The organism is Streptococcus sp. 3109 (genome assembly GCF_013276905.1).
Taxonomy (GTDB): Bacteria; Bacillota; Bacilli; order Lactobacillales; family Streptococcaceae; genus Streptococcus.
Window position 1 is genome coordinate 1 of the sequence record NZ_VMLY01000012.1, and the last position, 49,524, is coordinate 49,524.

At 40.2% G+C, this 49,524-nt stretch carries 50 protein-coding genes, 11 tRNA genes and 1 pseudogene; 60 read left to right on the forward strand and 2 right to left on the reverse strand.

What is annotated here, in order from left to right:
- The first annotated feature begins 25 nt into the window (after positions 1-25).
- The 18 genes from HT698_RS06750 to pcp all read left to right on the forward strand — a co-directional run bounded on the left by HT698_RS06750 (position 26) and on the right by pcp (position 9,063).
- Positions 26-96: transfer RNA gene (locus tag HT698_RS06750), tRNA-Gly, on the forward strand.
- A gap of 34 nt (positions 97-130) precedes the next feature.
- A tRNA-Ile gene (locus HT698_RS06755) sits at positions 131-204 on the forward strand.
- An 82-nt stretch (positions 205-286) separates the two neighbouring features.
- A tRNA-Ser gene (locus HT698_RS06760) sits at positions 287-376 on the forward strand.
- A gap of 10 nt (positions 377-386) precedes the next feature.
- Positions 387-460: transfer RNA gene (locus tag HT698_RS06765), tRNA-Met, on the forward strand.
- A gap of 3 nt (positions 461-463) precedes the next feature.
- A tRNA-Phe gene (locus HT698_RS06770) sits at positions 464-536 on the forward strand.
- Between the two features lie 12 nt (positions 537-548).
- Positions 549-629, forward strand: a tRNA-Tyr gene (locus HT698_RS06775).
- A 4-nt stretch (positions 630-633) separates the two neighbouring features.
- Positions 634-704, forward strand: a tRNA-Trp gene (locus tag HT698_RS06780).
- A gap of 14 nt (positions 705-718) precedes the next feature.
- Positions 719-791: transfer RNA gene (locus HT698_RS06785), tRNA-His, on the forward strand.
- 13 nt (positions 792-804) lie between these two features.
- Positions 805-876: transfer RNA gene (locus HT698_RS06790), tRNA-Gln, on the forward strand.
- A 9-nt stretch (positions 877-885) separates the two neighbouring features.
- Positions 886-969 (forward strand) — tRNA-Leu (locus HT698_RS06795).
- Between the two features lie 106 nt (positions 970-1,075).
- Entirely contained in the window at positions 1,076-2,353 is a 1,278-nt protein-coding gene (locus HT698_RS06800; RefSeq protein ID WP_173214441.1) for a glutamate-cysteine ligase family protein, read from the forward strand.
- A 75-nt stretch (positions 2,354-2,428) separates the two neighbouring features.
- Positions 2,429-3,913 (forward strand): threonine synthase, encoded by a 1,485-nt coding sequence (gene thrC / locus HT698_RS06805; protein WP_173218878.1) that lies wholly within the window; start codon positions 2,429-2,431, stop codon positions 3,911-3,913.
- A gap of 60 nt (positions 3,914-3,973) precedes the next feature.
- Positions 3,974-5,254: an MATE family efflux transporter gene (locus HT698_RS06810; protein WP_173218877.1), complete on the forward strand. Its 1,281-nt coding sequence runs from the start codon at positions 3,974-3,976 to the stop codon at positions 5,252-5,254.
- 3 nt (positions 5,255-5,257) lie between these two features.
- Positions 5,258-5,881, forward strand: a complete 624-nt coding sequence (locus HT698_RS06815) for an HAD family hydrolase (protein ID WP_173218876.1) — start codon at positions 5,258-5,260, stop codon at positions 5,879-5,881.
- A gap of 162 nt (positions 5,882-6,043) precedes the next feature.
- Complete coding sequence (locus tag HT698_RS06820) at positions 6,044-7,234, forward strand: LysM domain-containing protein (protein WP_173218875.1); 1,191 nt, start codon at positions 6,044-6,046, stop codon at positions 7,232-7,234.
- 198 nt (positions 7,235-7,432) lie between these two features.
- The gene (locus tag HT698_RS06825; protein WP_173218873.1) at positions 7,433-7,858 is read left to right on the forward strand and encodes a MarR family winged helix-turn-helix transcriptional regulator; all 426 of its coding nucleotides are present in this window, start codon (positions 7,433-7,435) and stop codon (positions 7,856-7,858) included.
- A 10-nt stretch (positions 7,859-7,868) separates the two neighbouring features.
- Entirely contained in the window at positions 7,869-8,231 is a 363-nt protein-coding gene (locus HT698_RS06830) for a DUF1304 family protein (RefSeq protein ID WP_173218871.1), read from the forward strand.
- Between the two features lie 187 nt (positions 8,232-8,418).
- Entirely contained in the window at positions 8,419-9,063 is a 645-nt protein-coding gene (gene pcp, locus HT698_RS06835; RefSeq protein ID WP_173218170.1) for a pyroglutamyl-peptidase I, read from the forward strand.
- 25 nt (positions 9,064-9,088) lie between these two features.
- Here the strand turns inward: pcp and HT698_RS06840 are convergent, their stop codons facing one another.
- Entirely contained in the window at positions 9,089-9,946 is an 858-nt protein-coding gene (locus HT698_RS06840; protein WP_173218172.1) for a DUF975 family protein, read from the reverse strand.
- 116 nt (positions 9,947-10,062) lie between these two features.
- Here HT698_RS06840 and tgt point away from each other — a divergent pair, with 116 nt between their 5' ends.
- From tgt to gap, 36 genes and pseudogenes are all read left to right on the forward strand, one after another.
- Positions 10,063-11,205, forward strand: coding sequence for a tRNA guanosine(34) transglycosylase Tgt (gene tgt, locus HT698_RS06845; RefSeq protein WP_001285237.1), 1,143 nt, complete (start codon positions 10,063-10,065; stop codon positions 11,203-11,205).
- Between the two features lie 100 nt (positions 11,206-11,305).
- A complete protein-coding gene (locus tag HT698_RS06850; protein WP_173218173.1) occupies positions 11,306-13,123 on the forward strand; it encodes an acyltransferase family protein in 1,818 nt (605 codons plus the stop codon).
- A gap of 151 nt (positions 13,124-13,274) precedes the next feature.
- A complete protein-coding gene (gene nagA, locus HT698_RS06855; protein WP_173218176.1) occupies positions 13,275-14,426 on the forward strand; it encodes an N-acetylglucosamine-6-phosphate deacetylase in 1,152 nt (383 codons plus the stop codon).
- Between the two features lie 162 nt (positions 14,427-14,588).
- Positions 14,589-15,647: a zinc-dependent alcohol dehydrogenase family protein gene (locus HT698_RS06860; protein ID WP_173218177.1), complete on the forward strand. Its 1,059-nt coding sequence runs from the start codon at positions 14,589-14,591 to the stop codon at positions 15,645-15,647.
- 149 nt (positions 15,648-15,796) lie between these two features.
- Positions 15,797-16,162 carry a DUF1033 family protein gene (locus HT698_RS06865; RefSeq protein ID WP_173218179.1) on the forward strand — a complete coding sequence of 122 codons (366 nt, stop codon included), beginning with the start codon at positions 15,797-15,799 and terminating at the stop codon, positions 16,160-16,162.
- A 76-nt stretch (positions 16,163-16,238) separates the two neighbouring features.
- Positions 16,239-17,180 (forward strand): competence type IV pilus ATPase ComGA, encoded by a 942-nt coding sequence (gene comGA, locus HT698_RS06870; RefSeq protein ID WP_173218181.1) that lies wholly within the window; start codon positions 16,239-16,241, stop codon positions 17,178-17,180.
- Positions 17,128-18,144: a competence type IV pilus assembly protein ComGB gene (comGB, locus tag HT698_RS06875; RefSeq protein WP_173218183.1), complete on the forward strand. Its 1,017-nt coding sequence runs from the start codon at positions 17,128-17,130 to the stop codon at positions 18,142-18,144. Before comGA ends, comGB begins: the two co-directional genes overlap by 53 nt.
- A 1-nt stretch (position 18,145) precedes the next feature.
- The gene (gene comGC, locus HT698_RS06880) at positions 18,146-18,472 is read left to right on the forward strand and encodes a competence type IV pilus major pilin ComGC (protein WP_173218185.1); all 327 of its coding nucleotides are present in this window, start codon (positions 18,146-18,148) and stop codon (positions 18,470-18,472) included.
- Positions 18,465-18,869, forward strand: coding sequence for a competence type IV pilus minor pilin ComGD (gene comGD, locus HT698_RS06885; RefSeq protein ID WP_240147371.1), 405 nt, complete (start codon positions 18,465-18,467; stop codon positions 18,867-18,869). Before comGC ends, comGD begins: the two co-directional genes overlap by 8 nt.
- Positions 18,832-19,134: a competence type IV pilus minor pilin ComGE gene (comGE, locus tag HT698_RS06890; protein WP_071478895.1), complete on the forward strand. Its 303-nt coding sequence runs from the start codon at positions 18,832-18,834 to the stop codon at positions 19,132-19,134. The genes comGD and comGE overlap by 38 nt, the downstream gene beginning before the upstream one ends.
- Positions 19,097-19,558, forward strand: a complete 462-nt coding sequence (gene comGF / locus HT698_RS06895) for a competence type IV pilus minor pilin ComGF (RefSeq protein ID WP_173218189.1) — start codon at positions 19,097-19,099, stop codon at positions 19,556-19,558. The genes comGE and comGF overlap by 38 nt, the downstream gene beginning before the upstream one ends.
- Positions 19,536-19,949: a competence type IV pilus minor pilin ComGG gene (comGG, locus tag HT698_RS06900; RefSeq protein WP_112445367.1), complete on the forward strand. Its 414-nt coding sequence runs from the start codon at positions 19,536-19,538 to the stop codon at positions 19,947-19,949. Before comGF ends, comGG begins: the two co-directional genes overlap by 23 nt.
- A 32-nt stretch (positions 19,950-19,981) precedes the next feature.
- The gene (locus tag HT698_RS06905) at positions 19,982-20,569 is read left to right on the forward strand and encodes a class I SAM-dependent methyltransferase (RefSeq protein WP_173218191.1); all 588 of its coding nucleotides are present in this window, start codon (positions 19,982-19,984) and stop codon (positions 20,567-20,569) included.
- 60 nt (positions 20,570-20,629) lie between these two features.
- Positions 20,630-21,583 carry a class I SAM-dependent methyltransferase gene (locus HT698_RS06910; protein ID WP_173218193.1) on the forward strand — a complete coding sequence of 318 codons (954 nt, stop codon included), beginning with the start codon at positions 20,630-20,632 and terminating at the stop codon, positions 21,581-21,583.
- Positions 21,584-21,633: 50 nt separating this feature from the next.
- Positions 21,634-22,824 carry an acetate kinase gene (locus HT698_RS06915; RefSeq protein WP_173218195.1) on the forward strand — a complete coding sequence of 397 codons (1,191 nt, stop codon included), beginning with the start codon at positions 21,634-21,636 and terminating at the stop codon, positions 22,822-22,824.
- Between the two features lie 149 nt (positions 22,825-22,973).
- Positions 22,974-23,345 (forward strand): ribonuclease P protein component, encoded by a 372-nt coding sequence (gene rnpA, locus HT698_RS06920; protein WP_000739245.1) that lies wholly within the window; start codon positions 22,974-22,976, stop codon positions 23,343-23,345.
- A complete protein-coding gene (locus HT698_RS06925; protein ID WP_345789470.1) occupies positions 23,320-24,144 on the forward strand; it encodes a membrane protein insertase YidC in 825 nt (274 codons plus the stop codon). Before rnpA ends, HT698_RS06925 begins: the two co-directional genes overlap by 26 nt.
- 17 nt (positions 24,145-24,161) lie before the next feature.
- Positions 24,162-25,148, forward strand: coding sequence for an RNA-binding cell elongation regulator Jag/EloR (gene jag / locus HT698_RS06930; RefSeq protein ID WP_023939879.1), 987 nt, complete (start codon positions 24,162-24,164; stop codon positions 25,146-25,148).
- 50 nt (positions 25,149-25,198) lie between these two features.
- Complete coding sequence (locus HT698_RS06935; protein ID WP_173218214.1) at positions 25,199-25,822, forward strand: ribonuclease P; 624 nt, start codon at positions 25,199-25,201, stop codon at positions 25,820-25,822.
- Positions 25,823-25,952: 130 nt separating this feature from the next.
- Entirely contained in the window at positions 25,953-27,410 is a 1,458-nt protein-coding gene (locus tag HT698_RS06940) for a PTS ascorbate transporter subunit IIC (RefSeq protein ID WP_173218198.1), read from the forward strand.
- 22 nt (positions 27,411-27,432) lie between these two features.
- Positions 27,433-27,714: a PTS sugar transporter subunit IIB gene (locus HT698_RS06945; protein ID WP_000241466.1), complete on the forward strand. Its 282-nt coding sequence runs from the start codon at positions 27,433-27,435 to the stop codon at positions 27,712-27,714.
- A gap of 76 nt (positions 27,715-27,790) precedes the next feature.
- The gene (locus tag HT698_RS06950; protein WP_001049925.1) at positions 27,791-28,276 is read left to right on the forward strand and encodes a PTS sugar transporter subunit IIA; all 486 of its coding nucleotides are present in this window, start codon (positions 27,791-27,793) and stop codon (positions 28,274-28,276) included.
- 16 nt (positions 28,277-28,292) lie between these two features.
- Complete coding sequence (locus HT698_RS06955) at positions 28,293-28,958, forward strand: 3-keto-L-gulonate-6-phosphate decarboxylase UlaD (protein WP_172924266.1); 666 nt, start codon at positions 28,293-28,295, stop codon at positions 28,956-28,958.
- A 3-nt stretch (positions 28,959-28,961) separates the two neighbouring features.
- Positions 28,962-29,825: an L-ribulose-5-phosphate 3-epimerase gene (locus tag HT698_RS06960; RefSeq protein ID WP_000113589.1), complete on the forward strand. Its 864-nt coding sequence runs from the start codon at positions 28,962-28,964 to the stop codon at positions 29,823-29,825.
- Between the two features lies 1 nt (position 29,826).
- Entirely contained in the window at positions 29,827-30,534 is a 708-nt protein-coding gene (locus tag HT698_RS06965) for an L-ribulose-5-phosphate 4-epimerase (RefSeq protein ID WP_173218200.1), read from the forward strand.
- A 166-nt stretch (positions 30,535-30,700) separates the two neighbouring features.
- Positions 30,701-32,378: pseudogene (locus HT698_RS06970) on the forward strand (transcription antiterminator).
- A gap of 111 nt (positions 32,379-32,489) precedes the next feature.
- Positions 32,490-33,581 carry an L-ascorbate 6-phosphate lactonase gene (ulaG, locus tag HT698_RS06975; protein ID WP_173218202.1) on the forward strand — a complete coding sequence of 364 codons (1,092 nt, stop codon included), beginning with the start codon at positions 32,490-32,492 and terminating at the stop codon, positions 33,579-33,581.
- 113 nt (positions 33,582-33,694) lie between these two features.
- Positions 33,695-35,671 (forward strand): transketolase, encoded by a 1,977-nt coding sequence (tkt, locus tag HT698_RS06980; protein ID WP_173218204.1) that lies wholly within the window; start codon positions 33,695-33,697, stop codon positions 35,669-35,671.
- 125 nt (positions 35,672-35,796) lie between these two features.
- The gene (yajC, locus tag HT698_RS06985) at positions 35,797-36,096 is read left to right on the forward strand and encodes a preprotein translocase subunit YajC (RefSeq protein WP_042900241.1); all 300 of its coding nucleotides are present in this window, start codon (positions 35,797-35,799) and stop codon (positions 36,094-36,096) included.
- Between the two features lie 46 nt (positions 36,097-36,142).
- Positions 36,143-36,586, forward strand: coding sequence for a low molecular weight protein-tyrosine-phosphatase (locus tag HT698_RS06990; RefSeq protein ID WP_173218206.1), 444 nt, complete (start codon positions 36,143-36,145; stop codon positions 36,584-36,586).
- On the forward strand, positions 36,573-36,983 hold the full coding sequence (locus tag HT698_RS06995; protein WP_173218208.1) for a hypothetical protein: 411 nt from the start codon (positions 36,573-36,575) through the stop codon (positions 36,981-36,983). The genes HT698_RS06990 and HT698_RS06995 overlap by 14 nt, the downstream gene beginning before the upstream one ends.
- A gap of 298 nt (positions 36,984-37,281) precedes the next feature.
- Positions 37,282-39,933 (forward strand): bifunctional acetaldehyde-CoA/alcohol dehydrogenase, encoded by a 2,652-nt coding sequence (gene adhE, locus HT698_RS07000; RefSeq protein WP_173218210.1) that lies wholly within the window; start codon positions 37,282-37,284, stop codon positions 39,931-39,933.
- A 122-nt stretch (positions 39,934-40,055) separates the two neighbouring features.
- A complete protein-coding gene (locus HT698_RS07005) occupies positions 40,056-40,976 on the forward strand; it encodes an XRE family transcriptional regulator (protein ID WP_173218212.1) in 921 nt (306 codons plus the stop codon).
- 316 nt (positions 40,977-41,292) lie between these two features.
- Positions 41,293-41,976 carry an ABC transporter ATP-binding protein gene (locus tag HT698_RS07010; protein WP_173220056.1) on the forward strand — a complete coding sequence of 228 codons (684 nt, stop codon included), beginning with the start codon at positions 41,293-41,295 and terminating at the stop codon, positions 41,974-41,976.
- Positions 41,945-43,246 carry an ABC transporter permease gene (locus tag HT698_RS07015; RefSeq protein ID WP_173220053.1) on the forward strand — a complete coding sequence of 434 codons (1,302 nt, stop codon included), beginning with the start codon at positions 41,945-41,947 and terminating at the stop codon, positions 43,244-43,246. The genes HT698_RS07010 and HT698_RS07015 overlap by 32 nt, the downstream gene beginning before the upstream one ends.
- A gap of 176 nt (positions 43,247-43,422) precedes the next feature.
- Positions 43,423-44,433, forward strand: a complete 1,011-nt coding sequence (gene gap / locus HT698_RS07020; RefSeq protein WP_000260662.1) for a type I glyceraldehyde-3-phosphate dehydrogenase — start codon at positions 43,423-43,425, stop codon at positions 44,431-44,433.
- Between the two features lie 68 nt (positions 44,434-44,501).
- Here gap and HT698_RS07025 read toward each other — a convergent pair whose 3' ends face one another.
- The gene (locus HT698_RS07025; RefSeq protein WP_240147149.1) at positions 44,502-45,377 is read right to left on the reverse strand and encodes an RluA family pseudouridine synthase; all 876 of its coding nucleotides are present in this window, start codon (positions 45,375-45,377) and stop codon (positions 44,502-44,504) included.
- Between the two features lie 86 nt (positions 45,378-45,463).
- Here HT698_RS07025 and pbp2a point away from each other — a divergent pair, with 86 nt between their 5' ends.
- The 6 genes from pbp2a (at position 45,464) to HT698_RS07055 (ending at position 49,401) form a co-directional block, all read left to right on the forward strand.
- Positions 45,464-47,659: a penicillin-binding protein PBP2A gene (gene pbp2a, locus HT698_RS07030; RefSeq protein ID WP_173220050.1), complete on the forward strand. Its 2,196-nt coding sequence runs from the start codon at positions 45,464-45,466 to the stop codon at positions 47,657-47,659.
- 52 nt (positions 47,660-47,711) lie between these two features.
- Positions 47,712-47,864 carry a 50S ribosomal protein L33 gene (rpmG, locus tag HT698_RS07035; RefSeq protein ID WP_001809375.1) on the forward strand — a complete coding sequence of 51 codons (153 nt, stop codon included), beginning with the start codon at positions 47,712-47,714 and terminating at the stop codon, positions 47,862-47,864.
- A gap of 9 nt (positions 47,865-47,873) precedes the next feature.
- Positions 47,874-48,050: a preprotein translocase subunit SecE gene (gene secE / locus HT698_RS07040; protein WP_001210991.1), complete on the forward strand. Its 177-nt coding sequence runs from the start codon at positions 47,874-47,876 to the stop codon at positions 48,048-48,050.
- Between the two features lie 50 nt (positions 48,051-48,100).
- A complete protein-coding gene (nusG, locus tag HT698_RS07045; RefSeq protein WP_000376739.1) occupies positions 48,101-48,637 on the forward strand; it encodes a transcription termination/antitermination protein NusG in 537 nt (178 codons plus the stop codon).
- Positions 48,638-48,757: 120 nt separating this feature from the next.
- A complete protein-coding gene (locus HT698_RS07050; protein WP_173220047.1) occupies positions 48,758-49,237 on the forward strand; it encodes a sigma-70 family RNA polymerase sigma factor in 480 nt (159 codons plus the stop codon).
- 92 nt (positions 49,238-49,329) lie between these two features.
- Positions 49,330-49,401, forward strand: a tRNA-Glu gene (locus HT698_RS07055).
- Positions 49,402-49,524: the final 123 nt, after the last annotated feature.

Below are 49,524 nucleotides of genomic sequence, written 5' to 3' on the forward strand. Positions count from 1 at the left end.
TTCGATCCCGTTAACTCCCATTTTAGCGGGTGTAGTTTAGTGGTAAAACTACAGCCTTCCAAGCTGTTGTCGCGAGTTCGATTCTCGTCACCCGCTTTGAACTTTGTTCTTTGTACCAAGTTTTTGACTTGGGCGCGTAGCTCAGGTGGTTAGAGCGCACGCCTGATAAGCGTGAGGTCGGTGGTTCGAGTCCACTCGTGCCCATAGTGTTTAGTCCATTACTAGAGAATTGTAATATTATCTGTTCGCTAAGAGGACACGGGTTTATTCCCGTATAAACTATTTTGGAGGATTACCCAAGTCCGGCTGAAGGGAACGGTCTTGAAAACCGTCAGACGTGTAAAAGCGTGCGTGGGTTCGAATCCCACATCCTCCTTTTGTATTAGCGCGGGATGGAGCAGCTCGGTAGCTCGTCGGGCTCATAACCCGAAGGTCGTAGGTTCAAATCCTGCTCCCGCAATAAGGCTCGGTAGCTCAGTTGGTAGAGCAATGGATTGAAGCTCCATGTGTCGGCGGTTCGATTCCGTCTCGCGCCATTTATATATTTTGGAAGGGTAGCGAAGAGGCTAAACGCGGCGGACTGTAAATCCGCTCCTTCGGGTTCGGGGGTTCGAATCCCTCCCCTTCCATTTTACGGGCATAGTTTAAAGGTAGAACTAAGGTCTCCAAAACCTTCAGTGTGGGTTCAATTCCTACTGCCCGTGTTAATAGAATTATGGCGGGTGTGGTGAAGTGGTTAACACACCAGATTGTGGCTCTGGCATGCGTGGGTTCGATCCCCATCACTCGCCTATTTTATATTATTGGGGTATAGCCAAGCGGTAAGGCAAGGGACTTTGACTCCCTCATGCGTTGGTTCGAATCCAGCTACCCCAGTTACTATTTGCCGGCGTGGCGGAATTGGCAGACGCGCTGGACTCAAAATCCAGTGTCCGCAAGGACGTGCCGGTTCGACCCCGGCCGCCGGTATAGTATAGCATTAAGGAACGTTGTAAATCTTCGTTCCTTTTTATATTATTTTTGGTATAATAATAGTTATTCAAAATTTATTTAGATTATGAAAGTGTAGGGAAGTATGTCTCGTTCTATCGATTTATTAAAACATCGATATTTGAAAAATATTAAAGAAAATCCTGAATTGTTTGTCGGGATTGAGCTGGAATATCCTGTTGTAAACTTGGAAGGAGCTGCTACAGATGTTGAAGTTACCAAGCACTTATTCCGATATTTAGTTTCTTCTTTTGATTTTACTATCGAAAAGGTAGATGATTTTGGGAATCCTATCCAGTTAGTAGATCCAGTAAGTCAGGATGCTATTTTATTTGAAGTTTCCTATACTACGATTGAGTTTGCATTTGGCAAGGCTGAAACGATTCAAGAGATCGAAAATCGTTTCAACAATTATATGGATGTAATTCAGAAAAAGTTAGCTGAATCAAACCATGCTATTGTTGGCTGTGGTATTCATCCCAACTGGGATAAAAATGAGAATTGTCCAGTGGCTTCCCCACGTTATCAGATGTTGATGGACTATTTGAATTTGAGTAGAAATGTTACTAAATCAAACTTACATCATTTCCCTGAATATGGTTCTTTTATCTGTGGGAGTCAGGTTCAGCTGGATATTTCAAAGTCTAACTACTTACGAGTGATTAATGCTTTTACCCAAATTGAAGCAGTTAAGGCTTATTTATTTGCTAATTCTGAGTTTACAGGTGCGGATTGGGATACAAAAATCTCAAGAGATATTTTCTGGGAAGAATCGATGCATGGTATATATCCAGAGAATGTTGGTGTCAATGCTAGCCTCTTTAAAGATGAGGATGATTTTTTTGATTATCTAGATCATTCTGCAATTTTTACTGCGGAACGTGATGGACAAACCTATTATTTTTATCCGATTCAGGCTAGGGACTATTTAGCTACACCTGAAATCCAAGCATTTGATCTTAATGGGGAAGAGGTTCTTATTTACCCTCAAGAGAAAGACTTTGAAACTCATCGTAGTTACCAGTACCAAGACTTAACGACTCGAGGAACAGTTGAGTTTCGTAGTGTGTGTACTCAGCCTCTTGATAGAACTTTTGCTTCTGCAGCTTTTCACTTGGGATTATTAGTTAATTTAGAGAAACTTGAATCTTACTTAGAAACAGCACCTTTCTTTAAAGAATTTGGGCGAAATTATAAGTTTTTAAGACGACAATTTTCTAAGAAGAAGCTTACAGATCAGGAAGAGACTGCGATTATTGAAATTTCCAAAGACTTACTTCTGTTAGCTGAGGAAGGTCTGAAGATGAGAAATAAACAAGAAATGATTTATTTAGAGCCTTTGAAGAAAGAATTGGGACTATAATTTCTTTTATAAAGGGAGAATTTTCTGAAAAATCATGATATAATGGAAGAGACTATAGATAAAGGATAGAGAGTAATGACATTAGTTTATCAATCAACGCGTGATGCCAATAATACAGTAACTGCTAGCCAAGCAATTTTGCAAGGTTTGGCGACGGACGGTGGTTTGTTTACACCGCTTACTTATCCAAAGGTAGATTTGGACTTTGACAAATTGCAAGATGCTTCTTATCAGGAAGTTGCTAAGTTAGTTTTGTCAGCATTTTTAGATGACTTTACAGCTGAGGAGTTGAACTACTGTATCAACAATGCCTACGATAGCAAATTTGATACTCCAGCTATCGCGCCATTAGTGAAATTAGACGGCCAATATAACTTAGAACTTTTCCATGGTTCAACGATTGCCTTTAAGGATATGGCCTTGTCTATCTTGCCATACTTTATGACGACTGCTGCTAAGAAACATGGTTTGGAAAATAAGATTGTTATCTTGACAGCGACATCTGGTGACACGGGGAAAGCTGCTATGGCAGGGTTTGCGGATGTGCCTGGAACTGAGATTATCGTCTTTTATCCAAAGGATGGTGTCAGCAAGGTACAAGAGTTGCAAATGACCACTCAAACTGGCGACAATACTCATGTTATTGCTATTGATGGTAACTTTGACGATGCGCAAACTAACGTCAAACATATGTTTAACGATGTAGCACTTCGTGAAAAATTGGCTGCAAACAAGTTGCAATTTTCATCTGCAAACTCGATGAACATTGGTCGTCTGGTGCCACAGATTGTCTACTATGTGTATGCTTACGCTCAGTTGGTCAAGACTGCTGAGATCGTGGCTGGTGATAAGGTCAATTTCACCGTACCAACAGGAAACTTTGGAAATATCTTGGCTGCCTTTTATGCTAAGCAAATTGGTCTACCAGTTGGTAAATTGATCTGTGCTTCAAATGACAACAATGTTTTGACAGACTTTTTCAAGACACGTGTTTACGATAAGAAACGTGAGTTTAAAGTAACAACTAGTCCATCTATGGATATTTTGGTATCTTCAAACTTGGAGCGCTTGATTTTCCATCTTTTGGGAAATGATTCTGAAAAGACAGCTGAACTTATGAATGCCTTGAACACGCAAGGACAATATGAGTTGACAGACTTTGATGCAGAGATTCTTGAACTATTTGCAGCTGAATATGCGACTGAGGAAGAAACAGCGGCAGAAATCAAGCGAGTTTATGAGTCAGATTCTTATATCGAGGATCCACATACGGCGGTTGCCTCTGCAGTTTATAAGAAATACCAAACGGCTACTGGCGATGCGACTAAGACAGTGATTGCATCAACAGCTAGTCCATACAAGTTCCCAGTAGTTGCAGTAGAAGCTGTAACAGGAAAAGCAGGCTTAACTGACTTTGAAGCCTTGGTTCAATTACATGAAATCTCAGGAGTTGCAGTGCCACCAGCAGTTGATGGCCTTGAAACAGCTCCAGTTCGTCATAAGACAACTGTGGCGGCTGCTGACATGCAAGCAGCGGTTGAGGCTTATCTAGGACTTTAAGACAGAGGGAGTAAACTCGGTTGGGAAACCAACTGAGTTTCTTTTCATCAGGAGGAAGGATTGTTTAAGAAAAATAAAGACATTCTTAATATTGCCTTGCCAGCTATGGGCGAAAACTTTTTGCAGATGCTCATGGGGATGGTGGATAGTTACTTGGTAGCCCACTTGGGCTTGATAGCTATTTCGGGTGTATCAGTAGCTGGCAATATTATCACCATTTACCAGGCGATTTTCATCGCTCTGGGAGCTGCTATTTCCAGTGTTATTTCAAAAAGTTTGGGGCAGAAGGATCAGTCTAAGCTAGTCTATCATGTGACTGAGGCCTTGAAGATTACCTTACTATTAAGTTTTCTTTTGGGAGCTTTGTCCATCTTCGCTGGGAAAGAGATGATAGGACTTTTGGGGACGGAGAGAGATGTAGCTGAGAGTGGTGGACTCTACCTATCCTTGGTAGGCGGATCGATTGTTCTTTTGGGCTTGATGACCAGTATGGGTTCCTTGATTCGTGCAACGCATAATCCACGTTTGCCCCTCTATGTTAGTTTTTTATCCAATGCCTTGAATATTCTCTTTTCCAGTCTAGCTATTTTTGTTCTTGATATGGGAATAGCTGGTGTTGCTTGGGGAACTATTCTGTCTCGTTTGGTAGGTCTTGTGATTTTGTGGTCACAATTAAAACTGCCTTATGCGAAGCCAACTTTTGGTTTAGATAAGGAATTGTTGATCTTGGCTTTACCAGCAGCTGGAGAACGTCTTATGATGCGGGCTGGAGATGTCGTGATCATTGCCTTGGTCGTTTCTTTTGGAACGGAGGCAGTGGCTGGGAATGCAGTCGGAGAAGTCTTGACCCAGTTTAACTATATGCCTGCCTTTGGTGTGACTACAGCAACAGTCATGCTGGTAGCTCGAGCGGTTGGAGAAGATGATTGGGAAAGAGTCGCTAGTTTGAGCAAGCAAACCTTTTGGCTCTCTCTGGTTCTCATGTTACCCTTGACCTTCAGTATCTATGCTTTGGGTATACCACTAACTCATCTCTATACGACTGATCCTCTAGCGGTGGAGGCCAGTGTTCTAGTAACACTTTTTTCACTACTTGGAACCCCTATGACGACAGGAACAGTCATCTATACGGCAGTCTGGCAGGGTTTGGGCAATGCTCGGCTTCCCTTTTATGCGACAAGTATAGGAATGTGGTGTATCCGCATTGGAACAGGATATCTGATGGGAATTGTGCTTGGTTGGGGCTTGCCCGGTATTTGGGCCGGAACTCTTTTGGATAATGGTTTTCGTTGGTTATTTCTACGTTACCGTTACCAGCGTTATATGAGCTTGAAAGGATAGGAAATGCAAAAAACAGCTTTTATTTGGGATTTGGACGGGACTTTATTGGACTCTTACGAAGCGATTTTGTCAGGGATTGAGGAGACTTTTGCTCAGTTTGCTATTCCTTATGATAAGGAGAAGGTGAGAGAGTTTATCCTCAAGTATTCGGTGCAAGATTTGCTTGTGCGGGTGGCAGAAGAGAGAAAGTTGTATGTGGAAGTGCTAAATCAGGTGCGTGCCCAGAGTTTGGCTGAGAAGAATGCTCAGGTAGTTTTGATGCCAGGTGCGCGTGATGTGCTAGCTTGGGCAGACGAATCAGGAATTCAGCAGTTTGTTTACACTCATAAGAGAGACAATGCTTTTACTATTCTAAGAGATCTGGGGCTGGAATCCTATTTTACAGAGATTCTAACCAGTCAGAATGGCTTTGCGCGCAAGCCAAGTCCAGAAGCAGCTACCTATCTGATAGACAAGTATCAGTTGAATCTTGATAATACTTATTATATAGGAGATCGAACTTTGGATGTGGAATTTGCCCAGAATAGTAGGATTCAAAGTATCAATTTTTTAGAGTCGACTTATGAAGGCAATCACAGGATTCAAGCCTTAGCAGATATTTCCCGTATTTTTGAGGCTGAGCGATAAAAAGATTGTGTCAGTTTTGTGACAGAGACCTAACAAACTATTTCAAGTAATCGAGTTTATTACAAGGAATAGACAGTTCTGTTAAATAGGCCCGAGAGGGCTTTTTTTCTGCATTTTTTGTGTTATCATAGTCAGGTACTCATTTGAAAGGAATTTGAAAGAATGAAGAAAAGAATATTATTAGCCTCAACAGTAGCCTTGTCATTTGCCCCAGTATTGGTAACTCAAGCAGAAGAACTTTTTTGGACTGCACGTAGTGTTGAGCAAATCCAAAATGATTTGACTAAAACGGATAACAAAACAAGTTATACAGTACAGTATGGTGATACCTTGAGCACAATTGCAGAAGCCTTGGGTGTAGATGTCACAGTTCTTGCGAATTTGAATAAAATCACTAATATGGACCTGATTTTCCCAGAAACTGTTTTGACAACGACTGTTAATGAAGCTGAAGAAGTAACAGAAGTTGAAATCCAAACTCCTCAAGCAGACTCTAGTGAAGAAGTGAGAACTGCGACAGCAGATTTGACAACCAATCAAGTGACGGTTGATAATCAAACTGTTCAGGTTGCAGACCTTTCTCAACCGATTGCAGAAGCGCCAAAAGAAGTAGCATCAAGCTCAGAAGTTACAAAGACAGTGACTGCTACAGAAGAAGTGACACCATCTACAGGTACTTCTGTCCCAGAGGAGCAAACATCCGAAACAAGTAGTGCAGTTGAAGAAGCAGCTCCTCAGGCAACGATTCCAACTGAGAAGCAGGAAACACAAGCAAGGACTCAAGCTGAATCAGCAGTAGAAGCAACTACAACGCCAGCAGAAGAAACAGCAAGCGAAACAACTGTAACAAGTGCAGAAGAAGTAAAAGAAGTAAAAGAAGTAGCATCATCAAGTGAAGCTGCACCAACAGTTTCTACTTATCAACCAGAAGAGACGAAAATAATTTCAACAACTTACACAGCTCCAGCTGCGCCCGATTATGCTGGACTTGCAGTAGCGAAATCTGAAAATGCAGGCCTTCAACCACAAACGGCTGCCTTTAAAGAAGAAATTGCTAACTTGTTTGGCATCACATCCTTTAGTGGTTACCGTCCAGGAGACAGTGGAGATCACGGAAAAGGTTTGGCTATCGACTTCATGGTACCAGAAAGCTCAGAACTAGGGGATAAGATTGCGGAATACGCTATTCAAAACATGGCTAGCCGCGGCATTAGTTATATCATCTGGAAACAACGTTTCTATGCTCCATTCGATAGCAAATATGGACCAGCTAACACTTGGAACCCGATGCCAGACCGTGGTAGCGTGACAGAAAATCACTATGACCACGTTCACGTTTCAATGAATGGATAAATCAGACTTGGTAATATCATTTTGACGAATGAGATCTAGCTTTCGTGATAGGAAGCGAGTCTCGTTCGTTTTTTGTTTATCAATTTGAATGGGAAGTTACCATCTTGTAATGATTCAAGCATAATCCTTGAAATTTTTTTTACTTTGCATCATAATTGATTAGTCAACTATTGATAAATCAATAAAAGAGAAGAAGAAATGTTAGAGATTCAAGATTTACTGTATCAACTCCGCTTGTCTGAGCAAGCGAGTACGCAATTGTTTGAAAAAAGGCTTGGGATTAGTTTGACACGGTATCAGATTTTATTATTTTTACTGAAGCATTCCCCTTGTAATCAAATAGCGGTTCAGGAGCGTTTGAAGATTGATCAAGCTGCCTTGACACGACATTTCAAGATTTTGGAAAAGGAAGGTCTGGTGGAGCGTCATCGCAATCCTGAAAATCAACGAGAAGTGTTGGTAGAGACTACGAAGTATGCCAAGGAGCAGTTAGTTGTGAATCCGCCTCTGCAGCATATCAAGGTTAAAGAAGCGATGGAAAGTATCTTAACAGAGTCTGAAAGAACAGAACTCAGCCGTTTAGTAAATAAATTGGTTTTGGGTATTGAAAATATAGAAATTTAAGGAGAAATAGGTGTCAATTATGACAATCATTTTAGCAACGATTGTTGCTTTGGAGCATTTTTACATTTTTTATTTGGAAAGTATTGCAACGCAATCAGATGCGACTAGTCGTGTCTTTAACATGGACAAGGAAGAACTGGCTCGTCCGTCAGTAAGTTCATTGTTTAAAAATCAAGGGATTTATAATGCTCTGCTAGGAGTCTTTCTCTTGTATGGGATTTATTTCTCACAGAATTTAGAAATTGTGACTATTTTTGTTTTATTTGTGATTGGTGCTGCGGCTTATGGCTCTCTCACAGCAGATAAGAAAATTATTTTGAAGCAAGGAGGACCAGCTATTTTGACCTTGATGAGTATTTTACTCTTTAAATAAACTCATACTCTTCGAAAATCAAATTCAAACCATGTCAGCGTCGCCTTGCCGTACTCAAGTNNGATTTTCATTGAGTATCAAAGAGCAATCCTAGCCTCGCTAGTCCTTTTCACTCCAGAATAAGGGAAATATGTTATACTTGTCTTTAAGAAAATAGTTTCATTAAATTGGTTTTGAGGAGTTAGAAATGAAAGTATTAGTGACAGGCTTTGAGCCCTTTGGAGGTGAAAAGGTTAATCCAGCTTTGGAGGCCATTAAAGGTTTACCAGCTGAAATCCATGGTGCTGAGGTCCGTTGGTTAGAAGTGCCAACAGTCTTTCACAAATCGGCCCAAGTATTGGAAGAAGAACTGATTCGTTATCAACCTGACTTTGTCCTTTGTATCGGCCAAGCTGGTGGAAGAACTAGCTTGACACCCGAGCGAGTGGCCATTAATCAAGACGATGCACGCATACCGGATAACGAAGGTAATCAACCGATTGACCTTCCTATTCGTCCAGATGGTGCTCCTGCCTATTTTAGTAGTCTGCCGATTAAAGCGATGGTCCAAGCTATAAAAAAAGAGGGCTTGCCGGCCTCTGTTTCCAATACGGCAGGGACTTTTGTCTGCAATCATTTGATGTATCAGGTCCTCTATTTGGTAGAAAAGAAATTTCCACATATTAAGGCAGGTTTTATGCATATTCCTTATATGATGGAACAGGTGGTGAATCGACCGACTACTCCAGCTATGAGTTTAGTGGATATTAGGCGAGGGATAGAAGCGGCAATCGGCGCCATTATCGAACATGGAGATCAGGACCTCAAGTTGGTAGGCGGAGAAACTCATTGATAGAAAAAAGCTTGAGGGAAAACCTTCAAGCTTTTGGACGTTTTTGAGCCAGTATAGATCGGTAGAAAATTATTTTATTGATTTGAATGTAGGGTAGGAGTGAGAAACTAGCAATCCCAAAGGTAATCCAATTGAGGAAGTACCAAGGAAGGAGTTGTAGGTCTAGAATAAAGCGTTGAAATTTGTAGCCTTTCATCAGGAAACGGCTGGTTTTTAGGATTTGTCCTGGTTTGGCTTGTCCTAAGTCTAGAGTGTCACAGAGGAGAAATTCTACCTGTGAATAGGCATAGTATTGTGGAATATAGAGACTATTTCCGACAATCATCAAGAGGACACTTGCTAGAAAGTAGAGACCAAAGGTCATGAGGAAGCGTTCGGTTTCAATTGACGTGAGATCCAGATTGGGAAACTCAGGATGAAGGACAATGAATTTCTTTGCTAGAAAGCTACTGTAAAAAAGAAAGTAAATTCCAAGCAAGCTAGGAATGCTCCATAAAAAGAGAGAGAAACGTTTGAGAAGGAGGGTCAAAAAGGTTTGTGAAAAGTGCTCTTCGTCAAATAGAGCCAGACTATTTTTGACGGATAGTTCTGTATCTGGATTCTTGATGAGTTTCAGAGTTGTATAAACTGAACTGGTTAGAAGTATTGTTCCGATAAAGGAGACTAATAGTGGAAAAAGGTAGGCTTGGAATACATGACCAAGCACGCTTAAAAAGGATTGCTCTAAAATAGACTCGTTGATACGCTCTAAGGGATTAAGAAAACCAGATAAGATGACCAGCATACTGGGAAGGATATAGAGGAGAAAGAGACGGGGGGTGTCAGCCTGAAAATGTTTTGACTCCTGACGAATTGTTTTTAAATCAATTTTTGGATAGTTCATTCTCTTATTATACCATAGTTCGTGACAGTTCCGGCTTTTTTTGATAAAATCATACAGTATGCCCTTGGGCACAAAGTATGAACTGGGACTGTCTTTCCCAGCTTCGGAGGTAAAAAATGTCAGATTCACCAATCAAATACCGTTTGATTAAGAAAGAAAAACACACAGGAGCTCGTCTGGGAGAAATCATCACTCCTCACGGCACCTTCCCGACACCTATGTTTATGCCAGTTGGAACACAAGCCACTGTCAAAACTCAGTCACCTGAAGAATTGAAGGAGATGGGTTCGGGAATTATCCTGTCAAACACTTATCATCTCTGGCTTCGCCCTGGAGATGAACTCATTGCACGCGCTGGTGGTCTCCACAAGTTCATGAATTGGGACCAGCCTATTTTGACAGATAGTGGTGGTTTTCAGGTTTATTCCTTAGCAGATAGCCGTAATATCACAGAAGAAGGAGTAACCTTTAAAAACCATCTCAATGGTTCCAAGATGTTCCTATCGCCAGAAAAAGCTATCTCTATTCAGAATAATCTGGGCTCAGACATCATGATGTCCTTTGACGAATGTCCTCAGTTTTATCAACCTTACGATTACGTTAAGAAATCAATCGAGCGTACCAGTCGTTGGGCTGAGCGTGGTTTGAAGGCTCACCGTCGTCCGCATGACCAAGGGTTATTTGGGATTGTGCAGGGGGCAGGATTTGAAGACCTGCGTCGCCAATCGGCTCATGACCTTGTCAGCATGGACTTCCCAGGTTACTCTATTGGTGGTTTGGCAGTGGGAGAAACCCACGAAGAGATGAATGCTGTCTTGGACTTCACAACCCAACTGCTACCTGAAAACAAACCTCGCTATTTGATGGGTGTGGGAGCGCCAGATAGCTTGATTGATGGGGTGATTCGTGGGGTGGATATGTTTGACTGTGTCTTGCCGACTCGAATCGCTCGTAACGGGACTTGTATGACCAGTCAAGGACGTTTGGTTGTCAAAAATGCCCAGTTTGCTGAGGACTTTACACCACTGGATCCTGAATGTGATTGCTACACATGTAAGAACTATACACGCGCTTATCTTCGTCACCTGCTCAAGGCTGATGAAACCTTTGGTATCCGCTTGACTAGCTACCACAATCTTTACTTCTTGCTTAACCTGATGAAGCAAGTACGCCAAGCCATCATGGATGACAATCTCTTGGAATTCCGTGAGTATTTTGTTGAAAAATATGGCTATAATAAATCAGGCCGTAATTTCTAAAACGGAATAGATATAAGCTAAAAATCCTAAGTTTTCTCTTAGGATTTTTCTTCTTTTTTTGATAGAATAAAGTGTATAACGAAAGGAAGAATAAACTCGTATGCGCATTAAATGGTTTTCCTTGATTAGGATTACAGGTTTACTTTTGGTACTCTTGTATCATTTCTTTCAGACCATCTTTCCTGGAGGATTTTTCGGGGTAGATGTCTTTTTCACATTTTCAGGCTTTCTGATTACAGCTCTACTCATCGAAGAATTTTCTAAAAATCATGAAATTGATTTACTTGGATTTTTTAGGAGGCGTTTTTATCGGATTGTGCCACCTGTGGTTTTGATGGTCTTGGTGACCATGCCCTTTACCTTCCTAGTTCGGCAAGATTATGTGGCTGGAATTGGGGGTCAGATTGCGGGTGTCTTAGGATTTATGACCAATTTCTATGAACTCCTAACAGGTGGGAGTTATGAATCTCAGTTCATTCCACATTTGTTTGTTCATAATTGGAGCTTGGCTGTTGAGGTGCACTACTATATCCTCTGGGGCTTGGCAGTTTGGTTCTTATCCAAGCAGTCTAGGTCAAATGGTCAGTTGAGAGGGATGGTTTTTCTCTTATCAGCTGCTGCCTTCTTGATTAGTTTCTTCTCCATGTTTATTGGTAGTTTTCTAGTGACCTCTTATTCCTCTGTTTACTTCTCCAGTTTAACTCATGTCTATCCATTCTTTTTGGGAAGTATCCTAGCAACGATTGTAGGGGTTCGTCAGACGACTTCCCTCATCAAGCAGTTGGATAAAATCTGGGATTTACGCAAGACCCTGTTGGTTTTTGGAGGAGGTTTTGGCTTCTTACTCATTTTGACCTTCTTTGTCAAATTTACCTATCTCTTTGCCTATCTTATTGGCTTCTTGCTTGCCAGCCTTGCAGCCCTTACTATGATTCTGGCTGCGCGTGTCTTACATGAAAAGACTCCTAACGTACAGGAACCAAAGATTATTAGTTTTTTAGCGGATACTAGCTATGCAGTTTATCTCTTCCATTGGCCTTTCTATATCATTTTCTCACAGTTGACATCAAATCTTCTTGCTGTGTTATTAACTTTGATTTTTTCTTATGGATTTGCCAGTCTTTCATTTTATGTATTGGAGCCGTGGATTGCAGGCAAGAACACACCTGTTTTACAAACTCTTCGTCCCCTGCCTTATATTCACGCAATTCTTGCAACAAGTACAGGAATCTTGGCCTTCATTGTCCTCTTAGTGACTTTGTTGGCACCACAAGTGGGAGCTTTTGAGACAGATTTGACTGTCAATGGTTTGAAGCAAGCTGCAACAAATATTGGTCAGACCAAGGTGATGGCAGAACGAGCAGAAGCTGATAGTTTAGGAATTGCTGATGGCACTATGTTAATTGGTGACTCGGTGGCTTTAAGGGCAAATACAGCACTACAGACAGCCCTTCCTGGAGCACAGATTAACGCGCAAGTCAGCAGAACAACCAAGAATGCCGATGAAATCATGCTAAATAATAGCCAGAATAAATTTTTACCTAAGATGGTGGTCATTGCAACAGGGGTAAATAATCCTGAAAATTACAAGGAAGATTGGGATAGTATCGTGAAAAATCTTCCTAAGGGCCACCATATGGTTTTGGTGACTCCTTATGAGGGGGATAAGACAAAAGAGACCTATGCCATCGTTGAGAAGGCTGCTGCCTATATGAGAGAATTGGCAGAGAAGACACCTTACATCACGATAGCAGATTGGAATCAAGTTGCGAAAGAGCATCCAGAAATTTGGGCAGGAACAGACCAAGTCCATTTCGGAAGTGACACTAGCACTATTGAAGCAGGAGCTAAATTGTATGCAGAGACCATTGCTACAGCCTTGCAAACAGCTCAAGACAAGCCAGTCAAATCAAAATAACGTGTATTTAAAAGAAAAGAGTTGGAGAAATCCAGCTCTTTTAAAATATCTCCGGAAAATAGGTCTATACCATTTACAAATAAAAAAGAAAGGTTTATAATGTAATTGACATAATAAATTGTAGAATCAATCTTTTAAGGAGGTCATTATTATGCCTAATTACGTTAAAGCGGATCAGTTTTTCTATCCATTTGGCATTCGTCGCGGTGGGTACTTAGAACTTGTTGATGGCAAATTTGGGAAACATGTGGATCAAATTCCTGAAGGAGCAGAGGTTCTTGACTATACTGGTTATAGCATTGCACCAGGTCTTGTGGATACTCATATTCATGGATATGCAGGTGTAGATGTGATGGACAACAACATTGAAGGTACATTGCATACTATGAGTGAAGGACTTCTTAGTACCGGTGTTACCAGTTTCTTGCCCACAACTTTAACAGCCACTTATGAGCAATTGCTTGCAGTCACTGAAAATCTTGGAAACCATTATAAAGAAGCAAGTGGTGCTAAGATTCGTGGGATTTATTATGAAGGTCCATATTTCACAGAAACTTTTAAGGGGGCACAAAATCCAACTTATATGAGAGACCCGGGTGTTGAGGAGTTTCATTCTTGGCAGGATGCTGCAAAAGGGATGCTAAATAAGATCGCTATTGCACCAGAACGTGATGGGGTGGAAGATTTTGTACGTACTATTACAGGTGAAGGTGTGACAGTTGCACTTGGACACTCAGATGCGACATTTGAACAAGCTAAGAAGGCAGTTGATGCTGGAGCTAGTGTATGGGTACATGCCTATAATGGGATGCGTGGTTTAACACACCGCGAACTAGGTATGGTAGGAGCTATGTATGAGCTCCCACATACTTACGCAGAATTGATTTGTGATGGTTATCACGTAGATCCAAAAGCTTGTGAGATTTTACTTAAGCAAAAGGGGACAGAAAACATCGCTCTTATTACGGACTGTATGACAGCTGGTGGGCTTGAAGACGGTGACTATATGTTGGGAGAATTCCCTGTTGTAGTAGCAAATGGAACTGCACGTCTCAAATCTACTGGTAATTTGGCAGGTTCTATCCTCAAACTTAAAGATGGTATGAGAAATGTAGTCGAGTGGGGTATTGCAAATCCACACGAAGCGGTCATGATGGCTAGCCTTAACCCAGCAAAATCTGTTAATATTGATGATGTCTGTGGACAAATTCGTGAAGGATATGATGCAGACTTTATCGTATTAGATAAAGATTTGGAATTGGTAGCAACCTACCTAGACGGTGTGAAACGTTATCAAGCATAAGAGAGAAAGCAGAAGTTAGAGATTAGCTTCTGCTTTTTTATCTATATTGCTTTACCGGTAAATGAAAAAGTTAAAAATATCACAAAAAATCTTGAACAAGCAATTGAAAAGGTTTACAATTACATTATAAATAATACAAATAAAAAAACGGAGGAGTGCTTTATGAAAGCCTATACTTATGTTAAACCAGGACTTGCTTCTTTTGTTGACGTTGACAAACCAGTGCTTCGCAAGCCAACAGACGCTATTGTGCGTATCGTAAAAACCACTATTTGTGGAACAGACCTCCATATTATCAAAGGGGATGTTCCTGCTTGTCAAAGTGGTACCATTCTTGGTCACGAAGGAATTGGGATTGTTGAAGAAGTTGGGGAAGGAGTTTCTAACTTCAAAAAAGGCGATAAGGTCTTGATTTCTTGTGTTTGTGCCTGCGGTAAATGCTACTACTGTAAAAAAGGAATTTATGCCCACTGTGAAGACGAAGGGGGCTGGATTTTCGGTCACTTGATTGACGGTATGCAGGCTGAGTATCTACGTGTCCCTCATGCAGATAACACTCTTTACCACACTCCAGAAGCCTTGTCAGATGAAGCCTTGGTTATGCTATCAGACATTCTGCCTACTGGATATGAAATTGGTGTCTTAAAAGGGAAAGTAGAACCTGGTTGCAGCGTAGCCATTATTGGTTCAGGTCCAGTTGGTTTAGCAGCTCTTTTGACAGCTCAATTCTATTCACCAGCTAAATTGATGATGGTGGACTTAGACAATAACCGCTTGGAAACTGCTGTATCATTCGGTGCGACTCATAAGATTAATTCTTCAGACCCTGAAAAAGCCATTAAAGAAATTTATGATTTGACAGATGGCCGTGGGGTAGATGTTGCTATCGAAGCTGTTGGTATTCCTGCAACATTTGATTTCTGTCAAAAGATTATCGGTGTAGACGGAACGGTTGCCAACTGTGGTGTGCATGGTAAACCAGTTGAATTCGATTTGGATAAACTTTGGATTCGTAACATCAATGTAACAACTGGTTTGGTATCTACAAATACCACTCCACAATTGTTGAAAGCTCTTGAAAGTCATAAGATTGAACCAGAAAAATTGGTAACTCATTATTTCAAACTAAGTGAAATTGAAAAAGCCTATGAAGTTTTCAGTAAGGCAGCAGACCACCATGCCATTAAGGTCATCATCGAAAACGATATTTCAGAAGCTTAAGTAGTAAAAAGATTTTGGAACATAAGCAAATAGAAATTCAGCCATCATAGGATGGCTGGATTTTTTATCTGAAAAATAAGCAATGAGCATATTTCTTTCCTTGTTTAGCGGAATTGGTTATAATATACGGTACAAAGGAATGAATGAATATGTATCGTGTTATAGAAATGTACGGAGATTTTGAACCGTGGTGGTTCTTAGAAGGTTGGGAAGAAGATATTGTAGCAAGTAAGAAATTTGACCAGTATTATGATGCTCTCAAATACTACAAAACTTGCTGGTTTAGATTGGAACGAGAATCTCCTCTTTATAAAAGTAGAAGTGATTTGATGACCATTTTTTGGGATCCAGAAGACCAACGCTGGTGTGATGAATGTGACGAGTATTTACAACAATACCATTCTTTGGCTCTTTTGCAGGATGAGCAGGTTATTCCAGATGAAAAACTACGCCCAGGCTATGAAAAACAAACAGGTAAGGAAAGGCACCGTTCTTGCCGTATGAAATTAAAATAGAGAAAAAGTAACTTTTTTGGAGTTGCTTTTTTTATTTTCCCAAATCTTTGCGAATAGTTTAGGTGAGGAGGTAAGTATGGTTCAAGAAATTGCACAAGAAATCATTCGTTCGGCTCGGAAAAAAGGGGCGCAGGATATTTATTTTGTCCCCAAGTTAGATGCCTATGAGCTTCATATGAGGGTAGGAGACGAGCGCTGTAAAATCGGTTGTTATGATTTTGAAAAATTTGCGGCCGTCATCAGTCACTTTAAGTTTGTGGCAGGTATGAATGTGGGAGAAAAGCGACGTAGTCAACTGGGTTCCTGTGATTATGAATATGACCAGAAGATGGCGTCCCTACGTTTATCTACTGTAGGCGATTATCGAGGGCAGGAGAGTTTAGTCATTCGCTTGTTGCATGATGAGGAGCAGGATTTGCATTTTTGGTTTCAGGATATTGATGAACTGGGCAAGCAGTACAGGCAACGGGGACTTTATCTTTTTGCTGGTCCGGTCGGAAGTGGCAAGACGACCTTGATGCATGAATTGGCCAAGTCCCTCTTTAAAGAACAGCAAGTCATGTCCATCGAAGATCCTGTCGAAATCAAGCAGGAGGACATGCTCCAGTTGCAGCTAAATGAAGCAATCGGACTGACCTATGAAAATCTGATTAAGCTTTCCCTACGTCATCGACCAGATCTCCTGATTATCGGAGAAATTCGTGACAGCGAGACGGCGCGTGCAGTGGTCAGAGCCAGTTTGACAGGGGCGACAGTCTTTTCAACCATTCATGCCAAGAGTATTCGAGGTGTTTATGAACGCCTGCTGGAGTTGGGTGTGAGTGAGGAGGAATTAGCAGTCGTTCTGCAAGGGGTCTGCTACCAGAGATTAATCGGGGGAGGAGGAATCGTTGACTTTGCAAACAAAGACTATCAAGAACACCAGTCAACTAGCTGGAATGAACAGATTGACCAGCTTCTTAAAGATGGACATATCACAAGTCTTCAGGCTGAAACGGAAAAAATTAGCTACAGCTAAGCAAAAAAATATCATCACCCTGTTTAACAATCTCTTTTCCAGCGGTTTTCATCTGGTGGAGACCATCTCCTTTTTAGATAGGAGTGCCTTGTTGAACAAGCAGTGTGTGACCCAGATGCGCACGGGCTTGTCTCAGGGGAAATCATTCTCAGAAATGATGGCTAGTTTGGGCTTTTCAAGTGCCATTGTCACTCAGTTATCCCTAGCGGAAGTCCATGGCAATCTTCACCTGAGTTTGGGAAAGATAGAAGAATATCTAGACAATCTGGCCAAGGTCAAGAAAAAACTAATTGAAGTAGCGACCTATCCCTTGATTTTACTGGGATTTCTTCTCTTAATCATGCTGGGACTCCGTAACTATCTATTTCCACAACTGGATAGTAGTAATATTGCCACCCAAATTATTGGCAATCTGCCACAAATTTTTCTAGGAATGCTAGGGTTTGTTTCCATACTTGCCCTTTTAGCACTAACTTTTTATAAAAGAAGTTCTAAGATGCGCGTCTTTTCTATCCTAGCACGCCTTCCCTTTCTTGGAATCTTTGTGCAGACCTATTTGACAGCCTATTATGCGCGTGAATGGGGGAATATGATTTCGCAGGGAATGGAGCTGACGCAGATTTTTCAAATCATGCAGGAACAAGGTTCCCAGCTCTTTAAAGAAATCGGTCAAGATTTGGCTCAGTCCCTACAAAATGGCCGTGAATTTTCTCAGACGATAGGAACCTATCCTTTCTTTAAAAAGGAGTTGAGTCTCATCATCGAGTATGGGGAAGTCAAGTCCAAGCTGGGTAGTGAGTTGGAAATCTATGCTGAAAAAACTTGGGAAGCCTTTTTTACCCGAGTCAATCGCACCATGAATTTGGTGCAGCCACTGGTTTTTATCTTTGTGGCTCTGATTATCGTTTTACTTTATGCGGCAATGCTCATTCCCATGTATCAAAATATGGAGGTAAATTTTTAACATGAAAAAAATGATGACATTCTTGAAAAAAGCTAAGGTTAAAGCTTTCACTCTGGTAGAGATGTTAGTGGTCCTTTTAATCATCAGCGTGCTTCTCTTGCTCTTTGTACCTAATCTGACCAAGCAAAAAGAGGCTGTCAACGACAAAGGAAAAGCTGCTGTTGTTAAGGTGGTAGAAAGCCAGGCAGAGCTTTATAGCTTGGATAAAAATGAAGATGCTAGCCTAAGCAAGTTACAAGCAGATGGGCGTATTACTTCTGAACAGGCTAAAGCCTATAATGAATACTATACTAAAAACGGAGGAGCAAATCGTAAAGTCAATGATTAAGGCCTTTACCATGCTGGAAAGTCTATTGGTTTTGGGTCTTGTGAGTATCCTTGCCTTGGGATTGTCTGGTTCTGTTCAGTCCACTTTTGCAGCAGTAGAGGAGCAGATTTTCTTTATGGAGTTTGAAGAACTTTATCGGGAAACTCAAAAACGCAGTGTAGCTAGTCAGCAAAAGACAAGTTTGAGCATAGACGGAAAGACCATTAGCAATGGCAGTCAAAAGCTGACAGTTCCTAAAGGAATTCAAGCACCATCGGGACAAAGTATCACATTTGACCGAGCTGGGGGCAATTCGTCTCTGGCTAAGGTTGAATTTCAGACCAGTAAAGGAGCGATTCGCTATCAATTATATTTAGGAAATGGAAAAATTAAACGCATTAAGGAAACAAAAAATTAGGGCAGTGATTTTACTGGAAGCAGTAGTCGCTCTAGCTATTTTTGCTAGCATTGCGACCCTCCTTTTGGGACAAATTCAAAAAAATAGGCAAGAAGAAGCAAAAATCTTGCAGAAAGAAGAAGTTGTGCGTGTCGCTAAGATGGCTCTGCAGACAGGTCAAAATCAGGTAAACATAAATGGAGTGGAGATTCAGGTGTTTTCTAGTGAAAAGGGATTGGAGGTTTATCATGGTTCAGAACAGTTGTTGGCTATCAAAGAGCCATAAGGTCAAGGCTTTCACCTTGTTGGAATCCCTTATTGCTCTTATTGTCATCAGTGGAAGCTTACTCCTCTTTCAAGCCATGAGTCAGCTCCTCATTTCAGAAGTTCGCTACCAGCAACAAAGCGAGCAAAAGGAGTGGCTCCTGTTTGTGGACCAGTTGGAGGCAGAATTAGACCGTTCGCAGTTTGAAAAAGTGGAAGACAATCGCATTTATATGAAGCAGGATGGCAAGGACATCGCCATCGGTAAGTCAAAGTCAGACGATTTTCGGAAAACCGATGCCAGTGGACGGGGTTATCAGCCTATGGTTTATGGTCTCAAATCTGCGCAGATTACAGAGGACAATCAACTGGTGCGCTTTCGTTTTCAATTCCAAAAAGGCTTAGAAAGGGAGTTCATCTATCGTGTGGAAAAAGAAAAAAGTTAAGGCAGGTGTTCTCCTCTATGCAGTCAGCATGGCAGCCATTTTTAGTCTTTTGTTACAATTTTACTTGAACCGACAAGTCGCCCACTATCAAGACTATGCTTTGAATAAAGAAAAACTGATTGCTTTTGCCATGGCTAAACGAACCAAGGATAAAGCCGAGCAAGAAAGCGGGGAACAGGTCTTTAATCTGGGTCAGGTAAGCTATCAAAACAAGAAAACAAACTTGGTGACAAGGGTTCGTACGCCTAAGAGACAATATGAATTCATCTTTCCTTCAGTCAAAATCAAAGAAGAGAAAAAGGATAAAAAGGAAGAGGTAGCGACCGATTCAAGCGAAAAAGCGGAGAAGAAAAAATCAGAAGAGAAGCCTGAAAAGAAAGAGAATTCCTAGCTAATCAAGCTACTTTGTGCTAAACTAAAAATATGAAACATGATTTTAACCACAAAGCAGAAACTTTCGATTCCCCTAAAAATATCTTTCTTGCAAACTTGGTTTGTCAAGCAGTCGAGAAACAGATTGATCTTCTATCAGACAAAGAAATTTTGGATTTCGGTGGAGGGACGGGGCTATTAGCCTTGCCTCTGGCCAAACAAGCAAAGTCTGTAACATTGGTGGATATTTCAGAGAAAATGCTGGAGCAAGCTCGTTTGAAAGCGGAGCGACAAGACATCAAGAATATCCAGTTTTTGGAGCAAGATTTATTGAAAAATCCCTTGGAGCAGCAATTTGATCTCATTGTTGTTTGTCGTGTTCTTCATCATATGCCTGATTTGGATGCGGCTCTCTCACTGTTTCATCAACATCTGAGAGAAAATGGACAACTCCTCGTTGCTGATTTTACCAAGACAGAAGCTAGCCATCATGGATTTGAATTGGTTGAACTGGAAAACAAGCTAGCCCAGTTTGGTTTTTCATCTGTGCATAGTCAGATTCTCTATAGCGCTAAAGACCTGTTTCAAGGAAATTACTCAGAACTCTTTTTAACAGTAGCCCAAAAATCACTCGCCTAGTCAGGGAGTGATTTTTCTATAAGGATGGAAAAAAGAAGGGAAATTTGATAAGATAGGAATATGGATTTTGAAAAAATTGAACAAGCTTATACCTATTTACTAGAGAATGTCCAAGTCATTCAAAGTGATTTGGCGACCAACTTTTATGACGCCCTGGTGGAGCAAAACAGCATCTATCTGGACGGTGAAACTGAACTAGAGCAGATCAAGGAGAACAATCAAGCCCTTAAGCGTTTAGCACTACGCAAAGAAGAATGGCTCAAGACCTACCAGTTTCTCTTGATGAAGGCTGGGCAGACAGAACCTTTGCAGGCCAATCACCAATTTACACCGGATGCTATTGCCTTACTTTTGGTGTTTATTGTGGAAGAGTTGTCTCAAAAGGAGGAAATCACTATCCTCGAAATGGGGTCTGGGATGGGAATTCTAGGCGCTACTTTTTTGACCTCGCTTGCTAAAAAAGTGGATTACTTGGGAATGGAAGTGGATGATTTGCTGATTGATTTGGCAGCTAGCATGGCAGATGTGATCGGATTGCAGGCCGGCTTTGTTCAAGGAGATGCCGTTCGTCCACAAATGCTCAAAGAAAGCGATGTGGTCATCAGCGACTTGCCTGTTGGCTATTATCCTGATGACGCCGTTGCGTCGCGTCATCAAGTTGCTTCCAGTCAAGAACATACTTACGCCCATCACTTGCTCATGGAACAAGGACTTAAGTACCTCAAGTCAGACGGATACGCTATTTTTCTAGCTCCGAGTGATTTGTTGACCAGCCCTCAAAGTGATTTGTTGAAAGGCTGGTTGAAAGAGGAGGCAAGTCTGGTTGCCATGATTAGTTTACCTGAAAATCTCTTTGCTAATGCTAAACAATCTAAGACTATTTTTATCCTACAGAAGAAAAATGAAATAGCAGTAGAGCCTTTTGTTTATCCACTTGCTAGCTTGCAAGATGCAAGTGTTTTAATGAAATTTAAAGAAAATTTTCAAAAATGGACTCAAGGTACTGAAATATAAAATAGATTTTGTTATAATAGTTGAAAACGCTTAAAAAGGGGTATCATGTTATGACAAAAACAATTGCAATCAATGCAGGAAGTTCAAGTTTGAAATGGCAACTTTATCAAATGCCAGAGGAAAAAGTTCTTGCTAAAGGTTTAATTGAACGGATTGGTTTGAAAGATTCAATTTCAACTGTAAAATTTGACGGCCGTTCTGAGCAACAAATTTTGGATATCGAAAATCACACACAAGCTGTTAAAATCTTATTGGATGACTTGATTCGTTTCGATATTATCAAGGCTTATGACGAGATTACAGGTGTTGGACACCGTGTTGTTGCAGGTGGAGAATATTTCAAAGAATCAACGGTTGTTGAGGGGGATGTTTTAGAAAAAGTTGAAGAGTTGAGCTTGTTGGCTCCTCTCCACAATCCAGCCAATGCAGCAGGTATTCGTGCCTTCAAGGAATTGTTGCCAGACATTACCAGTGTAGTTGTTTTTGATACTTCCTTCCACACAAGTATGCCAGAGAAAGCTTATCGCTACCCTCTACCAACAAAATATTACACAGAAAACAAGGTTCGTAAATATGGTGCCCACGGTACAAGTCACCAGTTTGTAGCAGGAGAAGCTGCAAAACTCTTGGGACGTCCATTAGAAGACTTGAAGTTGATTACCTGTCATATTGGTAACGGAGGCTCAATTACAGCTGTGAAAGCTGGTAAGTCTATCGACACTTCTATGGGCTTCACTCCTCTTGGTGGGATTATGATGGGAACGCGTACAGGGGATATTGATCCAGCTATCATTCCTTACTTAATGCAATATACAGAGGATTTTAACACGCCTGAAGATATTAGTCGCGTCCTTAACCGTGAATCAGGTCTTTTGGGAGTTTCTGCTAATTCTAGCGATATGCGCGATATAGAAGCAGCTGTAGCAGAAGGGAATCACGACGCTAGCTTGGCTTATGAAATGTATGTTGACCGTATCCAAAAATATATCGGTCAGTACCTTGCAGTGCTAAATGGAGCAGATGCCATTGTTTTCACAGCAGGTGTTGGTGAAAATGCAGCAAATTTCCGTCGTAATGTAATCTCAGGAATTTCGTGGTTTGGCTGTGATGTTGATGATGAAAAGAATGTCTTTGGTGTGACAGGAGACATCTCAACAGATGCCGCGAAGATTCGTGTCTTGGTTATTCCAACAGATGAAGAATTGGTCATTGCCCGTGACGTTGAACGCTTGAAAAAATAAGTAAAATTAGAAAAAATATTCCGTACAAGGAGTTGGGAAAGAGATTTTTCCAGCTTCTTTTTATGGTGAAATTGTGCAAAACCTTGCTATGATTGGCTTTTTTGAAAAATATGGTATAATAGTAGTAATTTAATAGATGGAGTTGAGTTTTGAAGAAAAACTTTCGTGTAAAAAGAGAGAAAGATTTTAAGGCGATTTTCAAGGAGGGGACAAGTTTTGCCAATCGTAAATTTGTTGTCTACCAGTTAGAAAACCAGAAAAACCATTTTCGAGTAGGTCTATCAGTTAGCAAAAAACTGGGGAATGCCGTCACTAGAAATCAAATTAAGCGACGGATTCGGCATATTATCCAGAATGCCAAAGGGAGTCTGGTAGAAGATGTCGATTTTGTTGTCATTGCTCGAAAAGGGGTCGAAACCTTGGGATACGCAGAGATGGAGAAAAATCTACTCCACGTATTAAAATTATCAAAGATTTACCAGGAAGGAAATGGGAGTGAAAAAGAAACTACAGTTGACTAGTTTGCTAGGACTGTCTCTATTGATCATGACAGCCTGTGCGACTAATGGGGCAACTAGCGATATTACAGCCGATTCGGCTGATTTTTGGAGTAAATTGGTTTACTTCTTTGCGGAAATCATTCGCTTTTTATCGTTTGATATCAGTATCGGAGTGGGGATTATTCTCTTTACGGTCTTGATTCGTACAGTGCTCTTGCCAGTCTTTCAGGTGCAAATGGTGGCTTCTAGAAAAATGCAGGAAGCTCAACCACGCATTAAGGCGCTTCGAGAACAATATCCAGGTCGAGATATGGAGAGCAGAACCAAGCTAGAGCAAGAAATGCGTAAGGTCTTTAAAGAAATGGGTGTCAGACAGTCAGATTCTCTTTGGCCAATTTTGATTCAGATGCCGGTTATTTTGGCCTTGTTCCAAGCCTTATCAAGAGTTGACTTTTTAAAGACAGGTCATTTCTTATGGATTAACCTTGGTGGTGTGGATACAACCTTTGTTCTTCCGATTTTAGCAGCTGTATTTACCTTTTTAAGTACTTGGTTGTCCAACAAGGCCTTGTCTGAGCGTAATGGAGCTACGACGGCGATGATGTATGGGATTCCAATCTTGATTTTTATCTTTGCAGTTTATGCGCCGGGTGGAGTCGCCCTCTACTGGACAGTGTCCAATGCTTACCAAGTCTTGCAAACCTATTTCTTGAACAATCCATTCAAGATTATCGCAGAGCGCAAGGCGGTAGTTCAGGCACAGAAAGATTTGGAAAATAGAAAAAGAAAAGCCAAGAAAAAGGCTCAGAAAACGAAATAATAAGGAGGAATCTGGTAATGGTAGTATTTACAGGTTCAACTGTTGAAGAAGCGATCCAGAAAGGATTGAAAGAATTAGATATTCCAAGGAAGAAGGCACATATTAAAGTCATTTCTAGGGAGAAAAAAGGCTTTCTTGGTTTATTTGGTAAAAAACCAGCCCAAGTGGACATTGAAGCGATTAGTGAAACGACTGTTGTCAAAGCAAACCAACAGGCAGTAAAAGGCGTTCCGAAAAAAATCAATGATTTGAACGAGCCTGTGAAGACGGTGAGTGAAGCAACTGTTGATTTGGGTCATGTTGTAGAGGCAATTAAAAAGATTGAAGAGGAAGGCCAAGGTATTTCTGATGAAGTCAAGGCTGAAATCTTAAAACATGAAAGACATGCCAGCACTATCTTGGAAGAAACTGGTCACATTGAGATTTTAAATGAACTTCAAATCGAGGAAGCGATGAGGGAAGAAGCGGGCGCTGATGACCTTGAAACTGAGCAAGACCAAACTGAAAATCAAGACTTGACAGAGATGGGCTTGAAAGTTGAACCGAGCTTTGATATTGCCCAGGTGGCTACGGATGTGACTGCCTATGTTCAAGCAATTGTGGATGACATGGATGTTGAAGCTACACTTTCAAATGATTATAACCGTCGTAGTATCAATTTGCAAATTGACACTAACGAACCAGGTCGTATTATCGGCTACCATGGTAAAGTCTTGAAGGCCTTGCAACTGTTGGCTCAAAATTATCTTTACAACCGCTATTCAAGAACTTTCTACATTACTATCAATGTCAATGATTATGTTGAACACCGTGCAGAAGTCTTGCAGACCTATGCGCAAAAATTGGCGACTCGTGTTTTAGAAGAAGGACGCAGTCATCAAACAGATCCAATGTCGAATAGTGAACGCAAGATTATCCACCGTATTATTTCACGTATGGATGGCGTGACCAGTTACTCTGAGGGTGATGAGCCAAATCGCTATGTCGTTGTAGATACAGAATAAGTAAAATCAGGCTTGACCTGATTTTTTGCTAGCTAGAGGAGATGAAACGGATGTTGAATAAGATAAGAGACTATTTAGATTTTGCTGGTTTGCAGTACCGTAATCCTGATAAAGCGGGAGCAGAACGAGAGAAGATGCTGGAATTCCGCCACAAAGGTCAAGAGGCACGAAAGGCTTTTACAGAACTGGCTAAAGTATTTCAAGCAAGCCATCCAGAATGGGAACTACAACAGACTAGCCAGTGGATGAATCAGGTGCAACGTTTACGACCACATTTTTGGGTTTATTTACAGAGAGACGGACAAGTGACAGAACCTATGATGGCTCTTCGTTTGTATGGAGTACCCTCTGATTTTGGTGTCTCACTAGAAGTTAGTTTTATCGAGCGCAAGAAAGATGAGCAAACCTTGGAGCAACAAGCCAAAGTTTTAGACATTCCAACCGTTGAAGAGATTTATTATCTAGCCTACTCCGATGGTCAAAGTCAACGGTGGGAGGCGAACGAAGAAAATCGTCAGGTCTTAGTCAAGAAGATGGGCAGTCAAGAAATCCGAAAAGTGTTAGTTAAAGTAGATGTTTCTGTGACAGAAAATTCATCTGAAGAAGATATCGTGGAAAATTTATTGAAATCTTATGATAAAATTCTTCCATTTTATCTAGCTACGAGAAACTAAGCTAATCATTAAAATATCATAAATCATACAGTCCAAGAGTGAACAGTCCGCTGTGTAATTCTTGGTCTTTTTGTTTCCGTTTTCAAATTATATAATAAACTTACAAAAACAATTCAAAAGGAGAACAATTATGGAAGTCATTTCAAGTGTTCTAAATTGGTTTTCTAGCAATATTTTGCAGAATCCCGCATTTTTCGTAGGTTTATTGGTGCTAATAGGATATGCACTTTTGAAAAAACCTGCTCATGACGTTTTCTCAGGTTTCGTTAAAGCAACAGTAGGGTATATGTTGCTCAACGTGGGTGCTGGTGGTTTGGTTACAACCTTCCGTCCAATCTTGGCAGCCCTTAACTACAAATTCCAAATCGGTGCAGCGGTTATTGACCCTTACTTTGGACTTGCTGCAGCAAACAACAAAATTGCAGCAGAGTTTCCAGATTTCGTTGGAACTGCAACTACAGCTCTATTGATCGGTTTTGGAGTAAATATCTTGCTTGTAGCTCTACGCAAGATCACGAAAGTAAGAACCCTCTTTATTACTGGTCACATCATGGTGCAACAAGCTGCGACTGTATCTCTTATGGTTCTATTCTTAGTCCCACAATTGCGCAATGCTTATGGTACAGCAGCTATTGGTATCATCTGTGGCCTTTACTGGGCAGTTAGTTCAAATATGACTGTTGAGGCAACTCAACGCTTGACTGGTGGTGGCGGTTTTGCGATTGGTCACCAACAACAATTTGCAATCTGGTTTGTAGATAAAGTGGCAGGACGCTTTGGTAAGAAAGAAGAAAGTCTAGATAATCTTAAATTGCCTAAGTTCCTCTCAATTTTCCACGATACAGTTGTTGCATCTGCTACTTTGATGCTCGTATTCTTCGGAGCCATTCTTTTAATCTTGGGTCCAGACATTATGTCTAATAAAGAAGTCATCACTTCAGGAACTCTATTCAATCCTGCTAAACAAGATTTCTTTATGTACATTATCCAAACAGCCTTCACCTTCTCAGTTTACTTGTTCGTTTTGATGCAAGGTGTCCGCATGTTCGTATCTGAGTTGACAAATGCCTTCCAAGGTATTTCAAACAAATTGTTGCCAGGTTCATTCCCAGCGGTTGACGTTGCGGCTTCTTATGGATTTGGTTCTCCAAATGCTGTCTTGTCTGGATTTGCCTTTGGTTTGATTGGTCAATTGATTACAATTGTCTTGCTCATCGTCTTTAAAAACCCTATCCTGATTATTACAGGATTTGTACCAGTGTTCTTTGACAATGCAGCCATTGCGGTCTACGCTGATAAACGCGGTGGATGGAAAGCGGCTGTTATCCTATCCTTCATCTCAGGTGTTCTCCAAGTTGCTTTAGGAGCTCTCTGTGTAGCTCTTCTTGATTTAGCATCTTATGGTGGTTACCATGGAAATATCGACTTTGAATTCCCATGGCTTGGATTTGGATATATCTTCAAATACCTTGGTATTGTTGGTTATGTACTTGTGTGTCTCTTCTTGCTTGTTATTCCTCAACTTCAATTTGCCAAAGCAAAAGATAAAGAGAAATATTACAACGGTGCAGTTCAAGAAGAAGCTTAGTATCTAGAAAAGGAGAAATAAAATGGTTAAAGTATTAGCAGCGTGCGGAAATGGAATGGGTTCATCAATGGTTATCAAGATGAAGGTTGAAAATGCTCTCCGTAAGCTTAATCAAACAGATTTTACAGTCAATTCATGCAGTGTCGGTGAAGCTAAAGGTTTAGCAGCAGGATATGACATCGTAATCGCTTCTCTTCATTTGATCCAAGAATTGGAAGGGCGAACTAATGGGAAGTTAATTGGGCTTGACAACTTGATGGATGATAAAGAAATCACTGAAAAACTCAGTCAAGCACTACAGTAAAAGGTTGGAGGGGGCTGGATAGAAACTGAGAGTCATCGTTTCTGTCCTTCTCCCTCTTTAAATAAAGGAGGCAGATATGAATTTAAAACAAGCTTTAATTGACAATGACTCGATCCGACTAGGTTTAGAAGCTAAAGACTGGAAAGAAGCAGTCAAGGTAGCAGTAGATCCCTTGATTGAAAGTGGAGCAATTTTGCCAGAGTATTACGATGCTATCATTGAATCGACTGAAGAGTATGGCCCATACTATATCTTAATGCCAGGTATGGCTATGCCCCATGCTAGACCTGAAGCTGGAGTGCAAAGAGATGCCTTTTCATTGATCACCTTACAAAATCCTGTTGTATTTTCAGATGGGAAAGAAGTTTCAGTTTTGTTGGCACTAGCAGCAACAAGCTCAAAAATTCACACAAGTGTAGCCATTCCACAAATCATTGCCCTGTTTGAATTAGAAGATTCTATTGCACGTTTACAGGCTTGCCAGACTAAAGAAGATGTCTTGGCTATGATTGAAGAATCTAAGGATAGCCCTTATCTCGAGGGATTGGATTTGGAAAGTTAGAAAGAAGAATAAAGAAATGACAAAAAGAATACCTAATTTACAAGTTGCATTAGATCATTCAGACTTGCAAGGAGCGATTAAAGCAGCTGTTTCTGTTGGTCAGGAAGTAGATATTATCGAAGCTGGAACTGTTTGCTTATTACAAGTTGGAAGTGAACTGGTTGAAGTCTTGCGAAACCTTTTTCCAGATAAGATTATTGTGGCAGACACAAAATGTGCCGATGCTGGTGGAACAGTTGCCAAAAATAATGCCGTTCGTGGTGCCGATTGGATGACTTGTATCTGTTGTGCAACTATCCCTACTATGGAAGCGGCTCTAAAGGCTATCACGGCTGAACGTGGAGACCGAGGCGAAATCCAGATTGAACTTTATGGCGATTGGACTTTTGAACAAGCTCAGCTTTGGCTAGATGCTGGTATCTCACAAGCTATTTATCACCAATCTCGTGATGCACTTCTTGCTGGTGAGACTTGGGGTGAAAAAGACCTTAATAAGGTTAAAAAACTCATCGACATGGGCTTCCGTGTGTCTGTAACAGGTGGTCTAGATGTAGATACTCTCAAACTATTTGAAGGCGTTGATGTCTTTACCTTCATCGCAGGTCGTGGAATTACAGAAGCTGCTGATCCAGCAGGAGCAGCGCGTGCCTTCAAGGATGAAATCAGACGAATTTGGGGGTAAACCATGGCACGTCCAATTGGAATTTATGAAAAGGCAACCCCGACACACTTTACTTGGCTAGAACGTTTAAATTTTGCCAAGGAGTTAGGCTTTGATTTTGTAGAGATGTCTATTGATGAACGTGACGAGCGTTTAGCAAGACTGGACTGGAGCAAGGACGAGCGTTTGGAAGTTGTCAAAGCAATCTATAAAACTGGTGTTCGTATTCCTTCTATCTGTTTTTCAGGCCATCGTCGCTACCCATTGGGATCAAATGATCCAGTTATAGAGGAAAAATCTCTAGAACTCATGAAAAAATGTATTGAATTAGCCCAAGACTTGGGAGTTCGTACTATTCAATTAGCTGGTTACGACGTTTATTATGAGGAAAAGTCACCCCAGACACGCCAACGTTTTATCAAAAATTTGAGAAAAGCTTGTGACTGGGCTGAAGAGGCTCAGGTGGTACTTGCTATTGAAATTATGGATGATCCTTTCATCAATAGCATCGAAAAATACTTGGCTGTAGAAAAAGAGATTGACTCTCCCTACCTCTTTGTATACCCAGATATTGGTAATGTATCTGCATGGCATAATGATGTCTACAGTGAATTTTATCTTGGGCATCATGCCATCGCAGCTCTCCATCTCAAGGATACTTATGCAGTGACAGAAAGTTCAAAGGGCCAGTTCCGAGATGTAACTTTTGGGCAAGGTTGTGTCAAATGGGAAGAAGCTTTCGATATTTTAAAACAAACCAATTATAATGGACCTTTCCTAATCGAAATGTGGTCTGAAAATTGTGAAACTGTAGAAGAAACACGCGCAGCCATTCAAGAGGCGCAAGCTTTTCTCTATCCACTAATTAAGAAAGCAGGTTTGATGTAAGATGAATCAAGTAATAAACGATATGCGTAAACGAGTCTGTAATGCCAATCAATCATTACCAAAACATGGACTTGTCAAATTTACCTGGGGGAATGTATCTGAAGTCGATCGGGAACTCGGTGTCATTGTTATCAAACCATCAGGTGTGGATTATGACGAATTGACACCAGAAAACATGGTAGTGACTGATCTAGATGGTAAGGTCCTAGAAGGGGATTTAAGACCATCTTCTGATCTTCCAACTCATGTGCAGTTATATAAGGCTTGGTCAGAAATTGGTAGTGTGGTCCACACTCATTCGACAGAAGCTGTTGGTTGGGCTCAGGCAGGTCGTGATATTCCTTTCTACGGAACAACCCATGCAGACTATTTCTACGGTTCAATCCCTTGCGCCCGTAGTTTGACCAAGGACGAAGTAGAAGTGGCCTATGAAAAAGATACTGGCCTGGTTATCGTAGAAGAGTTTGAACGTCGCGGTCTCAATCCTGTTGAAGTACCAGGTATTGTTGTACGCAATCACGGTCCATTCACCTGGGGCAAAAATCCAGAGAATGCTGTTTATCACTCTGTCGTACTAGAGGAAGTATCAAAGATGAATCGCTTTACAGAACAAATCAATCCAAGAGTTGAACCTGCTCCCCAGTACATTCTAGAAAAACACTACCAACGTAAGCATGGACCAAATGCTTATTACGGTCAAAAGAAATAAGAAATTGAATTGAAAAGAGGCTAGGACCTTTCAATCCAAGCCTCGCTTTTGTAATTGTAAGTATTCGTTGTTAAGAGACTACTGTTGATAATTGAAATGCGTTAGTGAATGTGATACTATTATAAAGTTGTTTTCAAGGCAGTTGATTGATAGAGGAGTATGAAATATGGTACTGGATAAGGCAAGTTGTGATTTGCTTCAATATTTGATGGATCAAGAAACGTCCAAAACGATTATGGGGATTTCGAAAGATTTGAAAGAGTCAAGAAGGAAAATTTATTATCACATTGACAAAATCAATGCTGCTCTGGGTGACGAGGCGCTTCACATCATTAGTATTCCACGAATTGGTATTCACTTAACGGAAGAGCAGAGAGATGCTTGTTGTGAACTATTATCGGAAGTAGATTCGTACGATTATATCATGAGTGCGCATGAACGTATGATGATAATGTTACTATGGATAGGTATTTCTAAAGAACGTATTACGATTGAAAAATTGATGGAGTTAACAGAGGTGTCTAGGAATACTGTTCTCAATGATTTGAATAGTATTCGTTATCAACTAACTTTGGAACAATATCAGGTGACCTTGCAAGTGAGCAAGTCACAGGGATACCATCTTCATGCCCACCCTCCTCTTAATAAAATTCAGTATCTTCAATCGCTTCTATATCATATTTTTATGGAAGAAAATGCCACTTTTGTATCTATTTTAGAAGATAAGATGAAAGAGAGGTTAGATGGTGAGTGTTTGCTTTCTGTTGAAATGAACCAATTTTTTAAGGAACAGGTTCCTTTAGTTGAACAAGATTTAGGGAAGAAAATAAATCATCATGAAGTAACTTTTATGTTGCAGGTTCTACCTTATTTGCTGTTAAGCTGTCATAATGTTGAACAGTATCAAGAAAGACATCAGGATATAGAGAAAGAATTTTCTTTGATAAGAAAAAGAATAGAGTATCAGGTGTCTAAGAAATTAGGAGAACGGTTGTTTCAAAAGTTTGAAATTTCTTTGTCAGAACTTGAAGTTTCTCTTGTAGCTGTTCTTCTCCTCTCCTATCGTAAAGATTTGGATATTCATGCAGAAAGTGATGATTTTCGGCAATTAAAACTTGCTTTAGAAGAATTTATCTGGTATTTTGAATCACAAATCCGAATGGAGATTGAGAACAAGGATGATTTGTTAAGAAATTTGATGATCCACTGTAAAGCCTTGTTATTTAGAAAGACTTACGGTATTTTTTTCTAAAAATCCTCTAACAAAACAAATTCGATCCAAGTATGGAGAATTATTTTTAGTCACTAGAAAATCTGCGGAAATTTTAGAAGGAGCATGGTTTATTCGGCTAACAGACGATGATATTGCCTATTTGACGATTCATATTGGAGGATTTTTAAAGTATACACCATCGTCTCAAAAAAATATGAAAAAAGTTTATCTCGTTTGTGATGAAGGTGTTGCGGTTTCGAGACTTTTGCTGAAACAATGCAAACTTTATTTTCCAAATGAGCAAATTGGCACTGTATTTACAACAGAACAATTTAAGAGTGTGGAAGATATTGCACAAGTTGATGTAGTGATTACTACTAATGATGATTTGGATAGCAGATTTCCGATTTTAAGGGTTAATCCTATCCTTGAAGCAGAAGATATTTTGAAAATGCTAGACTATCTTAAACACAATATATTTCGTAATGAGAGCAAAAGTTTCAGTGAAAATCTTTCTAGTCTTATTTCGTCTTATATTGTAGACAGCAAGTTGGCTAGTAAGTTCCAAGAAGAGGTTCAAACACTTATAAATCAAGAAATAGTAGTTCAAGCTTTTTTGGAAGATATTTGAAGGACAGTCCAATGATGAACACAAACCTGTGTTTTTCTTGGTCTTTTTTAGTGTTTTGAAGGGTGGTATACTAGTTTCAAAGATAACAATTATATCCAAAGGAGGCAACATATGCCAAACGTCAAAGAAATTACAAGAGAGTCATGGATTTTAGCTACTTTCCCAGAGTGGGGAACCTGGTTGAACGAAGAAATCGAAGAAGAAGTCGTACCTGAAGGCAATTTTGCCATGTGGTGGCTAGGTAACTGTGGTACTTGGATTAAGACACCATGTGGTGCTAACGTTGTCATGGACCTTTGGTCAAACCGTGGAAAATCAACTAAAAAAGTGAAAGATATGGTTCGTGGGCACCAAATGGCAAATATGGCAGGTGTTCGTAAGTTGCAACCAAATTTGCGTGTTCAGCCAATGGTTATTGATCCATTTGCTATCAACGAACTCGACTACTACTTGGTTTCACACTTCCATAGTGACCATATCGATCCATACACAGCTGCAGCAATTCTCAACAATCCTAAGTTAGAGCATGTTAAGTTTATCGGTCCTTACCACTGTGGACGAATCTGGGAAGGATGGGGTGTTCCAAAAGAACGTATCATCGTTGTTAAACCAGGTGACACTATCGAATTAAAAGATATGAAGATTCATGCAGTAGAATCATTTGACCGTACTTGTTTGGTAACTCTCCCAGTGAACGGTGCTGATGAGACAGGCGGTGAACTTGCTGGCTTAGCTGTTACAGATGAAGAAATGGCTCAAAAGGCTGTTAACTATATCTTTGAAACACCAGGTGGAACCATCTATCATGGTGCAGATTCTCACTTCTCAAACTATTTTGCAAAACATGGTAAAGACTTTAAAATTGATGTTGCTTTGAATAACTATGGTGAAAATCCGGTAGGTATCCAAGATAAAATGACATCTATCGACCTTCTTCGTATGGCAGAAAATCTGCGTACCAAAGTCATTATCCCAGTTCACTATGATATCTGGTCTAACTTCATGGCTTCTACTAATGAGATTCTAGAACTTTGGAAAATGAGAAAAGATCGCTTGCAATACGATTTCCATCCATTTATCTGGGAAGTTGGCGGTAAGTACACTTATCCTCAAGATCAACACTTAGTAGAATACCATCATCCACGTGGTTTTGATGATTGTTTTGAACAAGACTCTAACATTCAATTTAAAGCTTTGCTATAATATAAAAATATTCTTTGGAGGTTATCCGTATGTTGCATGATACGGATAATTTTCATATAATAGTAGAATAGAATGTGTGATCTAATAATCACCTCAAATAGAAAGGAAATTCTATGTCAAATCTATCTGTTAATGCAATTCGTTTCCTAGGTATTGACGCTATCAACAAAGCCAACTCAGGTCACCCAGGTGTGGTCATGGGAGCAGCTCCGATGGCTTACAGCCTCTTTACAAAACAACTTCGTATCAATCCAGCTCAACCAAACTGGATTAACCGCGACCGTTTCATTCTTTCAGCCGGTCATGGTTCAATGCTTCTTTATGCCCTTCTTCACCTTTCTGGTTTTGAAGATGTCAGCATGGATGAAATCAAGAGTTTCCGTCAATGGGGTTCAAAAACACCAGGTCACCCAGAATTTGGCCATACAGCAGGGATTGATGCTACGACAGGTCCTCTAGGGCAAGGGATTTCAACTGCTACTGGTTTTGCCCAGGCAGAACGTTTCTTGGCAGCCAAATATAACCGTGAAGGCTACAATATCTTTGACCACTATACTTATGTTATCTGTGGAGACGGAGACTTGATGGAAGGTGTCTCAAGCGAGGCGGCTTCTTACGCAGGCTTGCAAAAGCTAGATAAGTTGGTTGTCCTTTACGATTCAAATGACATCAACTTGGATGGTGAGACAAAGGATTCCTTTACAGAAAGTGTTCGTGACCGTTACAATGCTTACGGTTGGCATACAGCCTTGGTTGAAGATGGAACAGACTTGGAAGCTATCCATGCTGCTATCGAAACAGCTAAAGCTTCAGGCAAACCATCTTTGATTGAAGTGAAGACTGTGATTGGATATGGTTCTCCAAACAAACAAGGAACTAATGCTGTACACGGTGCTCCTCTTGGAGCAGATGAAACTGCAGCTACTCGTCAAGCTCTCGGTTGGGAATATGAACCATTTGAAATCCCAGAACAAGTATATGCTGATTTCAAAGAACATGTTGCAGACCGTGGTGCATCAGCTTATCAAACTTGGACAAAGCTAGTTGCTGATTATAAAGAAGCTCACCCAGAATTGGCTGCAGAAGTCGAAGCTATCATTGATGGACGCGATCCAGTTGAAGTGACTCCAGCAGACTTCCCAACCTTAGAAAACGGCTTTTCTCAAGCAACTCGTAACTCGAGTCAGGATGCTTTGAACGTTGTGGCAGCTAAGTTGCCAACTTTCTTGGGTGGATCAGCTGACCTAGCTCACTCAAACATGACTTATATCAAGACTGACGGACTTCAAGACGATGCCAATCGCTTGAACCGTAACATTCAGTTTGGTGTCCGCGAATTTGCAATGGGAACGATCTTGAACGGGATGGCTCTTCATGGTGGACTTCGTGTATACGGTGGAACTTTCTTCGTCTTCTCTGACTATGTGAAGGCAGCTGTCCGCTTGTCAGCCTTGCAAGGTCTTCCTGTGACTTATGTCTTTACCCACGATTCTATTGCAGTTGGGGAAGATGGTCCAACTCACGAACCAGTTGAGCACTTAGCAGGACTTCGTGCTATGCCAAATCTAAATGTTTTCCGTCCAGCAGATGCGTGTGAAACGCAAGCAGCTTGGTACCTTGCAGTGACAAGTGAGAAAACACCAACTGCCCTTGTCTTGACACGTCAAAACTTGACTGTTGAAGAGGGAACAGACTTCGACAAGGTTGCTAAAGGTGCTTATGTCGTCTATGAAAATGCAGCAGATTTTGATACAATCTTGATTGCGACAGGTTCAGAGGTCAATCTAGCTGTCTCAGCTGCTAAAGAATTGGCTAGTCAAGGCGAAAAAGTCCGCGTAGTCAGCATGCCATCTACAGATGTCTTTGATAAACAAGATGCAGCTTACAAGGAAGAAATCCTTCCAAATGCAGTTCGCCGTCGTGTTGCAGTCGAAATGGGTGCAAGTCAAAACTGGTACAAATATGTTGGTCTAGATGGTGCTGTTCTTGGTATTGATACCTTCGGAGCCTCTGCCCCAGCACCAAAAGTATTGGCAGAATATGGCTTTACTGTTGAAAATCTTGTAAAAGTCGTTCAAAACTTGAAATAATCCTAAAAATCAGGGCGTAAGCTCTGGTTTTTCTGGTTTTTCTTACTAGAAAAGCAAGGTACAATCTTGTAAAAGTAGCTGAAATTTGATATAGTAGTCCTATGTAAAAGACAAAGGAGAAACTAATGAATCCAAATTATACATTTTTAATCATACTAGTCCTTATGATGGGTTTGATGTTCTTTACGCAACGCTCTCAAAAGAAACAAGCACAAAAACGTATGGAAAGTTTAAACAAACTACAAAAAGGCTATGAAGTGATTACAATCGGTGGACTTTACGGAACAGTCGATGAAGTAGATACGGAGAAGAGAACGATTGTTCTTGATGTAGATGGAGTTTACTTGACTTTTGAACTAGCTGCTATCAAGACCGTATTGCCGCTGAAAGAAACAGCTTCACTCGAAGGCGCAATTGAAAAATAAGACGGGATTACTAACTCCCGTTTTTCTATAAAAGAAAGGAAATGGGATGAAAAAACTAGTCTTTGTCTGCCTGGGAAATATTTGCCGTAGCCCTATGGCCGAGTTTGTTATGAAATCAATGACAGCTAATTATGAAATTCAAAGTCGAGCGACTTCCTCTTGGGAACATGGCAATCCGATTCATAAGGGAACTCAAGGGATTTTTCAAGAGTATGAGATTCCTTATGATAACTGCAAGACATCGCTTCAGATTAGTAAGGAAGATTTTGAAGCCTTTGATTATATTATCGGAATGGACGCTTCAAATGTTTCTGACTTACGTCAGATGTGTCCAGTAGACTGTCAAGATAAGATTTACTCATTTGCATCTGAAAGTGTTCCAGATCCTTGGTATACTGGAGATTTTGAAGAAACTTATCAGCGTGTTCAAGAGGGTTGTCAAGCATGGTTAGAACGTTTAGAAAAGGAGAGTGAAGGTGGGAAATCTTAAGAATTTTTACGACAAGTATCGTGTCTATCTGACTCGTCCACGTTTAGAACTTCTAGCAGTAGTTACCATTGCTATCTGTGCTGTACTCGTCTTTTTCCTAAATATTCCCGGAAAAGGTGTCTTAAAACTCGATAATGGAACGATTGTTTACGATGGCAGTCTTGTCCGTGGTAAAATGAATGGACAAGGTACCATCACCTTCCAAAATGGAGATCAATATACAGGTGGTTTCAACAATGGAGCCTTCAACGGAAAAGGTACCTTTCAATCCAAAGAAGGCTGGACCTACGAAGGTGATTTTGTAAATGGTCAGGCTGAAGGAAAAGGGAAACTAACAACAGAACAAGAAGTTGTTTATGAAGGGACTTTTAAACAAGGCGTTTTTCAACAAAAATAAAGCCTCCTTATCAAAGGAGGTATTATTAGAACTGCAAAGTAAGCGCTTACCTGCAAATCCCTTTCTTTCCAAGTTCCTCTTCCAATCAAGTTTGTGAAATAAAAAATATTTGAAATAAATTTCACAAATTCCAAAGATAAGACCTGATAAGAAAAGAAAATGAGAAAAATTTCACAAGGAACTAAAAATTCTTTGTGAAATGTTCATGAAACTGTTTACAAAGTTGAAATAATGCGTTATAATAAACTTGTGAAAAAATTAACAAAGGATTAAATCCTTGAAAGCTATGGAGGAAAATATGGCTGATAAAAAAACTGTGACACCAGAGGAAAAGAAACTCGCTGCTGAAAAACATGTAGATGAGTTGGTGCAAAAAGCTCTCGTAGCCCTTGAAGAAATGCGTAAATTGGATCAAGAGCAAGTCGACTATATTGTGGCCAAAGCGTCAGTAGCAGCTTTGGATGCCCATGGAGAATTGGCTTTACATGCCTTTGAAGAAACAGGACGTGGTGTGTTTGAAGATAAAGCAACTAAGAACTTGTTTGCTTGTGAACACGTAGTAAACAACATGCGCCATACTAAGACAGTTGGCGTTATTGAAGAGGACGATGTAACAGGTTTAACCCTTATTGCTGAACCGGTCGGTGTTGTTTGTGGTATCACTCCAACAACAAACCCAACATCAACAGCAATCTTCAAATCATTGATTTCATTGAAGACACGTAACCCAATCGTCTTTGCCTTCCATCCATCAGCACAAGAATCATCTGCTCATGCAGCACGTATCGTCCGCGATGCAGCTATCGCAGCAGGAGCTCCTGAAAACTGTGTGCAATGGATTACTCAACCATCTATGGAAGCAACTAGTGCCCTTATGAACCACGAAGGTATTGCAACAATTCTTGCAACAGGTGGTAATGCCATGGTTAAAGCGGCTTACTCATGTGGTAAACCAGCTCTTGGGGTAGGTGCCGGAAACGTTCCAGCTTATGTTGAAAAATCAGCTAACATTCGCCAAGCTGCACACGATATCGTCATGTCTAAATCATTTGATAACGGTATGGTCTGTGCATCTGAACAAGCGGTTATCATTGATAAAGAAATTTACGATGAATTTGTAGCAGAGTTCAAATCTTACCATACTTACTTTGTAAACAAGAAAGAAAAAGCTCTTCTTGAAGAATTCTGCTTTGGCGTGAAAGCAAACAGCAAAAACTGTGCTGGTGCAAAATTGAACGCTGACATCGTTGGTAAACCAGCAACTTGGATTGCAGAACAAGCAGGATTTACAGTTCCAGAAGGAACAAACATTCTTGCTGCTGAATGTAAAGAAGTTGGTGAAAATGAGCCATTGACTCGTGAAAAATTATCACCAGTTATCGCAGTTTTGAAATCTGAAAGCCGTGAAGATGGTATTATTAAGGCTCGTCAAATGGTTGAATTTAACGGTCTTGGTCACTCAGCAGCCATCCATACAGCTGACGAAGAATTGACTAAAGAATTTGGTAAAGCTGTTAAAGCTATTCGTGTTATCTGTAACTCACCTTCTACTTTCGGTGGTATCGGGGACGTTTACAATGCCTTCTTACCATCATTGACACTTGGATGTGGTTCTTACGGACGCAACTCAGTTGGGGATAACGTTAGTGCCATTAACCTCTTGAATATCAAAAAAGTCGGAAGACGGAGAAATAACATGCAATGGATGAAACTTCCTTCAAAAACATACTTTGAACGTGATTCAATTCAATACCTTCAAAAATGTCGTGACGTTGAACGTGTCATGATCGTTACTGACCATGCCATGGTAGAGCTTGGTTTCCTTGATCGTATCATCGAACAACTTGATCTTCGTCGTAATAAGGTTGTTTACCAAATCTTTGCTGATGTAGAACCGGATCCAGATATCACAACTGTAAACCGTGGTACTGAGATTATGCGTGCCTTCAAACCAGATACAATCATCGCTCTCGGTGGTGGATCTCCAATGGATGCTGCTAAAGTAATGTGGCTCTTCTACGAACAACCAGAAGTGGACTTCCGTGACCTTGTTCAAAAATTCATGGATATCCGTAAACGTGCCTTCAAATTCCCATTGCTTGGTAAGAAGACTAAATTCATCGCAATCCCAACAACATCTGGTACAGGATCTGAAGTAACACCATTTGCCGTTATCTCTGATAAAGCAAACAACCGTAAATACCCAATCGCGGACTACTCATTGACACCAACTGTGGCAATCGTAGACCCTGCCTTGGTATTGACAGTTCCTGGATTTGTTGCTGCGGACACTGGTATGGACGTATTGACCCACGCGACTGAAGCTTACGTATCACAAATGGCTAGCGACTACACTGACGGTCTTGCACTTCAAGCTATCAAACTTGTATTCGAAAACCTTGAAAGCTCAGTTAAGAATGCAGACTTCCACTCACGTGAGAAAATGCATAACGCTTCAACAATCGCTGGTATGGCCTTTGCCAATGCCTTCCTAGGTATTTCTCACTCAATGGCTCATAAGATTGGTGCGCAATTCCACACAATCCACGGTCGTACAAATGCTATCTTGCTTCCATACGTCATTCGCTACAACGGTACACGTCCAGCTAAGACAGCAACATGGCCTAAGTACAACTACTACCGTGCAGATGAAAAATACCAAGATATCGCACGCATGCTTGGACTTCCAGCTTCTACTCCAGAAGAAGGTGTGGAATCTTACGCAAAAGCTGTCTACGAACTTGGTGAGCGTGTAGGTATCCAAATGAACTTCAAAGCACAAGGAATTGATGAAAAAGAATGGAAAGAACATTCACGTGAATTGGCCTTCCTTGCTTACGAAGATCAATGTTCACCAGCTAACCCACGTCTTCCAATGGTTGACCACATGCAAGAAATCATCGAAGATTCTTACTATGGTTACAAAGAAAGACCAGGACGCCGTAAATAATTGTTATCAGCCTAGAGGCAGGAGTTATCCTGTCTCTTTTTTGTAATTCTATTTGAAAAATGGTATAATCATCGCATATATTTATTTGAAAATCAAATCTTTTATAATCATGCGAGGGGCAAATGAACAAGATAAATGAGTTAGGGGATAAAGTGCGACTTTTAAGAGAGGAGAAAGGACTTAGTCGTCCAGTTTTTTGCGGGAATGAGTCTGAATTATCAGTCCGTCAGTTGGTGCGGATAGAAAAAGGAGAATTTCGCCCGACTATAAAAACACTAGAATATATTGCAGAACGATTAGAAATTCCGTCCTATGTCTTGATGCCAGATTATAAGGAATTACCCAAGCGTTACCAAGAATTAAAATACTTTCTTTTACATCATCCTGACTATGGAGACAAGGAGTTGCAGGAACAAAAGGAAGAATATTTCGATGAGATTTTTGAGTGTTTTTATGATGATTTGCCACGTGATGAGAAAGTGCTAGTGGATTGTCTTCAAGCCATAGATGAAGTGAGAGCGACTAGTAATTCCTTATACGGAAGTGGTGTGATTGAGGACGGTCTTCAAGACTTACTATCCAGAGATGTATATAAAGCCGAGGACTTGTTGAAATTGAGACTGTATTTCAACTGTCAGTTAATGGATGGTTTAAATGTGGGTGAGATAAAAGAATCTGAGCATGAAACCATTCTTTGTTTTCATGACAAACTAAGTTCTCAGGTTGATAAGATAGAGTTCGATTGTTTGGACTTGCTTAGAGATTCCTTGTTAGCTTCTTTAGCTTGTATAGAAATTATGGGGTTGTTTCATTATTTTAAGAGAGCAGTTGAGACCTTAAATAAAATAGGGCAGAAAACACGAGATTTCCAAAAGCAACCGATTGTCTTGATGGTGGAGTGGAAATATTATCTTCAGACTGATTATAATACGGCAAAACAAAAGTATGAAGAAGCAAAAATGATGGCGAGGATGTTTGGCAATGAGAAGTTAATCGTTAGTTTAGATAATGAATGGGCCGAGGATCTAGAGAGATATCGTTAAAGAGTTTATAGGGGTGACATTTCTGTCATTGAGAGAATGCCGCTTTTTTGTTACAATGAATTTTATACTCAATGAAAATCAAAGAGCAAACTAGGAAACTAGCCGCAGGCTGTACTTGAGTACGGCAAGGCGACGTTGACGTGGTTTGAATTTGATTTTCGAAGAGTATTACTTGATATACATCCAGAAGCAAACTAGGCAATAGAGAAAAAATTCTAAGCAGTAGGTTCATAGTGGCAATCAGTGCTGATGTCGCTTGAAGGCTTTTCTATAATTATGATGTATGACGATAACAGTTTTAAATAAGGGGGAAAGAATGTCCATTTTATCCATTAAAAATATTTCAAAGTTTTACACTTTGGACGGTAAACATCAAGAGCAGGCTCTAAGAAATATTAACCTGCAGATTGCAAAAGGTAAAATTACAGCGATTTACGGTCCGTCAGGCTGTGGCAAAACCAGTCTACTAAACATCATCAGCGGTTTAGACAGACAATATGAAGGAGGTTTAGAGTTTAAAGGGGAATCCCTCCGTGACTTATCAGAGATTGAACTAACTCAATTTCGTAAAGATAAGATTGGATTTGTGTTTCAAAACTTTAACCTTATTCCTCATCAGTCTGTCTTGGACAATGTCAAGCTACCTCTCTATGTCAAAGATTTATCTGACAGGGAGATGACAATGATTGCAAAGGAGCAATTAAGTAACTTGGGCATGGAGCCTTTTATTACTAAAAATGTTAAACAGCTTTCTGGCGGGCAAAAGCAACGTGTAGCAATCGCGCGTGCCTTGGTAAATCAGCCTGATATGATTGTAGCAGATGAACCAACGGGTTCGCTGGACTCTCAATCCCAAGAAATGGTATTGGAGGTATTTAAAAAATTAGCCCAAACAGGGAAAACAGTACTGATTGTAACCCATAATCCAGAGGTTGCCGAATATGCAGATGTGATTATCAAAATGAAGGATGGTGAAGTCGTTGAAGAAGTCAAAAAATAAAGGATTATCATTGAAAAATAAATTCAAACTTTCTTTAAATAACTTTCTGGAAAGAAAATGGCGTAACCTATTGATTGCGCTAGCAACCTCAATCGGTTTTGTAGGAGTCTTGATTTCTTTTGGATTGGGAAATGCCTTGATTTCGATGATTGATGAAAATACGAATGGAGGTCAAATTCCTTCTCAAGTTCAGATTGCTTTAAACACAAAAAATGTTGGACGAGGCTTTTTGAACCAAGATGATAAGAACTATATCACGGATACAGTTGGAAAAGAAGCTATTAAATATTTGGAGAGTCCTTTTGGGATGATTATGTCAAATATTACTATAGATGGGCAAGAAATGGATCTGAGTCAAACGATGCCTTCTTATGCTCAAGTAGTGAGTCTCTATGAGGATACAAGTATTTCTGTTAGTAGTAATGAGGCGGACAAAGTATTAGCTGGTTCCCTCTATACTGATTCAAATGAACAGGGATTGACGATTCCAAGCAGTTTACTAAAAAATTGGAATGAACAGACAGGAAAAAATCTGACAGCTAATGATGTTATTGGCAAATCAGTCTCAGCTAGCATTGTAGAAAATGCTGCTGAAGCTAGTAAGACTGCTCAATTTCAAACAAAGATTGTACGTGTAATCAATGATGAAGATGACCTGGAGGACAGCAACAGTTTCATGCCGTCTCATCAAATGGAAGCAATCTTGAAAGAGGCTGGATTTACAAAAGCTGTATCTTATTTTATCTTGGAACTCAAAGATCCATCACAAACAAAAGCGATAACAGAAGAATTGCAGAAAAACAAGAAGTATACTGTTCTTTCTCAACAGAAGGTTCTTGATATTGTGATTACTTTTATTCGTGTCATTCAGGGATTGTTGATTGTACTTTCATCACAAGCTATTGTGGTAGCAGCGGTCATGATTGGTATCATCATTTACATCAATATCATGCAACGTTCTAAGGAAATAGGTGTCATGAAGGCAGTTGGTTATCAAAATCGTGATGTCAAAGGAATTTTTATTTACGAGGCTATCTGGATTGTAGGCATCGCCTTGCTACTGGCCTTTTTGGTAGCACAAGGGGTGGGAAGTTTGGCGAATGCGGTTGTAAATCATTTTTACCCATCCATCACTAAGGTTTTTGAATTAAATTTGTTATCTGTTTTAGGAACTCTAGCTTTTGCTCTATTACTTGGTTATGTCTCAGCCTACTTCCCAGCACGTAAAATTAGTAAAATGGATCCTGTAGAATCGCTACGATATGAATAGTAAGGGAGTTCTTGATTTATATCCTTAAAAAGAAACTAACATAGAAAAACAATGTCCGTACTTGCAATTAAACTTAAATAGTTATATAATAGGTTTGTTGAAAGGTGATTTGTAGTGATTCAAGTTACTCTTTTCACAATAAAAATTTCATGATTTTCATAAGGAGGAAATCACTAATGGTAGTTAAAGTTGGTATTAACGGTTTCGGACGTATCGGTCGTCTTGCTTTCCGTCGTATCCAAAATGTAGAAGGTGTTGAAGTTACTCGTATCAACGACCTTACAGATCCAGTTATGCTTGCACACTTGTTGAAATACGACACAACTCAAGGTCGTTTCGACGGTACTGTTGAAGTTAAAGAAGGCGGATTTGAAGTTAACGGTAAATTCATCAAAGTTTCTGCTGAACGTGATCCAGAACAAATCGACTGGGCTAACGACGGTGTAGAAATTGTTCTTGAAGCTACTGGTTTCTTTGCTAAGAAAGCAGCTGCTGAAAAACACTTGCACGCTGGTGGAGCTAAAAAAGTTGTTATCACTGCTCCTGGTGGAAACGACGTTAAAACAGTTGTATTCAACACTAACCACGACGTTCTTGACGGTACTGAAACAGTTATCTCAGGTGCTTCATGTACTACAAACTGCTTGGCTCCAATGGCTAAAGCTCTTCAAGACAACTTTGGTGTTGTTGAAGGATTGATGACTACTATCCACGCTTACACTGGTGACCAAATGATTCTTGACGGACCACACCGTGGTGGTGACCTTCGCCGTGCTCGCGCTGGTGCTGTAAACATCGTTCCTAACTCAACTGGTGCTGCGAAAGCTATCGGTCTTGTAATCCCAGAATTGAACGGTAAATTGGACGGAGCTGCTCAACGTGTTCCTGTTCCAGCAGGTTCTGTAACTGAGTTGGTAGCAGTTCTTGAAAAGAACGTTACTGTTGATGAAGTGAACGCAGCTATGAAAGCAGCTTCAAACGAATCATACGGATACACTGAAGATCCAATCGTATCTTCAGATATCCTAGGTATGTCTTACGGTTCATTGTTTGATGCAACTCAAACTAAAGTTCTTGACGTTGACGGTAAACAATTGGTTAAAGTTGTATCATGGTACGACAACGAAATGTCATACACTGCACAACTTGTTCGTACTCTTGAATACTTCGCAAAAATTGCTAAATAATTCATGAGTCGATAAAAAGCAAGGCCTCTTGGTCTTGCTTTTCTTATATGGAAAAATGGATGACACAATCATCCATTCTTTTTTATTTCTCTTTCGAAAGTATCTGAAAGGGCAGTGAAGCTTAATTTTTCTAATGTAAGTGGATGGGTAAAGGAAAGTCGGAAGGCATGAAGCATAAGCCGACTTATCTTTGAATTGCTGTTATAGAGAGGGTCGCCCAAAATAGGGAAGTTATGATGCGAAAGGTGTACACGGATTTGATGGGTTCGACCTGTCTTTAGTTTGCAATGAACCAAGGAAGTCTTGTTTTGGAATTGCTTTAATCTGCTTACATGTGTTTCAGCATATTGCCCATTTTTTGTATCAACTATTCGCTTTCTGCGGTCATGGCGATCACGTCCGATTTTGTCTCTGAAAACAAGTTCTTTGCTGTTGATATTTCCGTCAACGAGTGCCCAATATTCCCTAGAAATCTCTTTTTTCTCCAATAAGCGATTGAGAATAGGTAGGATAAAAGGATTTTTGGCAAAGAGAACTAAACCACTGGTTTCCATGTCCAGACGATGAACGACATAGCAGGTTTGGCCAACATAGGCACTGACATGGTTAAGAAGGGCGATTTCGTTCGGCTGATTACCGTGGGTTTTCATCCCCTCTGGTTTGTTGACAATAATCAAGTGTTGATCTTGATAAACCTCTTGAACGAGGTTTGGGTTGCCCCAAGGAATTTCCTTTTTGGGATAATCTTCCTCATCAAAAGTCAACTGGCAAACATCCCCAGGGCTTACCATCTCGTTCCAGTGAACTTCTTCTTGGTTTATCAAAATATGTTTCTTGATTCTCAAAAAATGACGGATTTTTCTAGGGATGAGGAGTTGTTCCTCAAGTAATTGCTTTACCGTCATTTGAGGTAGAGAGTCTGGTAATGTAAATGTGAATTTCATACAGATATTGTAACAAAAAACCCCCTATTTTGATAGGAAATAGCTAAATTCTTGTCTTCCTATGATGAAGATGATAAAATAAACGCATGAAATTAGATAAATTATTCGAGAAATTTCTTTCTCTTTTTAAAAAAGAAACAAGTGAACTAGAGGACTCTGATTCTACTAGCCTACGTCGCTCTCGTAGTGATCGAAAAAAATTGGCCCAAGTAGGTCCAATTCGAAAATTTTGGCGTCGTTATCATCTAACAAAGATTGTCCTTATACTAGGTTTGAGTGCAGGCTTGCTAGTTGGAACCTATTTGTTTGCTGTGGCCAAGTCAACCAATGTCAATGATTTGCAAAACGCCTTGAAAACTCGGACTATCATTTTTGACCGTGAAGAAAAGGAGGCTGGTGCCTTGTCTGGTCAAAAGGGAACCTACGTTGAATTGACTGCTATCAGTAAAAATTTGCAGAATGCCGTTATTGCGACAGAAGACCGTTCCTTCTATAAAAATGACGGGATTAACTATGGTCGTTTCTTCTTGGCTATTGTCACTGCTGGTCGTTCAGGTGGTGGCTCTACTATTACCCAACAGCTGGCTAAAAATGCCTATCTGTCGCAGGATCAAACTGTTGAGAGAAAAGCGAAAGAATTTTTCTTGGCTTTAGAATTGACTAAAAAATATAGCAAGGATCAGATCCTAACCATGTACCTTAACAATGCCTATTTTGGAAATGGTGTGTGGGGTGTAGAAGATGCGAGTAAGAAATACTTTGGAGTTTCTGCATCAGAAGTGAGTCTGGATCAAGCTGCGACTCTGGCAGGGATGCTGAAGGGACCGGAATTGTATAATCCTTTGAATTCCGTACAAGATTCGACTAATCGTCGCGACACTGTCTTACAAAATATGGTTGCAGCAGGATATATTGATAAAAACCAAGAAACCGAAGCTGCAGAAGTTGATATGAATTCTCAATTGCACGATAAGTATGAAGGGAAAATCTCAGATTACCGCTATCCTTCTTACTTTGATGCGGTGGTTAATGAAGCTGTTTCCAAGTATAATCTAACAGAGGAAGAAATTGTCAATAATGGCTACCGCATTTACACAGAGCTGGATCAAAACTACCAAGCAAATATGCAGGTTGTCTATGAAAATACAGTGCTATTTCCGAGGGCAGAGGATGGAACATTTGCTCAATCAGGAAGTGTCGCTCTCGAACCGAAAACAGGGGGAGTTCGTGGAGTTGTCGGTCAAGTTGCTGGCAATGATAAAACGGGATTCCGGAATTTCAACTATGCAACCCAATCGAAACGTAGCCCTGGTTCTACAATTAAGCCTTTAGTTGTTTATACGCCAGCAGTTGAAGCAGGCTGGGCTTTGAATAAGCTCTTGGATAACCATACCATGCAGTATGACAGCTATAAGGTTGATAACTATGCAGGGATCAAAACGAGTCGAGAAGTTCCCATGTATCAAGCCTTGGCAGAATCGCTTAATCTACCTGCTGTTGCCACTGTTAATGATTTGGGCCTTGATAAGGCTTTTGAGGCGGGCGAAAAATTTGGACTCAACATGGAAAAGGTCGACCGTGTTCTTGGTATTGCCTTGGGAAGTGGTGTCGAAACCAACCCACTTCAAATGGCTCAAGCATATGCTGTTTTTGCCAATGAAGGTTTAATGCCGGAAGCTCATTTTATTAGTAGAATTGAAAATGCTAGTGGACAAGTTATTGCTAGCCATAAAAATTCACAAAAACGGGTGCTTGATAAGTCTGTAGCTGACAAGATGACTAGTATGATGTTGGGGACATTCACCAACGGAACCGGTATTAGTTCATCGCCTGCAGATTATGTCATGGCAGGGAAAACTGGTACAACCGAAGCTGTTTTTAATCCGGAATACACAAGTGACCAGTGGGTGATTGGTTATACTCCGGATGTGGTGATTAGTCATTGGCTTGGTTTTCCGATCACTGATGAAAATCACTATCTAGCAGGATCTACTTCAAACGGTGCAGCCCATGTCTTTAGGAATATTGCAAATACCATTTTACCTTATACACCAGGAAGTACCTTCACAGTTGAAAATGCATATAAGAAAAACGGAATTGCACCAGCTAACACAAAAAGACAAGTACAAACCAATGATAATAGCCAGACAGATGATAATTTGTCTGATATTCGAGGACGTGCGCAAAGTCTAGTAGATGAGGCTAGCCGGGCTATCTCGGATGCTAAGATTAAGGAAAAAGCTCAAACAATATGGGATTCGGTAGTCAATCTATTTCGCTAAGATGCTTGTCAAAGCCTAGCTTTCTTGTTATAATAGATAAGATGGAGGCGTTATGGCACTAAAAAAAGCAAGCCTAGCTTGTGCGGTTTGTGGTTCGAGAAACTATTCAATCAAGATCAGTGGAAACCCCAAGCCTACACGACTAGAAGTAAATAAATTTTGTAAGCATTGTGGCAAGTACACTACACACAGAGAAACGAGATAGGAGAGAGCGATGCGTTTTATTGGAGATATTTTTAGACTTCTTAAAGACACAACATGGCCAACTCGCAAGGAAAGCTGGAGAGATTTTCGTTCTATCATGGAATACACAGCTTTCTTTGTAGTAATTATTTACATTTTTGACCAGTTGATTGTTTCAGGTTTGATTCGATTTATTAACATTTTTTAGAAGAGTAGTGAAAGTACACTAAAAATCTTCTATTTATGAAAGGAAATATCATGGATAGTTTTGATAAAGGGTGGTTTGTTTTACAAACTTATTCTGGTTATGAAAATAAGGTAAAAGAAAATCTATTACAACGTGCACAAACCTACAATATGTTGGATAATATTCTACGCGTTGAAATTCCAACGCAAACAGTGCAAGTTGAAAAAAATGGAAAGAGAAAAGAAGTAGAAGAAAATCGCTTTCCAGGTTATGTTCTTGTAGAAATGGTCATGACAGATGAAGCTTGGTTTGTTGTGCGAAACACACCAAACGTTACAGGATTTGTCGGATCACACGGGAACAGATCAAAACCAACTCCATTATTGGAACAAGAAATTCGTGACATTTTGGTATCTATGGGACAAACTGTTCAAGAATTTGATTTCGATGTTGAGGTTGGTCAAACTGTACGTATTATTGATGGTGCTTTTGCAGACTACACTGGTAAGATTACAGAAATTGATAATAACAAAGTGAAGATGATTATCTCTATGTTTGGTAATGACACAGTTGCAGAAGTAAACCTAAACCAAATCGCAGAATTATAACCCAAAGAGAGGCAAGACCTCTCTTTTTTGTGCAGTTTAGACGGTGTAGGGAACAGAATGGGGGGAAATAACCAAATTAGCTTTTTGATTTGTTAAACTGTATTTAGAAAGGGGGAGATTATGCTTAAAGAATTGTATGAAGAAGTCCAGGGGAGTGTATATAAGTGTAGAAATGAATATTGCCTTCATTTATGGGAACTATCGGATTGGGACCAAGAGGGTATGATTTGCTTACATGAATTGATCAGTAGAGAAGAAGAATTGGTAGAAGATATTCCACGTTTAAGGAAATATTTCAAAACCAAGTTTCGAAATCGAATTTTAGACTATATCCGTAAGCAAGAAAGCCACAAACGAAGATATAATAAAGAACTTTATGAAGAAGTGGGTGATATAAGTCATCGTATAAGTGAGGGCGGTCTGTGGCTAGATGATTATTATTTCTTTCATGAAACACTAAGAGATTATAGAAACAAACAAAGTAAAGAGAAACAAGAAGAACTAGAACGCGTCTTAAGAGATGAACGCTTCCGAGGGCGTCAAAGAGTGCTAAAGGACTTACGCATTGTGTTTAAAGAGTTTGACATCCGTACTCATTAGGAATTCATGCAAAAAAATAAAAAAAGTTTAAAAAAGGTGTTGACAAAGTTTAAAAAGCCTGTATAATAGTAAGAGTTGAAAATAACAACTCTGGTCCGTTGGTCAAGGGGTTAAGACACCGCCTTTTCACGGCGGTAACACGGGTTCGAATCCCGTACGGACTATGGGTATGTTGCGGTAGAAACACTTGATGAAAAAAGTTTTAAAAAAGTTTCAAAAAAGTGTTGACAAGCGAAAGCGACTGTGATATACTAATATAGTTGTCGCTTGAGGGAAGCGAGTGACAA

What these genes read in the sequence shown, in the direction of transcription:
- HT698_RS06940 (WP_173218198.1), top strand. Translation starts at nt 25,953, where the DNA reads ATGGAAGTCATTTCAAGTGTTCTAAATTGGTTTTCTAGCAATATTTTG.
- nusG (WP_000376739.1), top strand. Translation starts at nt 48,101, where the DNA reads ATGGATAGTTTTGATAAAGGGTGGTTTGTTTTACAAACTTATTCTGGT.
- HT698_RS06905 (WP_173218191.1), top strand. Translation starts at nt 19,982, where the DNA reads ATGAAACATGATTTTAACCACAAAGCAGAAACTTTCGATTCCCCTAAA.
- comGB (WP_173218183.1), top strand. Translation starts at nt 17,128, where the DNA reads ATGGACATATCACAAGTCTTCAGGCTGAAACGGAAAAAATTAGCTACA.
- HT698_RS07005 (WP_173218212.1), top strand. Translation starts at nt 40,056, where the DNA reads ATGAACAAGATAAATGAGTTAGGGGATAAAGTGCGACTTTTAAGAGAG.
- HT698_RS07050 (WP_173220047.1), top strand. Translation starts at nt 48,758, where the DNA reads ATGCTTAAAGAATTGTATGAAGAAGTCCAGGGGAGTGTATATAAGTGT.
- HT698_RS07010 (WP_173220056.1), top strand. Translation starts at nt 41,293, where the DNA reads ATGTCCATTTTATCCATTAAAAATATTTCAAAGTTTTACACTTTGGAC.
- pbp2a (WP_173220050.1), top strand. Translation starts at nt 45,464, where the DNA reads ATGAAATTAGATAAATTATTCGAGAAATTTCTTTCTCTTTTTAAAAAA.
- adhE (WP_173218210.1), top strand. Translation starts at nt 37,282, where the DNA reads ATGGCTGATAAAAAAACTGTGACACCAGAGGAAAAGAAACTCGCTGCT.
- ulaG (WP_173218202.1), top strand. Translation starts at nt 32,490, where the DNA reads ATGCCAAACGTCAAAGAAATTACAAGAGAGTCATGGATTTTAGCTACT.
- jag (WP_023939879.1), top strand. Translation starts at nt 24,162, where the DNA reads ATGGTAGTATTTACAGGTTCAACTGTTGAAGAAGCGATCCAGAAAGGA.
- HT698_RS06990 (WP_173218206.1), top strand. Translation starts at nt 36,143, where the DNA reads ATGAAAAAACTAGTCTTTGTCTGCCTGGGAAATATTTGCCGTAGCCCT.
- comGA (WP_173218181.1), top strand. Translation starts at nt 16,239, where the DNA reads ATGGTTCAAGAAATTGCACAAGAAATCATTCGTTCGGCTCGGAAAAAA.
- HT698_RS06865 (WP_173218179.1), top strand. Translation starts at nt 15,797, where the DNA reads ATGTATCGTGTTATAGAAATGTACGGAGATTTTGAACCGTGGTGGTTC.
- tgt (WP_001285237.1), top strand. Translation starts at nt 10,063, where the DNA reads ATGTCAGATTCACCAATCAAATACCGTTTGATTAAGAAAGAAAAACAC.
- HT698_RS06815 (WP_173218876.1), top strand. Translation starts at nt 5,258, where the DNA reads ATGCAAAAAACAGCTTTTATTTGGGATTTGGACGGGACTTTATTGGAC.
- HT698_RS06960 (WP_000113589.1), top strand. Translation starts at nt 28,962, where the DNA reads ATGGCACGTCCAATTGGAATTTATGAAAAGGCAACCCCGACACACTTT.
- comGE (WP_071478895.1), top strand. Translation starts at nt 18,832, where the DNA reads ATGGAAAAATTAAACGCATTAAGGAAACAAAAAATTAGGGCAGTGATT.
- HT698_RS06935 (WP_173218214.1), top strand. Translation starts at nt 25,199, where the DNA reads ATGTTGAATAAGATAAGAGACTATTTAGATTTTGCTGGTTTGCAGTAC.
- rpmG (WP_001809375.1), top strand. Translation starts at nt 47,712, where the DNA reads ATGGCACTAAAAAAAGCAAGCCTAGCTTGTGCGGTTTGTGGTTCGAGA.
- HT698_RS06950 (WP_001049925.1), top strand. Translation starts at nt 27,791, where the DNA reads ATGAATTTAAAACAAGCTTTAATTGACAATGACTCGATCCGACTAGGT.
- HT698_RS06820 (WP_173218875.1), top strand. Translation starts at nt 6,044, where the DNA reads ATGAAGAAAAGAATATTATTAGCCTCAACAGTAGCCTTGTCATTTGCC.
- HT698_RS06860 (WP_173218177.1), top strand. Translation starts at nt 14,589, where the DNA reads ATGAAAGCCTATACTTATGTTAAACCAGGACTTGCTTCTTTTGTTGAC.
- nagA (WP_173218176.1), top strand. Translation starts at nt 13,275, where the DNA reads ATGCCTAATTACGTTAAAGCGGATCAGTTTTTCTATCCATTTGGCATT.
- HT698_RS06840 (WP_173218172.1), bottom strand. Translation starts at nt 9,946, where the DNA reads ATGAACTATCCAAAAATTGATTTAAAAACAATTCGTCAGGAGTCAAAA.
- secE (WP_001210991.1), top strand. Translation starts at nt 47,874, where the DNA reads ATGCGTTTTATTGGAGATATTTTTAGACTTCTTAAAGACACAACATGG.
- pcp (WP_173218170.1), top strand. Translation starts at nt 8,419, where the DNA reads ATGAAAGTATTAGTGACAGGCTTTGAGCCCTTTGGAGGTGAAAAGGTT.
- HT698_RS06850 (WP_173218173.1), top strand. Translation starts at nt 11,306, where the DNA reads ATGCGCATTAAATGGTTTTCCTTGATTAGGATTACAGGTTTACTTTTG.
- comGF (WP_173218189.1), top strand. Translation starts at nt 19,097, where the DNA reads ATGGTTCAGAACAGTTGTTGGCTATCAAAGAGCCATAAGGTCAAGGCT.
- HT698_RS06955 (WP_172924266.1), top strand. Translation starts at nt 28,293, where the DNA reads ATGACAAAAAGAATACCTAATTTACAAGTTGCATTAGATCATTCAGAC.
- HT698_RS06910 (WP_173218193.1), top strand. Translation starts at nt 20,630, where the DNA reads ATGGATTTTGAAAAAATTGAACAAGCTTATACCTATTTACTAGAGAAT.
- gap (WP_000260662.1), top strand. Translation starts at nt 43,423, where the DNA reads ATGGTAGTTAAAGTTGGTATTAACGGTTTCGGACGTATCGGTCGTCTT.
- HT698_RS06965 (WP_173218200.1), top strand. Translation starts at nt 29,827, where the DNA reads ATGAATCAAGTAATAAACGATATGCGTAAACGAGTCTGTAATGCCAAT.
- HT698_RS06825 (WP_173218873.1), top strand. Translation starts at nt 7,433, where the DNA reads ATGTTAGAGATTCAAGATTTACTGTATCAACTCCGCTTGTCTGAGCAA.
- HT698_RS07025 (WP_240147149.1), bottom strand. Translation starts at nt 45,377, where the DNA reads ATGAAATTCACATTTACATTACCAGACTCTCTACCTCAAATGACGGTA.
- HT698_RS06945 (WP_000241466.1), top strand. Translation starts at nt 27,433, where the DNA reads ATGGTTAAAGTATTAGCAGCGTGCGGAAATGGAATGGGTTCATCAATG.
- HT698_RS06800 (WP_173214441.1), top strand. Translation starts at nt 1,076, where the DNA reads ATGTCTCGTTCTATCGATTTATTAAAACATCGATATTTGAAAAATATT.
- yajC (WP_042900241.1), top strand. Translation starts at nt 35,797, where the DNA reads ATGAATCCAAATTATACATTTTTAATCATACTAGTCCTTATGATGGGT.
- thrC (WP_173218878.1), top strand. Translation starts at nt 2,429, where the DNA reads ATGACATTAGTTTATCAATCAACGCGTGATGCCAATAATACAGTAACT.
- comGC (WP_173218185.1), top strand. Translation starts at nt 18,146, where the DNA reads ATGAAAAAAATGATGACATTCTTGAAAAAAGCTAAGGTTAAAGCTTTC.
- HT698_RS06915 (WP_173218195.1), top strand. Translation starts at nt 21,634, where the DNA reads ATGACAAAAACAATTGCAATCAATGCAGGAAGTTCAAGTTTGAAATGG.
- comGD (WP_240147371.1), top strand. Translation starts at nt 18,465, where the DNA reads ATGATTAAGGCCTTTACCATGCTGGAAAGTCTATTGGTTTTGGGTCTT.
- HT698_RS07015 (WP_173220053.1), top strand. Translation starts at nt 41,945, where the DNA reads ATGGTGAAGTCGTTGAAGAAGTCAAAAAATAAAGGATTATCATTGAAA.
- tkt (WP_173218204.1), top strand. Translation starts at nt 33,695, where the DNA reads ATGTCAAATCTATCTGTTAATGCAATTCGTTTCCTAGGTATTGACGCT.